Raw genomic sequence first — 57,671 nt, 5'->3', positions numbered from 1 at the left:
ATCATCGGCCTCGGCGAAACCGACGAAGACCGGGTAGCCATGCTGCACACGCTGGCCACCTTGCCCGCCCACCCCGAGTCGGTGCCGGTGAATGCGCTGGTGCCCGTAGCCGGTACGCCCCTCGCCGACCAGCCCCGCGTGAGCGTGTGGGAAATGCTGCGCATGATTGCCACGGCCCGCATTCTGATGCCGCACACCATGGTGCGCCTCTCGGCGGGCCGCCAGGAAATGCCCGTTACCGAGCAAGCTTTATGCTTCCTGGCCGGTGCCAACTCCATCTTCAGCGGCGAAAAGCTCCTCACCACCCCCAACCCCGATTTCGACGCCGACAAGCAGATGTTTGAATTGCTGGGTCTGAAGCCACGCAAGTCGTTTAAAGACGTGCCGGAAGGCGCTATGGTGTTGGGTAAAGAAGTTTCGGTAGAGGCGTAGCTTTAAAGCTATTACTATACAACTCCCCTCCTTATTTCAAGGAGGGGTGGCCGCAGGCCGGGGTGGTTAACTAGAGCTAGAAAGCTAGAACTAGTTTTCGTTCAACAATTGAACCACCCCGGCCTACGGCCACCCCTCCTTGAAATAAGGAGGGGAATTAGTTTCTAGCTCTGGCTCTATTTTTCATGCCCGAATTCCCTTTGCACCAACGCCTTGCCCAGCAGCTCGCCCAGCGCGAAACCGCTGGTACGCGCCGCCGCCTCACGCAGCCAGCAGCCGGATTGGTGGATTTCAGCTCCAACGACTACCTCGGACTTAGCCGCCACCCAACAGTACAGGCCGCCGTGCAGCAAGCCACCAGCGAAGCGGCAGGCAGCACCGGCTCCCGGCTGCTTACCGGCAACTCAGCGGCCGCCGAAGCCTTGGAAGTGCATGTAGCGCAGTTTCACCGGGCCGAAGCGGCGCTGCTGTTCAACTCCGGCTACGCGGCCAACCTGGGCTTCTTCTCGGCTGTGCCTCGCCGCGGCGACACCATTCTGTACGACGAAGCCTCCCATGCCTCCGTCAAGGACGGTATCCGCAGCAGCTTTGCCACCGCCTGGAGCTTCCGCCACAACGACCTCGCCGACTTGGAGCGGCGGCTCACCCGCGCCACCGGGGCCGTGTTTGTGGCCGTGGAGTCTTTGTACTCAATGGATGGCGACATGGCGCCGTTGCCGGAACTAGCTGCGTTTTGCCGCGCCAGAGGGTTGTATCTGGTGGTGGATGAGGCGCATAGCAACGGAGTTTATGGGCCGGCCGGTGAAGGCCTGGTAGCAGCCCTGGGGTTGGAATCCGACGTATTCGCCCGCATCCTCACCTTTGGGAAGGCGCTGGGCAGCCAGGGCGCCGCCGTGGTTGGCCCTACCGTATTGCACGACTACCTGCTGAACTTCAGCCGCCCGTTCATCTACACCACGGCCCTGCCACCACTCACCATAGCCAGCCTCACGGCAGCCTACCAAGTGCTGCCAACCCTGGCAGCGGAACGCCAGCAGCTATTCGCTTTTTCCGACTACCTCAAGGCCACGCTTAATACTGTGCCCGGCTTGCACGTACCCCCGGAAAGCCATATCATCCACCCGGTTTTCTTCCCGCAGCAGCCCGGCCCCGAAACGGCCCGCCGCGTAGCCGCCGCCGCCCAGCAAGCCGGCTTCGACGTGCGCCCCATCGTGTCGCCAACGGTGCCGGTGGGTACGGAGCGGCTGCGGCTTATCGTGCATAGCTACAACACCGCGGCGGAAATCAACGGGCTGGCGGCGGTGTTGAGGCAATAGTATTGGCAACTAATCTGTTGTAGCAGATTCATGAACGGTGTAGAGACGCATACTTGCGTCTCCTTGTTGAACAGTAGGTGGCGCGGACGACGAGACGCAAGTATGCGTCTCTACACCGTTTTTGAAATGGCTATAGCTGGAGCTGTAAAACGACATTTGACATTTATGATAATATACTTACAATCAGCATTCATCTTGTTTGTTTCATTCTTTTTAACAGGATGCAAACAAGAATGTCGAGTCGTTAAATCGACTTATGCGAATGGAAGTAACGAAGTTGTTTTCCTATACCCAGATTGCAACGACAAAAGTTATTATAAGCGACAAGGTTTTTACAGTAACGGACAAATAGAATACGAAGGATTTTGCAAAAACGGCCAAAAGACAGGACATTTTAAAAGCTGGTCAGAAACTGGACACCAGACAGCAGACTGGACAATAGTAAACGGCAAAGAGCATGGCTATATCAAATGTTGGTACGATGATGGCACTAAAAAACGAGAATCTATTCTAAACCAAGGGATTACGGATGGATTTACAAAAGAATGGTATGAAAGCGGAGAGCCTGCAAGCGCAGGAAATTATACAAACGGCAAGAAGACAGGAAAATGGAAAACGTGGGAAGAGAACGGAGCTTGGAAAACATTAGAATATAGAAATGGGGTTCTTTGGGGTGAAACAACTGAGCACTTAATTGATTCGACAGAAACAATCTTAGTTGCCGGACAATATGAAGCAGGAAAAGAATCTGGTGTCTGGAAATGGTTTGATAGAGACAGTATTTTATACGAAACATGCACGTATCAGAAAGGCAAACTAAAGGGAGAAACTATTGAATATCACAGAAACGGCAAGATAAAATCTAAGGGATATTTGATAGATGGCAAATACAATGACACCGTATATTATTTCAACCACATTGGAACATTAACTAAGAAACAATTCTATAAAAATGGCAAATTGATTATATCAAATTAAGTTGCATACATTCTTTACAAAGCCGCACTATTTACCCTATTCTCTCTTTGGAAAAGCTCTTCATCACCGGCATCGGCACGGACGTTGGTAAAACGCTGGTTTCGGCCATCCTCACCGAAGCCTTGCAGGCCGACTACTGGAAGCCGGTGCAGGCGGGCCTGGAGCCTACCACCGATGCGGCCACGGTGCGCAGCCTCGTGCAGAACCAAGTGAGCCGCTTTTGGCCCGAGCGACACCGGCTGCAACTGCCGGCTTCGCCCCACGCTGCTGCTGCCGCAGAAGGCATCACCCTGCATCCCGCCGATTTTCAGTTGCCGGAAACCACCAACCACCTGCTGGTAGAAGGCGCGGGCGGGCTGCTGGTGCCATTGGCGCCCGGTTTCCTGATAGCCGACTTAGCCCAGCAATTTGCGCTTAATGTGGTAGTGGTATCGCGCAACTACCTGGGCAGTATCAACCACACGCTGCTTACGCTGGAGGCCTTACAGGCCCGCGGCTTACGGGTGCGCGGACTGGTTTTCAATGGGGAGCCCACTCCTGCCACCGAGGACTTTATCAGTGAGCATACCGGCGTGCCCCTAATGCCGCGGCTGCTACCCGAACCAGCCGTTTCGGTGGAAGTGGTGAGCCGCTACGCCGCAGAGTTTCGGCAGTGGTTTAACCGTTGAAATAGTACGGCTTCAAAACCAACTCACATTGTCTTTTTTTGCACTTAATCTATTTGCACTTTCAATTAAGGCACCACCCTTATTAATGCCATGTATTCAAAGTAGAAAATTCATATTTATCAGCAATATATTTAACTAGAAACTTCAAATAAGCTAATAAAATTGCGTTAATAATCCGAATTGAATTCAGCTTCAATTCAAGCTATTAGCAGCATTTTTATCGGCACTCTGTTTGAAGAAATTTTACACTATCCTGTGTCTGCTCTTATCCTTACAAGCTGTAGCGCAGCAAGGCATTCCGGTCCCCGAATTCACTGCCTTTGAGGCGACCATGCAGCGCTTTATGCAGCGCTGGAACATTTTGGGGGCATCCGTGGCGTTCGGGACGCAGGGTCGGCTGGTGTACGCCCGCGCCTTCGGCTACGCCGATGTGGCCCGTACTGTGCCGCTACAGCCCTACCATTTGCTACGGGTAGCCAGCCTCTCGAAGCCCATTACGGCGCTGGCGGTGCTGAAGCTGGCGGAGCAGGGCCGTATTGATCTGGCGGGTAAAGCTTTCGGGCCGACGGGCTACTTGCGCAGCCCGTATTACGCCGGCGCCATCACCGACAAGCGCATCTACAACGTCACGGTGCAGCAACTGCTGGAGCACACCGCGGGCTGGGACCGGGAAATTGGCTGTGACGGCTACGCTGGCTGCGACCCAGTGAGCTTTCCGGTGCACGCGGCCCAAACCCAGGGAGCCCCTACCCCCGTGGCCGACTCAACGCTGGTGCGTTTTCTGCTCGCCAAAGGGTTGAACTACGCTCCCGGCACGCGCTTCGCGTACTCCAACATGGGCTACTTGGCCTTAGGAAAGATTGTAGAAAAAGTGACGGGGCAGCGCTACGAGGCGTGGGTCCGCACCAATCTGCTGGTGCCGGCCGGTGCTCTCGAAGCACATTTAGGCCACAACCTGCCCGCTGGCCGCTTGGAGCGGGAAGTGGAATACCAGAGCCGCTACCAGATGCCGGCCTGCAATGGGTCGGGGCAGCAGGTACCGGCGGCGTACGGCGGCTTCCAGGTGGAGGCCATGAGCGCCCACGGCGGCTGGGTGTGCTCGGCCCGTGACCTGGTGCGGCTGCAACTCGCGGCGGAAGGCAACACCACCCGCCCCGGCCTGCTGGCCCCGGCCACGCTGGCTACTATGGTAGCGCCCTCAAGAGTTGCCCCCGGATACGCCAAAGGCTGGCAGATAAACCAGGCTGGCAACCGCTGGCACAGTGGCTCGCTGGATGGTACGGCCACTTACCTGGTGCGTACGGCGGGTACCCACACCTGGGTGATCCTGCTCAACAGCTGCCCCGGTGCCGAGGGGTTTTGGCAGGAGCTGGACCAGTTGGGTTGGCGCGCCGTATCCAGCGCAGCGGCCTGGCCGACGCACAATCTGCTGGCCCCCGCCGAAAACGCCACGGCCCTCACTGCCACCGAAGACTCCCTGAGTGTGGTGCTACGCTGGACCCGCGGCACCGGTACCCGCCGCCTGGTGCTCATGCAAGCCGACGCCCCCGTGGATGCTTTTCCCATCGACAACACGCACTACCCTGCTGCCACTTTCGGCCGGGGAACGGTGCTGGGCCGGGGCACCTACGTAATAGCCAACGACGCCGACGATTCAATACGAATTGCCAAGCCGGCGCCGGGCCACGACTACCACATTCGGGTGGTGGAATACGCTGATAACGAGGCCACCGGCTACCGCCCCCTATACACCCTCGATGGCAACCCGACGCTGGTGCTGCGCAGCGCCACCGAACTGGCGTTGCAGCTCTACCCCAACCCCGCACGCGGGCAATTAACCGTGACGGGCGCGGTGCAGCCATTGCCGTATGAGGTGCTGGACAGCAAAGGACTACTGCTGCACAATGGCGTGCTGGCAACCAACCAACCGATTCCGGTTGCCGAGCTACTGCCCGGCACTTATTTCATTCGTTTTCAGGGGCCAGAAGGCTTGATTTCGCGGCGGTTTATAAAGGAGTAGCAGCGCCGGGCGGCTGTACGCAACCTGGTTTTGGGGCACCGCCACAGGCCTCGACCAACTTTCCGGCGGTGGCCTTGTTGCATCCTGGTTTAGCTTTGCAGCCGCCGCAGGGGCGTATTGCCCTTCTTCCTCCTTGCCGAAATCAGTGAAATCAACCCCGCTCGCCCCACCTACCAACTCCCTGGCCCAGCGCGACCACGCCGTGCTGTGGCACCCCTACACCCAGATGCAAACCGCGCCGCTGCCCATCCCCATTGTGCGCGGGGAAGGCAGCTGGCTGATTGCCGAAGATGGCACCCGTTACCTCGACGGTATTGCGTCGTGGTGGGTGAATCTGCACGGGCACGCTCACCCGCACATTGCGGCCCGCGTGAGCGAGCAGCTGCACACGCTGGAACACGTCATTTTCGCGGGCTTCACGCACCCTACGGCCGTGGAACTGGCCGAGCAGCTGCTGGAAATTTTGCCCCACAACCAAGCCCGCGTGTTCTACTCCGACAACGGCTCGACGGCCGTGGAAGTGGCCCTGAAGATGGTGATGCAGTATTTCCACAACCAGGGCCAGCCAGCGCGCCGCACCTTCCTCTGCTTCCGCGACTCCTACCACGGTGATACGTTCGGGGCCATGTCGGTGAGCGGGCGCGGGGCGTTTACGGCGCCATTCGGGCCGTATTTGTTTGACGTGGAGTTCATCGACGTGCCAGTGCCGGGCCGGGAGGCGGAGGTATTGGCGCAACTTGATGCCGTAGTGGCCCGCCCCGATGTGGCCGGTTTCATCTTCGAGCCGCTGCTGCTGGGCACGGCGGGCATGGTGACGTACTCGCCGGAAGTGCTGAGTGAGCTGATGCGCCGCTGCCACCGCCACGGCGTGCTGTGCATTGCCGATGAGGTGATGACTGGTTTCGGGCGTACCGGGCCGCTGTTTGCCAGTGAGCAACTCACCGAACAGCCCGACATAATGTGCTTCTCCAAGGGCCTGACCGGCGGCACGATGGCCATGGGCCTAACCACTTGCACCGCCGCCATCTACGAGGCGTTTCTGAGCGAAGACCGGCTGAAAACCCTGTTCCACGGCCATTCCTATACCGCCAACCCAATTGCCTGCGCCGCCGCTCTGGCTAGTATGGCGCTAACGCGAAGCACGGAATGCACCGAACAACGCGCCCGAATTACAGCTGCTCACGCCGCCTTCCGGCAGGAAATAGAAAACCAGCCGGGCATCCGGCAGGTGCGGCACCTGGGCACCATGCTGGCCGTGGAATACGACCCCGGCGAAAACACCAGCTACTTCAGCAACCTCCGCGACGCGCTGTACCAGCTGGCCCTCGACAACCGCGTAGTGCTCCGTCCGCTCGGCAACGTGGTGTACCTGCTGCCGCCCTATTGCACCACCAACGCAGAGCTAGCTTTGCTCTACAGCGTGCTGCGCCAGATGCGTGAGTTGGTGCTTTCCCTCACCGCTACGCCCTCCCATGTCTGATTTGCCTGACCTGATTGTAATTCGGGGCAGAGGCCGGGTGAGTGCCTTGGGTACCGATGCAGCGGCGTATGCCACCGTCAGCTCCGCGCCGTTTCAAACCCAGGCAGACGGCTCGCATAGCCTCCCGGTGGCCCGGTTGCCCGCTACTGCCGAAACCGCCGTAGCAACCCTGCAACGCAGCCACCCGGCCTACCGCCAGCTCGACCGCACGGTGTTGCTGGCGCTGCTGGCGGCCCGGCAGGCCACCGCCGACGCCGGCTGGAACCCGGAGGCTACTCCATCAACCAACCAGCACCCAATAACCACCAACCACCAACCAGCCCTAACCGTCAGCATAGGTTCTAGCCGTGGAGCGACGGGCCGACTGGAGCAGTTTCACGCCGATTTTCTAGCTGATGGCGCGGTAGCCGCCGCCGCTTCGCCCCTCACGACATTAGGTAACGTGGCTAGCTGGGTGGCGTTTGATGCGGGCAGCCACGGGGGCGCGGCGCTCAGCCATTCCAGCACGTGCAGCAGCGCTTTTCAGGCGCTCGGCAATGCGGTGGCGTGGCTCCGGGCCGGTATGGCCACCCGCTTTCTGGCTGGCGGCACCGAGGCCCCGCTCACCGATTTCACCCTGGCGCAGATGCACGCGCTGGGCATTTATTCCACTTTCCCCGCGGCCGACTGGCCTTGCCGACCCGGTGCCGGCCGCCCTTCTACGTTTGTGCTCGGCGAAGGCGCGGCGGTATTTGCGTTGGAGAAAGCTACGGCGGCTTCCCTGGCAAGTGAGCGGCACACAAACGAGCCCATATTCGTGCTGGAAGGTGTGGGGTTCGGCTTCGAAGCCATTGCCAGCAAAACCGGCCTCTCATCCGACGGGCAGCATTTTCAACAAGCTATCCGCCAGGCACTGCACCAAGCCAACCGTCGGCCCGCCGATGTTGATGCGGTGGTGCTGCACAGCCCCGGCACACCCGCCGGCGACGCCTCGGAGCGGGTGGCACTGCGGGCAGTTTTCGGGGACGAGCTGCCGCCGTTGCTGTCCAACAAGTGGCTGTTGGGCCACACGTTGGGCGCTTCGGCGGCGTTGAGTTTGGATTTTGCCCTGCACGTACTGGCCACGAAGCAATGGCCAACTGCACCATTTGCCACTGATCTGGCTCAGGCTGCCCCCCGTCCCATTCGGCGCATCCTGATAAATGCGGCCGGGTTTGGCGGCAACGCAGCCAGCGTGCTCGTAACGCAACTGTAGAGACGCGACCCGTCACGTCTGGGCGTTGAACGACTGATGTCTGCCCGCCAAGCGTCAGCGCAACACGAGCCGTTCAACACCGAGACGCGACGGGTCGCGTCTCTACGGTTGTTCTGGATGCAGCACCATTGAAATTATGGCAAAAACAGGGGAAACACTTTATTAAAAGTGCTAGAAATTCTCATTGGCTTTACATTGCAGTGCAGCCGCAACGTTTGCTTGCCTTCATGAGTCTCTGCCCTTAGCTTCTCTTAATTCATTCGCTGAATGCTCCGTTCTACTCTGTTCTTGCTGGCCCTGGGTTTCGCCGGCTCCTCTTTTGCCCAAACCAAACCGACTACCACCCCCGACCCCAGCATCACGAAGATGGTGGAAGAACTATCGGAGAAAAACCTGCGCGACGACGTAGACAAGCTCGTGAGCTTCGGCACGCGCCATACCCTATCGGATACCAAGAGCAAGAAGCGCGGTATTGGGGCGTCCCGCAACTGGGTGGAAGACGAATTCCGCAAATACAGCAAAGCCAGCGGCGGGCGGCTGAAAGTGGAGCAGGACACCTTTACCATCAAGCCCGACGGCCGCCGCATCAACCGGCCGGTGCTCATGGCCAACGTCATGGCCACCCTGCCCGGCACCGACCCCACCGACAAGCGCATCTTCCTCGTGAGCGGGCACATCGACTCGCGGGTGTCGGATGTGATGAACGCCACCGCCGACGCGCCGGGCGCCAACGACGACGGCTCGGGCACGGTAGCGGTGATGGAGCTGGCGCGGGTGATGAGCAAGCAGCAGTTTCCGGCTACCATCATTTTCGTGGCGGTGCAGGGCGAAGAGCAGGGCCTCTACGGCTCGACGCACCTCGCCAAGCGGGCCAAGGCCGAGAACTGGAATCTGGTGGCCATGCTCAACAACGACATCATGGGCAACTCCACCGGCCACGACCCGGAAATCAAGAATACCACCCAGCTGCGCGTGTTCAGTGAGGGCGTGCCCGCCACCGAAACGCCCGAGGAAGCCCGGGTACGCCGCACCCTGAGCAGTGAAAACGACTCGCCGAGCCGGCAGCTGGCCCGCTACGCCCGCATGGTAACCAAAAACCACGTAGCCGGCCACGAGGTAGTGCTGGAGTACCGCCCCGACCGGTTCCTGCGCGGCGGCGACCATACGCCGTTCAACCAGCAGGGGTTTGCGGCGGTGCGCTTCTCGGAGATGAACGAGGATTTCCGCCACCAGCACCAGGATTTGCGCACCGAAAACGGCGAGGAATACGGCGACTACGCCAAGTTCATGGACTTCGCCTACCTGCGCAAAAACACCGGTGTGAACCTGGCCACGCTGGCCAACCTGGCCCTGGCCCCCGCCGCCCCCGAAAACGTGGGCGTGCTCACCGCCAAGCTCACCAACCGCACTGAGCTACAATGGGAAGCCCCCAAAGCCGGCAAAAAACCAGCCGGCTACTACGTGCTGATGCGCGAAACCAGCGCCCCGGAGTGGCAGCAGAAGTTCTTCGTAACCGACACCAAAGCCGACCTACCGCACAGCAAAGACAACTTCATTTTCGGAGTAGTTTCGGTGGATGCCGAGGGCCACGAGAGTTTGCCCGCACTGCCCAAACCGGTGCGGTAGTGCTTAAAAGTCAGCCATACATCTGCTAACAATTTCAGCTTATGAGCGACTATAGCATTTCTCTTGTACCTCGTCAATCAACTTATCTCAACCCTGAGGCTAAGACGACAGAGATTTTGAAGTGGTTAGTTGCAATAGATGTAGTCAAGCCCACGATTTCGGATTGTATTCTTGGTTCGGAGGGTGGATACGCGGTTTCAGAAGGCGCTAAGTTGATAGTTGCAAACCCAACCCGTTTGCCTTTCAACTTAAGAAACAACGGCTTAGAGATATCTACTAATCGTAGTGTTTTTGATGCTAGAGGTAATGGATTGGATGAGCTTATATGCCCTCTGTGCGTCAAGGATATTAGTGGTTTTGCTTATGAATTTCTCGCACCATGGGCTACGGGCAAAACTGATAGCATCACTTGTCCACAATGTGGAATAGGAAGTGACATTCATTCGTTTGAATTCATACCTACTTGGGGCTTTAGCAATTTAGGATTCACCTTCTGGAGCTGGCCGCAATTCACAGACGCATTCCTAACTGACTTTGAATACCGATTAGGTTGTCAAGTAGACGTTGTTTGTCAGCATTTATAGATCTGAAGTGCAACTCCAGTTGTCCCGTACCCAAACCGTGGACCTGCGCGTCGAAGACCTGTTAGGCCGTCCGGTACACTACAGTACAGTTACCCTTTCAGCTGGCTCGCACTCCGTTCCATTACCCGTTTCGGAGGTAGCGGCGGGTACCTACCCTGTCCGAGCCACGGTGGATGGCCAACGGCTGCTTAGCCGCTGGGTGAGGCCTTAGCCAGCAGGCAGCAGTTGATGAAAAAGTTGCTCGTTGGCCGCAGAAAGCAGCTTTTTTTCATTTACAGGAACATTAGCCCTGCAAACTAAGAGACATTGCTGGGCCTTGCGAAGCTCGTCAGTTATTGGGTATACGAGTTTTCAGACCACCATCGAAAACCTTTGCGTGCAGGAGAGTGCGGGATGGGGAAAGATGATTTTGCTGAAATCTTTCAGCAGAATTCCACTAAATCCCACAATTCTATGCGGAAAATTTATCATTTGTCCCGGCATCTGCCGGCTGCGGCGCTGCTGTTGGTAGCCCCGGCTGCGGTGGGTCAGGTCATAACCGGCAAAATCACTGCCGATGATTCGAAAGCGCCTCTGCCTGGTGTAACTATAGTACTCAAAGGCAGCACCACGGGCACTGCATCCGGCCCCGACGGCAGCTACTCCATCAATGTTCCGAACCGCCAGGGCACACTGATTTTCTCGTTTATCGGGTACGCCACTCAAGAGGTACCTATTGATGGCCGGTCGGAACTGTCCATCGTGCTGGGCCAAGACACCAAAGCCCTGGGCGAAGTAGTGGTAGTGGGCTACGGCTCCCAGAAAAAGAGCGACGTAACCGGCGCCTTATCGTCGGTATCGGAAGAGCAGATCCAGCAGGTAACCACCCAAAACCTCACGCAGGCCCTGCAAGGCCGGGCGGCGGGTGTAGACGTGGCCGGCGGCAACTTCCGCCCCGGCGAAACGCCTGCTATCCGCATCCGGGGCAACCGCTCCATTCGGGCGTCCAACGAACCGCTGTACGTGGTAGACGGCATTCCGCTGGCGCAGGGCACCGGCCTCAACGACTTCAACCCCCAGGATATTCAGTCGGTGGAAGTGCTGAAGGATGCCTCGGCTACTGCAATTTACGGCTCACGCGGGGCCAACGGCGTGGTAATTGTGACCACCAAGCGCGGGCAGGAAGGCAAATTCTCGCTCAACTACAACAACTACTTCAGCATTGACAAAGCCTCGCGCACGCTAGACCTGTTCAACGGCGGCGAGTTCCTGGAGTTGCAGCGCGAAGCCAACCGCAACACCAACGCCTACCCCACCCTCTACGCCGATCCGGCGCGGGACTTCACCTTGTTTGGCGCGGCGGACCTCAACGCCTGGGAAGGCATTGCCGACGGCTACGAGTGGATTGACCGCGCCAACCGCGTAGTAGCCACCCGCCCCACCACCGAAGAGGAACGGGCCCGCTACGGCGCCAACGTCACGCAGATTCCGATTTACGACCCCAGCAAGGTGCGCACCACCGACTGGCAGAAGCTGGCGTTGCGCACGGCCCTCACCCAAAACCACCAAATCAGCGCCAGCGGCGGCACCGACAAGCTGCGGGCTTCGATGTCGGTGGGCTACCTCAACCAGGAAGGCATCCAGCCCGGCCAGGATTTCACGCGCTACAACGCCCGCGTGACCCTCGACTACAAAGTCAACAACATTGTCACGCTGGGGGCTTCCACCAACGCCAGCTTAGCCATTCAGAACTATGGCCCCGATGTGTACGGCCGCGCCATCGGGCAGATTCCGTACGCCACGCCCTACGCGCCCGACGGCTCGTTTATCGTGAGTCCGGCCTTCATATCAACGATTTACAACCCACTGCGCGAAGTCGACAACGCCTTCAACGAGCGGCGCGTCACCCGCTTCTTCGGTAGCTTCTACGGCGAGGTGAAGCTGCCTATTGAGGGGCTGCGCTACCGCCTCAACGTGGGGCCCGACTTCCGCAACAACCGGACGGGTATCTTCCAGTCGGCGCGGGCTATTGCGCGGGATGCCGGCGGGCCGAACTCCACCTCGTTTGCCTCCTACGACCAGGGCCAGAACTTCACCTACGTAGTGGAAAACCTGCTGTTCTACGACAAGCAAATCACCGAAAAGCACAGCCTGGGCATTACGGCCCTGCAAAGCGTGCAGGCCGACCGTAGTGAAAGCTCTTTTGTGAGTGCCGTGAACCTGCCCTACGACAGCCAGAAGTGGTACAACATCAGCTCCACGTATCAGGCGGCTGCCAACGGCTTCAGCTCCGGCTTCTCGAAGCGCACGTTGCAGTCGTGGATGGGCCGCATCAACTACAGCTTCATGGACCGCTACGTACTGACGGCCACCGGCCGCGCCGACGGTGCTTCCGTGCTGGCCCCGGGCAACAAGTGGAGCTTCTTTCCCTCGGTAGCCGTGGCCTGGAAAATCCAGCAGGAAAACTTCCTACAGAACATAACGGCCATCAACGAGCTGAAACTGCGTGGCGGCTACGGCACGGTGGGCCAGGCGTCGGTGGACCCCTACACTACGGGCGGTACCCTGCAACGCTCTTCTTATGCCTTCAATGAGGTGCCGGCCTACGGCTACTCGCCCACGCCGGGTACGCTGCCCAATACGCTCGGCGGTATTCCAAACCCCGACTTGCAGTGGGAGAAAACCTCAACCATCAACCTGGGGCTGGATTTCGGCTTGTTTAAGAATCGGGTGAGTGGTTCGGTGGAAGTGTACCGCGCCAATACCTCGGACCTGCTGCTGCCGCGCGGCTTGCCCACGGTAGGTGGGGTGGTGAGCATTCTGCAAAACATTGGTGCAACCCGCAACAGCGGCGTGGAAACCAGCCTGACCACGGTGAACGTGGAGTCGGCGGGCGGCTTCCGCTGGAGCACCGATTTCGTGTACACCCGCAACAAAGAAGAGTTTGTGAAGCTGGCTTCCGGCGCGCAGGACGACATCGGCAACCGCTGGTTTATCGGGCAGCCGCTGGGCGTGTACTACAGCTACCAGCGAGCCGGCATCTGGCAGTTGGGCGAGGAAGACGCGGCCCGCGTGTACGGCCGGGTGCCCGGCGACATCAAGATAGTGGACCAGAACGGCGACAACGTTATCAATGCCAACGACTTCGTGGTGCTGGGCTCCAACCGGCCAAAATGGACGGGTAGTGTGAACAACACCTTCAACTACAAAGGCTTCGAGCTGAGCTTCTTGGTGTATGCCCGCGTCGGGCAGAAGGTGGCTACCGGCTACACCACCAGCTTGGGCGGGGTATTCCAGAGCCAGAAAGGCAGCTACTGGACCCCCACTAACCCCACCAACGACTTCCCACGGCCCATTTATCGGAATGAAACCCCGGTTGGCAATGAGAGCTATGCGTTTGTGAACGGTAGTTTTGCCCGGGTGCGCAATATCTCGCTCACGTACACCGTGCCGCAGGCCATTAGCTCGAAGGTGAAGATGAGCAACCTGAGCGTGTATGCCAACGCCGTGAATCCCTTCCTGTTCACCAACTACAAAGGCCTCGACCCCGAAGCTACCGACGTGGGCACCAACTCCGCCGAGCGGGCTCAGGCCCGCAACCTGGGCACCAAAAGCCTGGTGTTTGGCTTGCGCGTTGGATTCTGATTCAGGACTATTTCTACTTGCTTAACGACATGAAAATCACCCGTACTATACGCCTTGCCTCCCTTACCGTCCTGCTGGGCCTGGGGTTGGGCTCCTGCAAAGACTTCCTGGAAGAAGAACTGGTTTCTACGCTCACCAACGACTATTTCAGCACCGAGCAGGGCCTCGAAGATTTGGTGAAAGCCAGCTACGAGCAAACCCGCTACAAATTCGCCAACGAGCATTCCTACGCCATGTTCAACTTCGGCGTGGATGAGATGACCAGCGCCGACCAAATCAACAGTGAGTGGTGGAACCGCTACGACAACCGCCTCAACTCCTCGGATTTGTTTGTGGGTGAAGTCTGGACCGCCAACTACGACGGCATCAACCGCTGCAACATCGGTATTGCCCGCATTCCCGGCATTCAGGGCACCACCACGCTGCGCACCGACGCCCAGAAAACCCAGCGCCTGGCCGAGCTGCGCTTCCTGCGCGCCTATTACTACTTCCAGCTGGTGCAGCAGTACGGCGCTATTCCGCTGTTGCTGCAACCCACCGAGGGCGTGCAGCTGGAGTTCACCCGCGAATCAGTACCGAACGTGTACAGTGCCATCATCAAGGACCTGCGGTTTGCCTCCGACAACCTGGCTCCTACCAACACGGATTTCGGCCGGGCCACCAAGAACGCGGCCATGCACTACCTGGCTAAAGTGTACCTGACCCGCGGCAGCGCCGTAACCGACGTGCGCGGCCAGAAGCCGACCGACATGGACAGCGCAGCCTATTACGCCGACCAGGTGATTACCTCGGGCCGCAACCCGCTGGCGACCAACTACTCGGACTTGTTCGACATTGCCAACTCGCCCACTACGCCGTTTTCCTCTACCTTCCTGCCAACCTACGCCAGCAGCGTAGCGGCGCAAACCAACCGTGAAATCCTGTTTTCGTCGCAATTCGTGAACGTGCCGGCGCTGTCGGGTCGCTTCGGCAACCGGGTGCACTCGTACTTCACGCTGCAATACGACAACGAGCCGGGCATGATTCGGGACCTGCTCAACGACCGGCCTTTCCGCCGGGTGATGCCCACCAACTATGCCATGGACATCTTCGACCGGCGCAACGATTCGCGCTTCTATAAGATGATGAAAACGGCCTGGATTGCCAATAACACCAGCGCCGCCGGCTACCCCCGCTGGACGGCCGCCGATGCCCCCACTCCGGCGCAGGTGGGCCAGCCGAAGTTCGCCCTCGGCGACACGGCATTCTACGTTATTGTGAACACGCGCAACAACCCGATTCCGCAAGCTCAGATTGACCGTTCGCGCTACAAGATTTTTGCCCGCTTCGTGCGCAACGCGGCCGGCAACGTGGTAGCCGGCGCCTACGACCCATCGGGCACGCTGACGTTGCGCAACAAGTTTCCGCAGCTTATCAAGTACACCGACCCGTACCGCCCCAGTGCCGCCGACGAAGCCGGCACCAAGGATGGTATTCTGGCCCGCTCCGCTGAAACGTATCTGATTGGGGCCGAAGCCTACGGCCGCAAAGGCAACTACACCAAGGCCCTGGAATACATCAATGCCCTACGGCAGCGCGCAGCTTACAAAGCCGGTGAAGTGAAGCCCTCGGTGAACTGGCGCATTGAAGGCGGCACCCGCGGCGACGTCACCAGCACCTACCCCGCCCTGATGGCTACGCTGACCAACTTCACCACCAACGACGCGCGGGAACTGTACCCCGCCGCCGTTACCACTACGGAGCAGCGCTTCATTCACTTCATCCTGAATGAGCGCACCCGCGAGCTGCTGGGCGAGCTGCACCGTTGGGAAGACCTGACGCGCACCGAAACCCTGTTGCTGCGTGCTCCCTTGTTCAACGCCGATGCCGCCCCAATAGCCAACGCCCCCAAGTTCAAGCTGCGCCCGATTCCGCAAAGCCACCTGGAGCGTATCTTCCGCAACGGCCGCCCGCTCACCAACGAGGAGCGCATTGCCGAGCAGAACCCTGGCTACTAAACCAGATTCAGAAGCAGAAATCAGCCCCAGCTAAAAGCAAAAGGGAGCAGGCCAGAGCGGCTTGCTCCCTTTTCTGTTTTTCGTAGTGTTATAACCGCTGTAGAGACGCCACACTTGGCGTCTCGGCATCCGCGCCATTTGAGCGACACCAGATAAACAACATCAGCAGCGCCGAGATGCCAAGTGTGGCGTCTCTACAGCGTGTTGCCGGGTGCCCTACCCTACCAAAACGGTAGGCTACCCTAGCCGAAATGGCAGGGCAACAACGGACGCCATATAGCTTCGCCGGGAATGTTTATGCTTTAATCACTCCCATAAAGCCACTTTCAAGAGTTGTAAGCGGGTTTTAGCGTAGTGGGGGCGGTTGGCCGGTAAAGCTCAACCTGGGCCGGCATCGGGTTTGTGGCAGAGGACACCAGAGCCGGTTCATTGACGCTGGCTTTTCACCCTCATTCACTTACTGCCATGTCATTCCTCACTATTGTTCTGCTAGTCGTTGTTTTTCTGCTGCTTGGGCTGCGCATTGCGCAGGAGTACGAGCGGGCCATTGTGTTTCGGCTGGGCCGGTTTACGGGCACCCGCGGGCCGGGGCTGTACTGGATTATCCCCTTCATTGAGCGGCGCGTCACGATTGATATGCGCACCAAAACCGTGGACCTGGAGCAGCAGGAAACCATTACCAAGGACAGCGTAACCATCAAAGTAAACGCCGTACTATGGTTCCGGGTACTCGACCCGGCCGCTGCTATTATCAAAGTGGCCAACTACAACCAAGCCGTGTACCAACTGGCCGTAACGGCGCTGCGCAACATCATCGGGCAGCACCAGCTGGATGAGGTGCTGCGGGGCCGTCAGCAAATCAACGCGTCGTTGCTGCAACTCGTGGATGCCGCCACCGAACCCTGGGGCGTGAAGATTGAGCTGGTAGAAATCAAGGACGTGGAAATTCCCGAGTCGATGCAGCGGGCCATGGCGCGCGAAGCCGAAGCGGTGCGCGAAAAACGAGCCCGCATCATCAAAGCCGAAGCCGAGCTGGAAGCCAGCATCAAGCTCACGCAGGGTGCCCAGCAGATGGAAAACAGCCCCATGGCACTGGAGCTGCGCCGGATGCAGATGATTTCGGAAATCGGCATCGACAACAGCACCACCACCGTCGTCCTGATTCCGTCGGAGTTCAGCCACGCCGCCAAGGGCCTGGCTACCATGGCTGGTGCTATGCCATCGGGGGCCGGTGCAGTAAGTAATACCCCTCATCAATAAGCCAGCTGGCAGAGCGCTGCTACCCTTTAGGGGGATTGAAGATTTTCGGGAAGGATGCAGGCGAAACGAGAATTATGTTTTTACTTGCAGCCGCAGAGCTACCTATGCGTGGCTTGCTCCTTGTCTGATGCTCTTCACTTCACCTGTTTTCAATGCGCAACTGCTGCCAGCTTCTGGCAAGGCCAGCGCGTGCGTGATGGGGAAGAAATGCAAGAAACGGATTCCGGCCTGACCGTCGTAGCTGTTCTCTGCACCTTTGTTTGCTGAACTCTCCGCGCCGGTCCGAATAGGGCCGGCGCTTTTTTTTGTTTCTCTGATTGGTTTTTACCGGTATGAAAGTTCTGAAGTTTGGCGGCACGTCCGTCGGGTCGGCGCAGCGGATGCGCGAGGTGGCCGAATTGATTCACGCGCCGGAGCAGCGGCAGCTCGTGGTGCTGTCGGCTATGAGCGGCACCACCAATACGCTGGTGGCCATTGCGCAATTGCTCTACAGCGGCGACCTGGCCGCCGCCACTGCGCGCATTGAAATCATGCGCCAGGATTACCACATGGTAGCCCGCGAGCTGCTGCCCGATGAGGCCGTGGCCGCCGCTGCCCTCAAGCACCTGGACACTATTTTCCGGGCTCTGTTCGACCTCACCCGCCAGCCCCTGTCGGCTGCCGGCGAGCGGGTGATTCTGGCCCAGGGTGAGCTGCTGAGCACCTACCTGTTTCATCAGTATGTAACCGGCATTCTGGGCCGCGAAGCGGTGCTGCTGCCCGCCCTGGACTTCATGCGCCTCGACCAAGACGACGAGCCCGACGCCGCTTACATTCAGGAGCACTTAGTGGCTACGCTGGCACTGCACACCCACCAGCAGCTGTTCGTTACGCAGGGCTACATCTGCCGCAACACGCAGGGCCACATCGACAACCTCAAGCGCGGCGGCTCCGACTACTCAGCCTCGTTGATTGGCGCGGCCGTTAGGGCCGAGGAAATCCAGATTTGGACCGACATTGATGGGCTGCACAACAACGACCCGCGCATTGTGTCCAACACGTATCCGCTGCGCGAACTGTCGTTTGACGAGGCGGCCGAGCTGGCCTATTTCGGGGCGAAAATTCTGCACCCCAGCTCGGTGCTGCCGGCCCGGCTGCACGGCATTCCGGTGCGGCTGCTTAATACCATGCAGCCCGAGGCACCCGGCACTCTCATTTCCAGCAAAACCGGTGAGGAGGCTATTAAGGCCGTAGCTGCCAAGGACGGCATTACGGCCATCAACGTGAAGTCGAGCCGGATGCTGCTGGCGCACGGTTTTTTGCGCAGCCTGTTCGAGATATTCGAGCGGTACCGCACCTCCATCGACATGATTACCACCTCGGAAGTGGCCGTGTCGCTTACCATCGACGACGCCACCCGCCTACCCCAGATTCTGGAGGAGCTGCGTCGCTTTGGCAGCGTGGAAGTGGATACCCAGCAAACCATCATTTGCCTGGTAGGCAACTTAGGGCAAGTGAACCACGGCGCGGCGCACCGGGCCTTCGAGGCACTTCAGAACATTCCGTTGCGCATGATTTCCTACGGCGGCTCCCCCAACAACATCAGCATTCTGGTGAATTCCGCCGATAAAGTGCAAGCTTTGCAGGCGCTGAATGCGGGGCTGTTTCACCGGCCAAACTCAGTTCCTAACTCCCTCGCGAAAAAAGAGGGCGAACTAGCCTTCTAGCTTTCCGGCGCGTATTTTCTGTTGTACTCCTGACCGAACCAGCCACTAGCTTGCTCTTTTGCATCGCGCAGTACGCGCCTGACAAAGACCAGAAAGTGAGGTTCTTCGCATACCATGCCTTTTCAGCTTTCCTCCGCGCTGCACACGCAGCCGACCCCCTTTTACCACTACGACCTCGCCCTGCTCGACCGCACGCTTACGGCGTTGCAGCAGGCCGCCAAGCCCCGCAATTTTCAGGTGCACTACGCCTTGAAAGCCAACGTCAACCTGCCCATTCTGGAACGCATCAAAAACCAGGGCCTGGGGGCCGACTGCGTGAGCGGCGGCGAAGTGCAGCGCGCCCTGGAAGCCGGTTTTGCGCCGGGCCACATTGTATTTGCGGGCGTGGGCAAGTCGGATGCGGAAATCAACCTGGCGCTGGCGGCCGACATCTGGTGCTTCAACGCCGAATCGACGGCGGAACTGGCGGTGCTGGATGCCCTGGCCGGGGCGCAGGGCCGCACGGCACGGGTGGCCTTGCGCGTGAACCCCAACGTGGATGCCTACACGCACCCGCACATCACCACGGGGCTGGCGGCCAACAAGTTCGGCATCAGCCTCACCGATTTACCAGCCGTGGTGGCCTACCTCGGCTCCCTCCCGAACCTGGAGCTGGTGGGCTTGCACGCGCACATCGGTTCCCAGATTACCAACCTGTCGGTGTTTGCCAAGCTCAGTGAGCGGCTCAACGAGCTGCAAACCGCCCTCACCGACCAGGGCCACCACCTCCCCCACCTCAACGTGGGCGGTGGCCTGGGTGTCAGCTACGAGCACCCCGACGAGCAGGCTATTCCGGATTTTGAGGGCTATTTCTCGATGTTTGAGAAGCATTTGGTGCGGCGGCCGGGCCAGCAGGTACACGTAGAGCTGGGCCGCGCCATAGTGGCCCAGGCCGGCACGCTCATCAGCCGGGTGCTCTACGTCAAGCAAAGCCAGCAAACCCAGTTCGCTATTCTTGATGCGGGCATGACCGAGCTGATGCGCCCGGCCCTCTACGGCAGCTACCACCACATCCAGAACCTAACCAGCACCGGCCCCGAGCAGCTCTACGACGTGGTAGGCCCCATCTGCGAATCGTCGGACACGTTCCGCAAAGGCGTGCAGCTCCCCCAAACCCAGCGCGGCGACCTGGTGGCCATTCGCTCGGTGGGTGCGTATGGCGAGGTGATGTCGTCGGGGTACAACCTGCGCGAGAAGGCCGCGGCAGTATACGTCGGCCAGTAAGCGCCTGACTGCTGGCTTTAGTTGTGCTGCCTTGCCCTATAAGCTGTTGCAGTTGCCTCACCTGTATTTCCGGACGACGTGAGGACGTAGAGCAAAGGGCCTTCACCATCTATATCAACATAAAGCCGCTGGCTGAAACACTCCGTTTCGACCAGCGGCTTTTTGGTATTTGTTTGCTTCCTTACTCATTACTGTCAAAACCGCCCTACAACTTAGGCGGCAGCCTCCTTGTGGGCCAACGCATGAAGCAGTGCAAAAACTTCTGTTTTCCAATGAGTTACCGGTTTTCACCCGAGCTACTGTTTCATTCTTACCACATGAATATGTGATAGATATAAAAAATCATATATTTAAGTTTGCTTCACCATAAGACCTTGCACTTACACAGCAAATTCTATTGATTTTCCGGGTTGACACGAATTCATTAACAGCATATCGGGAAGCCGAAAACGGTGAACAGAGTAGGCGCTATCAGTAAACCTTGGTGACATGCTACCCCCCAATCCGGCCATCGGCCAGTTGCAACTCGCGGAACTCACCCGCAAAATGACGGAGCTGAATATCAGCCCCACGGTGGAGCTGCGAGAACTGGCTGAATCCATTGCCAAAATCAATCCGGCCGCTTTGATACCGTTGGCCAGGCTGCCTATTGATGTGCGGGAAGGCCTGCGCAAGGTCACTCCCGAAGTGAAACGGTTTCATGGGGCAAAGCTGAATCTGAACTGGTTTCCTGGCCAGCTACGGCTTTCACCCTGCGCCGACAAATTCGGCTATCTTACCCCGGCGGCCGTCCGCACGGCCAGCAAGCTCGATTTCAACGCGGCCAACCAAACGCTGCTCAACAAGCTGGGCGACCTGATGGGCGACCCTGGCCGCGACATCGGGGCGGACTCGGTGCTGCCGGCCGGCTTCACGTATTTCGGGCAGTTCGTGGATCATGACATTACCCTCGATGTCTCGTCCACGATTGAGGCCGCTACCGAGGCCACTACCATTCATAACATGCGCAGCCCGGCGCTGGAGCTTGATAACCTGTACGGCCAAGGCCCGGCGCTGGCGCCGTTTATGTACGTATTTCCGACGGTGGGGCCACTCACCGCCATTAAGTTCAAGCTGGGGACCAACAACACCACTGCGGGTGTTAGCAAAGGTGGCCCCGCCTTGGCGCTGAATGGTTCCGACATGAAAATTCAGTCCACTTTCGATGTACCACGCGTGGCGGGCACCAACACGGCTATCATCGGCGACCCGCGCAACGATGAAAACCTGATTGTGGCGCAGTTTCATATGGCCATGCTTAAGTTTCATAATGCCGTAGTGGACACACTGGTAGCCGCGGGCTTCTCCGGCGACATTTTCGCGGAAGCCAAGCGCATGGTAACGCACCACTACCAGTGGGCCGTGGTGAATGACTACCTGAAACGGATTTGCGGAGCGGCGGCTGTTACCACTGCCTTGGCAGCGGTGGTGGCCCCTGTTGGCAGCGCGTTTAGCATGCCCGTGGAGTTTTCGGTGGCGGCGTACCGGTTTGGGCACAGCATAATTCGCAACAACTACTGGGTGAACCATGTCTTTATTGGAGCGTCGCTGGCCCAGGTATTCCAGTTTATCCGGCCCCCGCAGCTACCGGTACAGCCCAGTTGGGTGGTGAATTTCAACGCTTTCTTTGAAACCGGGATTCCGGTGCCCGTCTTCAACAAGGCCCGCAAAATCGACAGTGTACTGTCGAGCGGGCTGGAAAGCATCCCCGGCGGCAGCGGTATTGCAGCCCGGCTGGCAACCATGAACCTGCGCCGGGGCCTGGCTTTTGGTTTGCCGAGCGGACAGGCCACGGCCACGGCGCTGGGAGTAGCGCCCCTCACCAGCGCCCAGCTCACCAGCGGCCTGCCCGCCAACGAAGTCAGTGTGCTCAATGAAAGCGGCGGCCTGCTGCTCAACAAAACCCCGCTCTGGTACTATGTGCTGCGGGAAGCGGCGGTGCTGGGCGGCGGCAACGCGCTAGGGCCGTTGGGGGCTAAGATTGTGGCCGAAACGTTTGTACGGATGCTGAAACGCGACGCCAACTCCTACCTCAACAAAGCGGGTGGCTTCACGCCCGTACTTCCGGCCAAGGTAGCAGGTACCTTTACCGTTGCCGATCTGGTGGTATTTGCTGGCGTAACCAAACCGTAAGCACGTTCAGCCGCTTCCTTGCTCCTACCTGTGCATTTGCGGCAAGCTGGAAGAGCCTCCTTTCGGATGATAGTGGCAGGGTGCCGGCCAAGCAGGCATTTTAGTGGATTACCAGCCGTTTACGCAACTCAATGGCGGCGCGGCGGTTAAAGAGAATCCACCTCTTACCTGTCCGCTATGAAAATCCTGCTCACTGGTGCTAATGGGTATATCGGCCAGCGCCTGCTGCCACTGCTGGTAGAAGCCGGCCACGAAGTTGTGTGCCTGGTGCGCGACCCGCGCCGCTTCGAGTTGCCGGAGCGCCTGCGCAGCCGCGTAACCATAGCCGAGGGCGACCTGCTGAAGCCCGATTCCCTGCGCGAGTTGCCTACCGACATCGAAGCCGCCTATTACCTGGTGCACTCCATGAGCGGCAGCAACAAGAACTTCTACCACTCCGAGCAGCAGTCGGCGCGGCATTTTGCGCATTACCTCGATACCACCACAGCCCGGCAGGTCATCTACCTGTCGGGCATTGCCAACGACCACGACCTGAGCACGCACTTACGCTCCCGGCTGGGCGTAGAGCAGGAGCTAAGCAAGTGCAAAGCGGCTTTCACGGTGCTGCGGGCCAGCATTATCATTGGCTCGGGGTCGGCGTCGTTCGAGATTATCCGGGACCTGGTGGAAAAGCTGCCGGTGATGGTAACGCCGCGCTGGCTGAACTCGCGCTGCCAGCCCATCGGCATCCGCGACGTCATGCACTACCTAACGAACGTGCTGGGCAACGAGGCCTGTTTCAATAAGTCGTTCGACATTGGCGGGCCCGACGTGCTGACGTACCGCGAGATGCTGCTGGGGCTGGCCGAAGTGCGCGGGCTGCGGCGCTACATTATCACGGTGCCGGTGCTTACGCCGCGGCTGTCGTCGTGGTGGCTGTTTCTGGTTACGCGCACCACGTTTTCACTGGCCCAAAGCCTGGTGGAAAGCTTGCGCAACGACACCGTGGCAACACCGGAGCGCAGCATTGCGCCGGTAGTGCCGCACACGTGCATGAGCTACCGCGCCGCCGTAGAGCTGGCGTTTCAGCGCATCGAGCAGAACGAGGTGGTGAGCAGCTGGAGCGACGCGCTCAGCAGCGGCGTGATGCCCCGCAACTACATGGACCACATTCAGATACCGCAGCACGGCCTGCTCACCGACCGCCAGACCCTGCGCTTTACCCGCCCCCCGCAGGAGGTATTGCAAAACGTATGGAGCATTGGCGGCGAGCGGGGCTGGTACAAAGTGGATTGGCTGTGGCGCGTGCGCGGCCTGCTCGATAAAGTGGTGGGCGGCGTGGGCTTGCGCCGGGGCCGCCGTTCCCCCACCAGCCTGCGCGCCGGCGACCCGCTCGACTTCTGGCGCGTGCTGGTCGCCGACCGTAAAAGCGGCCGCCTGCTGCTCTACGCCGAAATGAAGCTACCCGGCGAAGCCTGGCTGCAATTCCGCATTCTGCCCAACGACGACGGCTCGCATACCTTGGAACAGTTGGCGGCTTTCCGTCCGCGCGGCCTGGCGGGCCGGCTGTATTGGTACTCGCTGGTGCCGTTTCACTTCGTTATCTTCAAGGGCATGATTGAAAATATTGTGCAGTACGGCGAAGCGGTACCGGTAACCCAGCCGCTGGCAGTGCCGGCAAGCTAAAGCCTTTCAAGCCCAAGACCACCTCGTTCGTTACCACTGGCTTCACTGAGTGGTAGAATGTAGCTGTGGCATCGAATGATAGTTTTTCTTGTCTAAAGAATAAAAAAACACAGTTATTCAGTGGATTCAAAAGTCCTTATATACAATACTTATCTTGTTGTTAATCTGAATTTTACAAGGATACACGATTCTGATTTGATGTCCGAATAGTAAGGATTCTCGCCTCGTTTGCAGAATCGAATTGCGTTAGTTCAACTCACAATCCAGTGCAGCAGCATTCTCGGCAGTGCCAACCGCTACATTGGGGCTTTTGCCCGTGTTGAACTAGTTTATTCTCATATCCACCCAACAGCTATTCAATTACTTCTACACTACTATTATGGTGTTTCCTTATTCGGCCGCCTTTCGAAATCTACACTTCGGAAGGCGGCCTTTTAGCTTTTGCTGCTCCTAGCTTCTTCCCCCGCTTTGCGGTTCTCTCCCATTCTGTTGCCTACTGCTATGCCCCTATTTGCTACCCTGCTATTGCCTTCTCCCGAAGGGCATCACTACTATACTACTTGCTACGTGGCAGCTTTTGCCGTGCAGCTGGCACTGTTGCTATGGGCAGGTTATAGGCGCGGCTATCCGCTCCAGACGTGGCTGGTACTGATAGCTGCCAGCACCTTGGCTTTTATTGTAGGCACCAAGCTGCTGGCCCTGCCTGCCAACGCCTGGCCGGCCTTGCTGCAACACGGCACCTGGCCTGATACTACGGCCCGCTCAGTGCTGGGAGGCGGCCTGGGGTTTGGCGTGGTAGTGCTGCTGTTGCGCCGGTGGCTGGGCTTCGGCTGGCACGTGGCCGATGCCTTTGCCATGCCATTCTGCGCCGGCCTGGTGGTGCAATGCGTGGGCTGCCTACTAACGGGGTGCTGCTTCGGGGAAGTTACCGATAGCGCCTGGGGAATCACCTACGCAGCGGGGTCTATTCCTTACATTTTTCAGCAGCAACAAGGGTTGCTGGAAATGGGAGCAACTCACTCCCTGGCTCTGCACCCCACTCAGCTTTACACGCTAGTGCTGTGCGCCGGCACTGGTTTGGTGCTGTGGCTGACGCGCCACCGCCGCTGGCCGGCGGGCAGCTGGGCTTTGCTGCAAGCTGGTTTGCTGGTGCTCGGGCGGCTGGTTATCGAGTTCTGGCGCGAGCCGGCTGGTGAGCCGGTTGGCGCAACGTTTATTACGCTGGGTGGCATCCGGATGATGCAGCTGCAATGGCTGTTGTTGCCATACACCATCTTTCTGCTGGGCGTATGGGGCCTGTTTGTGTATCACGCGCGTACCGTAAATTCTACCCCGGAGGTGCCCCCCCGCAACCAGCCGGTGCGCAACCTATTAGTTGTGGTAGTGCTGCTGGTTGGTACGCTGCTGCTGCCCGCGGGGGCACTCACGCAGCCGGAGCTTGTGGTAGTGAAGGTGGTATTATTGGTGGTGGTGCTTTTGGCTACCACCACGGTGCTACAAGGGGCTATGGCCACACGCCGGGCAGGCCTGCCGCTGGCCGCCGCGGCGGTAGTGCTGCTGTTCACCAATCAAGTACCCGCCGATTCCACTCGAGCTTATTTTTCCTTCACTCCTGGGTTCATAAGCGGCGCTTACGACCAAGATATCAATGGGGGTGGTGGCGGGGGCAGTTGCTCCAGCCCGGCCTACCGGGTGGGTTATTACCATAAGTATCAAGCAGTCGGCGGCGACTTTGCATACACGCGCCCTAGTGTGCGCACCACTGGCCGCGTTAGTTATGGGGTAGGCCTCTGGGGCGGCAACGAGTACATAAGCGCGCAACCCTTGACTCCGGGCGGCCCTTTTCTTACGGCCAACCCCAAAGATGGCCGGCGCTTCTCGTTGCTGGATATTAACCCCTACATTCAGCGAGACAGAATCCGAGCTAGCGGATTTGGCTACGGTATTCGACTAGGCGTGCATATTGGCACATTAGCTCACCTCGGCGACCCTGACGCAAGCGGCAGCGACGGATTGCAAACGCTAGCCGCAGTACCTGAAGCCACTATTTGGTTGGGTGTACGTCGTACTCTGTTCGTGCAGGGCGATTATGCGGTTGGGCCACTTGGGGTGGGCAATCCTACTGGCCGCATAGCTCTTGGCTCCGGTTTGGGCTCTACATGGAGCCGCCAATTATTAGCCGGCGTAGCATTAGCCGAGCATGATCCTACTAAGGGAATGGCCTTTCTGAGTGCCAGCGTACCATTGGGCAACACAGGCTTGTGGGCAGAGCCATATGGCGCTACTAACTTTGGGCGTCACCATCAAGTAGCAATGCGCCTGCAATACCGGTTGAGCAAGAAACACTAGGCACTTAATTCAGCCGCCGCCACAGCCACAACAACCCGCTCAGCAACAAACTCACGAGTAGCATCTAGACGATGGGCGCGTAGAGCCGGAAGCCGGGACGCTCGATGCGGATGTCGCCGGGCAAGCGGCCGAGCCAGCCGAGCCAGGAACCACCGCCAAGCCAGACGAACGCGCCGAAAACCGCTACAGCAAGGCCTATCAGAACAAGTAATTTACCGAGCTGGGGCGGCATAGCTACGAGAATTACGCCTCTACTACTTCACTACCAGCAGCGCACCGATGACCACCACTACCGAGAAGACGCCAAGGGCCAGCCATTCTTCACGCTTGCTGAAATCCTGTGGGTAAGAACGGCGGATGCGGGCCTGCCCGCCAATGGCAACAAAAAGCCCTACCACGAAAAGCGGAAACATCACCTGCATGGATACATGCCCCCGCGTAAACAAATACAGGACGAATAACACAGGCAAACCCATGCAATAGGCAGCAAGGCGCGGCAGGAAGGTGGATTGGTTCATACGTCAGTATACTTCGCAGGCAATCTAAGGCTTAACTGGTTGCCACGATTGGCTTTTACGCAACTGCCCTAATAAAGCATATAACCTCATCAACCCGAAGGTGCCCATCTCGCCTTTATCGTATAGGTCGATCTTCCTACCGTTGCGGAAGGATATTTTCAGAGAAGCATATGGGACGTGGTTGAAGTCAGTCTGATATGTAGGTTGTAGCTGTTCAATATTGAGGTAGCTTATCAGCTCACTTATTTCCCTGAGCGTTCGGAAATCAAGCACTGTTTTCAACGATTCACAAGTCTTCTTACTCTCATCCAGCACCGGCCATTTGCACGAGTAATAGGTGGCATTTCCTAGTGCGTCTACTGTTTGCTTTGAGGTGATAACATCGTGATAAGCAAAGTCAGATTCATATACGATACTATCAAATGCGCCTTCTTTAGCGGGCTGCTTGTTATACTCGATAAAGCCCCTAAATCTATATACTAATAAGAATGCCTTTTTATCCTGAAGACTGTCAACCACTAGAAATGGGTTGTCGAAATCCGTATAACTGATAAGTGGCTGTGGTCCATCATAGACAATTTTAGCAACCGGACAGAAACGGTAAAACTGTCGGTCGAAAGGCTCCAACAATAGCTTACCATTTCCCATATCTAGCAGGCATACAACCTTGCTATCTTCGTCGTGGTGCGTTCCTGTGATAAGTAAATCAGTGTAGCCATTGCCATCAATATCTGCTTTCTCCCACGCTTTTATTTTCGCTTGCCGATATTGTTTTTCAACTCGTTTATCAGCAAACCGCAGCCTCGAACTGACTTCAAAGGTTTTGTAGTCCTCGTCCGTAGCTCTTACAAGTTGTTGGACTTCCTTATCTGACCTTATTGCATCAATCGGTTGTTGTGGCTTCTGGCCAAAGGCAGGAAGCCACATTCCCAGAAGAACCGTTTGGAAAGCAAGCCTGCATAATTGATATAGCACTTGAATTAGGAATTATAAGTTTTGTAAATCCTTAAATACTACCCTTGCCCGAACACCGGCTCGATGCGGCCTTCCGGGTTGATTTGCAGCACTGCTTCGTAATGCTTGCCGGTTTTAACCGACATAAACCCGCGAATGACGCCGGTTTTGCCTTTGCGCAGCAGCTGGTTCATCTGGGTATCGCTCAGCGTTTTGCCGCCCCATTCGAACGGCACCCGAAACTGGCAGTCTTCGCGAAAGCGGGAGCAGCCGTAGGCGGCTTTGCCCTTGAGCATGGTACCCAGCCGGCACACCGGGCACGGTATCAGACCGGGGTCGGTGGGCGTGGTAGGTTTGCTCTCGGCGGCGCGTACTAGTTCCAGGGTGCGTTGCGGGGTCAGACGGATGGCGGCGTCGAACTTCTGGCCGGCATCATCTACGAAGCCTTTGATAACCGGCGTGCGGCCTTTGCCAAGCAATGGCGCCAGCTGCTTGTCAGTGAGTTTCTTGCCTTCAAACTCAGTGGGCAGCCGGAACTGGCAGCCTTCGCGCCAGCGGGAGCAGCCAAACGCCGTTTTGCCGCGCAACACGTGGCCGCTGCCGCAAGCCGGACAGGCCCCGAGTGCGCCGGGCACGGCCGGCGTAGGCGCGGCTTTAGGCGGATTAGCTTTAGTGGCCGCGGCTTTCTTCTGGCCGGTAAGGTCGGCTAGCTCGGTTTTGCTGACGGTGATGCCGCGGCCCGAGCCATCCTGCTTCACCTCCTGCACCATTTCGCGCACCAGCTGCTTTAGCTCGTCCAGGAACAAGCCCGCATCCAGGTTACCGGACTCAATCTGGCGCAGCTTCCGCTCCCACTGCCCCGTCAGCTCCGCCGATTTCAGCGTGGGGTTGCGGATCAGGCCAATCAGCTCAACACCGGTGGCGGTGGGCAGAATCTTCTTTTTTTCGCGGATGATGTAGCCGCGCTTGAACAGTGTTTCGATGATGGCGGCGCGGGTACTGGGCCGCCCGATGCCGTTTTCCTTCATGGCCAGCCGCAGCTCGTCGTCGTCTACGTTGCGGCCGGCGGTTTCCATGCCGCGCAGCAGCATGGCCTCTGAGTATTCGCGCGGGGGCTGCGTTACTTTCTGGTCGAGGCGGGGCTTGTGGGGTCCGGTTTCGTCCTTCACAAAGTTGGGCAGCACGGTGCTTACCACGTCGTCTTCGCCTTCGCCGGCCGCTTTCGGGGCCGAGGGGGCCTGCTGTTTTTCTGGGTCGCCGTACACTACGCGCCAGCCGGGGTTGAGTATCTGCCGGCCCCGCACCCGGAACGGATAGCCACCTGCTTCGGCCGTAACAGTGGTGTTCGATACTTCGCAATCAGGGTAGAAAGCGGCCAGGAAGCGGCGCACGATGATGTCGTACACGCTTTGGTCGTGGCCGCTGAGGCTGCTGGCGCTGGCCCCGGTCGGGATGATGGCGTGGTGGTCGGTTACTTTGTTGTTGTTGAAAACCTTAGTGCTCTTGCGGATTTTGGTTGCCAGCAACGGTGCCGTGAGGCCCGCATAGCCACTCAAGCCACGCAAAATGTCCGGAATTTTGGGGTATTGGTCGTCGGGCAGGAAGGTGGTATCTACCCGCGGATAACTCACCACTTTCTTCTCGTAGAGGCCCTGCACAATCTTGAGCGTATCCTCGGCCGACAGCCCCAGCTGGTTGTTGCACTGCACCTGCAACGAGGTCAGGTCGAACAATGACGGGGGCGTTTCGTAGCCTTTCTTGATTTCAACGCCAGTGACAGTCAAGGGCACGTCTTTCACGGCGGCCATGGCGGCATCGGCTTCTTCCTGGCTCACGAAGTAGCCGCGGGCTTTCAGGCGGGCTTTTTCGTCGGGCTCATCGTCGTCGGCTTTGCCTTTCTTGGGCGGGGCCACGTGGCTGAACATCGTGCCGCGGTACTCGGTGCGTAACACCCAGTACGGCTCCGGCTTGAAGTTCTGGATTTCGTGGTACCTGTCCACTAGCAAGGCCAGCGTGGGCGTCTGTACCCGGCCGAGGCTCAGCACTTGGCGCTGCCCGGCAGCGTATTTGAGCGTGAACAGCCGGGTGGCGTTCAGCCCCAGCAGCCAGTCACCCACGGCGCGGCTCTTGCCGGCCTGGTAAAGCTTGTCGAACTCGGCCCCGTCGCGCAGGTTGGCAAAGCCCTGGCGGATGGCTTCTTCGGTGAGCGACGAAATCCAGAGGCGCTTGAAGGGCTTGCGGTACTTGGCTTCCATCAGCACCCAGCGCTGAATCACCTCCCCCTCCTGCCCGGCGTCGCCGCAGTTTATCACCTCCTCGGCGCTGGCCAGCAGGTTCTTGATGACGTTGAACTGCCGCACCACGCCATCGTCGCGGCGCATGAGCTTGATGCCGAAGGTTTCGGGCAGCATGGGCAGGTCGTGGATGCTCCAGCGCTTCCACTCGGGGCGGTAGTCCTCGGGCTCCCGGAGCTGGCAGAAGTGCCCGAACGTCCAGGTGACCTGGTAGCCGTTGCCTTCGTAGTAGCCGTCCATACGCCGGTTGGCGCCTAATACAGTGGCAATTTCGCGGGCGACGCTGGGCTTTTCGGCAATGCAGACTTTCAAATCGGTGGTTCTCGCTGAAGTGGTAGGGGTGCTGAAGTGGTCAGCAGGGAATCAACAAAGATAACAGGAGAAAAAGTCGGTAGCGGTGTGCGGAAATTAGACTGCTTTGCTGAAATAGAAAGCCTTTATAATTCCGAGAAAGTCCTTGTACTATCTTCTCTATATAGCTCCAGTCAATTGTACGGCTTGGTTGTTGCTTGGCATATTCTCTGGATTTGGAGTTGTACAACTAGCTGGTGCAACCCTTTTGCTCTCTAATCGGTCATGCGAACATCGGCAATCGAACGGAATGCCAAGCAGCCTGAAGCAATAGATTCTATTCACTCTTTCACTCCTATGTCTTATGCGCAAGATTTTCCTCCCTATCGTAGTTCTTCTTGGCACCGTTCCGGCACTGGCCCAATGGCAACCCGTCAGCAACCCTGTACCTCTGCCATCCCGCTTGTCTGGCGCTCAGCTTGACCCAATAGACGCGCAGACAGCTTGGTTCAGTAATACCACTTATATCCTCACGCCATCCAATATTCGAATTGCTCGCACTGTTGATGGTGGTCAAACTTGGCAAAACGTTGGACCGGCCGCGCCAGTGAATGAGTATTATGGACACGGGAACTTAGAAGCTATTGATGCGCAACATGCGTGGGTACTATTACAGCGCACTGATGCAACAGGCGCTACAATTTCCGGCGTTGACCTTCATTACACCGCCAACGGTGGCACCACCTGGACCCTGCGGCCCTTACCCGTCCCAACAACTCAGCTAGAGCTACTACGTTTTTTTAGTTTGACGGAGGGCATCTTAATCAACCCAGCAACTGGCATGTTGCACCGCACCGCCGACGGCGGGCTCACTTGGCAACTGCAAAACTCAATGCCGCTCCTTCCAACCGGACAGAAGCTAGGGCCACTGCGCGAAATAAGCGGGCTGATTTGGACCACCGTTTATGATGCATCTAACAGACCCACCGGTTTTTGGGCTAGCACCGACCGTGGCCTTACCTGGCGTACGCAGACTTTGCCAACAATTTCCGGCTATTCTGAAGTAGTATTCCGAGACACGCAACATGCATTATTGCCCGCTCCTGGTTTGGTAAATGCAATGCTTAGTAGTGCTGATGGTGGCTTGACTTGGCAGAATACTACACCACCGCCTTTTCCAGCGTCCCGAATTGCAACACTAACAGCTATTCCCGGCACTCGCACATACATAGCAGGCGTTAGATATTATGGACCACAATCAGCAAGCATTAGTGGATCCGCGGTGACATATGACGATGGTCAGACCTGGGTAAGTTTAAACAACAACAACTACAGCTTTCTAACTATTGAATTCACTGCGCCTGACGCCGGGTGGTATGTGCGCGCCTATATAGAACCCGCTGTTGAGGATATCTGGTATGACGGTACCGGCCGCTACACAGGCAGCCCGCTGGCGGCCCGCGTGGTAAGCACACCGATTATTGCTGCCGACGTATTCCCCAACCCCAGCCCCTCCGGCACTTTCACCGTGCAACTTCCTGCTACGGCTGGCCCCGTTAGCAACGTGCGTGTGCTCGATGCACTGGGTCGAGGCGTTTATCAAGCGGCGGCATTGCCCGCTGATAAACGCCTCGACCTGAGCCAGCAACCCAAAGGCGTTTACTCACTCGAAGTGCAGACTAGCGCTGGCGTGGTGCGCCGCAAGCTGCTGGTGGAGTAAAGCGTAGCAGCGCAGCAGCATCAAGCTGTAGAGGTAGCTCTGGCATACTTCTACAGCTTGATGCTTACTTTGCCTTCGGCAATGCGGACCAGGTCGGCAATGGTGAAGTGCTTGCCGGTGCGGTAGGGCTCCCAGCAGTCCAGGCAGGGCTTCCAGAACGGATTTTGGGTCAGAAAGGAACTGTTGTCGCCTTCCAGCAGCCCCACGAATACTTCCGTGATGATGCGGGCCCCCACGTCGCCCAGGCGGATGCCCATGTGCTGCACTTCGGCCTCCTTGAGGATGTAGAACCAGAGCGGCGTGCTTTTCTCGAAGTTCACTTTGTAGCCTTTCAAGTCCTCGAACACGTCATCTTCCAGCGGCTTCATGCGCATGGCGTGGGCCACCCGCTGGCCCGATGGAAGGCTGAAGGTAAGCTGCCGCAGCAGGTTGCGCGAAGCCAGCGAAATAACGTCGCCGCCGGCAAAACCCAGCAGCTGGAACAGCGGCGACGACAGCTTGGTGTCGATGAGCTTGTTGGGGCGGGTACTACCGTCGCCGAGGTTGAAGAACGTGTGCCAGTCGATGAAGCGGCGGGGGGCCCGCTTGCCGCCGCGCAGGTCGTTGGGGTCGGGGCTGTGGTGGTCGGCGTTGAAGTCGAAGATGGTGGCGAAAAACGGGGCCGGATTGGGGGCGCTGGTAATACCGAAATTGGCGCGGTAAGAAGGCCGCACCTGGCTGTGCCCGAACCGGTACGCCGCCACCGAAAACTCCACCGGAATGTAGGGCGCGTTGTGCCAGCTGTAGAACTTGCGGCCGTTGTTCAGCACGTCATTTACTACCTGCTCGCCGCAGAGCTGGGGCAGAAACTCGTGCAGCAGCAGCCACTGGTAGTGCCAGCGCACCAGCTCCTGCGCTTCCCGGAATACTTCGCCGGGGTTCTTGCTTGGGTACTTCACTCGCACGGCGTCTACCAGTACGTTGTGGAAGCGGAGAAACAATAGGTGCAGCTGCGACACAATCAGGTTTTCGTCGTTGCGCGGGTCGCCAATGAGGGCCGTGTTTTGGGTGTTGCGCGGCAGGTCGAACTTCTCGATGTTTTCTTTGCCTTTCAAGCCCAGCGGCTCGATTAGGAACTTGATACCCTGCCCATCGGAAGCGTCGTAGAGGTGGGGCGAGGCGCCGGGGCCGCTGCCGTACACGTTGTCGAGGGCCAGGGTGGGCGTCCGGAAGTTCTCCACAAATTCGGGGTCAATCTGGCGCTCCAGGCTGGATGTCGGATCGAACGTGACGTCGTGGTCGATGAACTGGCCAAGGAAAGTCATGCCGGCCGTCATAACGGGCGCGTTGGGGTTGTTGACTTGCAGGTCGGCGTTGGTGATAAGCTCGGCCGGCGGTTTGGCCAAGTCGTCCTTGGCATCCATGATACCGCCCTTCTTGCCGATGTCTTTGAGGGCCTCACGCACCTTGGGGCTATCCTGCGCGAAGGCTGGCAGGTTGGCAAACATCCGCCCGAACTTCCCTTTGTCGTAATAGCGGGAAGTGTACGGTACAATATCCTGGTAGAGGGCCCCGTGTCGTGTCATAACCTAATGATGTAGAGTGGTTATCAAATATTGAAAACGTCTAATAAATAACCTATTTAGTCACATCTATATGTGATGCGCAGCTGGGCCACGGCGCGCAGTTCTGCTGCCATTTACCGTGTCGCGCCCCGCCGCCACTTCGCCGGCTGCCGTCGGGGCACCGGCCGTTGGCAGCCCGGTCAGGTATGTACCTACAACATTCTGCCATTCCGCTGTATCCTATCAACTTACAGCCGAAGGCAGTCGTACCTCCCCAATGCCCCGGCAGCACGAGCCAGCCAGTGCACCACGCCCCTTTTCCGCATCCAAAACCAGCCCGATTTACCAGCTATGTCAACCAGCACCAAAGAACCAAGCCGCACCGAAACCATCAAGACCAAAGCCTACGGCGCTACCAACTCGATTTTCAACGGCCTCAAGCGCATGGAAATCGAGCGGCACCGGCCCCAGGCCGACGAAGTGCACATCGAAATCCTCTACACCGGCGTGTGCCATTCGGACCTGCACCAGGTGAAGAACGACTGGAAAAACACGGTGTATCCCTGCGTGCCCGGCCACGAAATTGTGGGGCGGATAATTGAGGTTGGCAGCACCGTGCGCAAGTTCAAAGTGGGCGACACGGTGGGCGTAGGCTGCATGATTGACTCCTGCGGCCAGTGCAGGCCCTGCCAGCACGGCGAGGAAAACTACTGCCAGGGCCCGGTCAGCTGGACCGCCACCTATAACGGCCCCATGAAGCCCGACGGCAGCGGCGCCAACACGTTCGGGGGCTACTCCACCAACATCACCGTAAAGGAGTCGTTTGTACTGCGCATTCCGGACGGCCTCGATATCAAAGCCGCCGCCCCGATTCTGTGCGCGGGCATCACCACGTATTCGTCGCTCAAGCACTGGAACGTGAAGGAAGGTGACCGGGTGGGCATTGTGGGCTTGGGCGGGCTGGGCCACATGGGCGTGAAGCTGGCCAAAGCCCTGGGCGCCACCGTCACGGTTATTACCACCTCCAAGGAGAAGCGGGCTGATGCCGAGGCCATGGGCGCCCACGAGGTGCTGATTTCCACCGACTCGGCCGCCATGAAGCAGCACGAAGCCTCGTTCGACTTCATCCTCAACACCATCCCCGATGCCTACGACATCACCGACTATGTAAGCCTGCTCGACCTCGACGGCACCATTGTGGCGGTAGGTTTGCTGGGCGAATACAAAAAGCCGCTCAACAACATGGAAATGGCCACCTACCGCCGCACCGTGGCCGGCTCGGTAATCGGGGGCATTGCCGAAACCCAGGAAGTACTGGACTTCTGCGCCCAGCACAACATCCTGCCCGACGTGCAAATGATTAAGATGCAGGACATCAACAAGGCCTTCGATGACCTCCTGGACAAGGAAGTGCGCTACCGCCACGTCATTGATATGCAGTCGTTGAAAGACGAGGCGTAAGCAGATAAGCAGCGGCAAACGAAAGCAGCCGAGCGAGTTAGCAACCTATGGTCGTGTAGGTTAGCAGCTCGCTCGGCTGCTTTCGTTTGGAATATAGCGTTTGAATTGTTTGCAAAGCCCGGCAACTTCAAGCCAAACTCCACATCTTTAGGCCCTCAATCCTCTTCCTCACACTTTTCTGTATGAAGCATCTTTTTGCGCTGGGCTTGCTGATAGTGGCGGCCAGTGCTGTTCAGGGCCAGGGCCAAACCCCTGCCCCACCTACCGAGCCAGTTGGGCCGTATCGGGCGTCGGCCACCAAAGTCAACGACTTGGTGCACACCAAGTTGGACGTGCGCTTCGATTACGCCAAGCGCTACCTCTACGGCAAAGAGTGGGTAACGCTCAAGCCCCACGGCTACGCCACCGACTCCTTGCGGCTCGATGCTAAGGGCATGGATATCAAGAGCGTGGCGCTGATGAATGGCGAGCAGCAAGTACCGCTCAAGTACACCTACTCCGACCAGAATAACCTGCGCATCAACCTCGGCAAAAGCATGGCGCCGGGCACGGCCTACATCATCTACATCGAGTACACGGCCAAGCCCGACGAGCTGAAAGTGCAGGGCAGCGCGGCCATTTCCGATGCCAAAGGCCTGTATTTCATCAACCCCGACAGCTCCGTGGCCGGCAAGCCGGTGCAAATCTGGACCCAGGGCGAGACGGAAGCCTCCTCAGCCTGGTTCCCGACCATCGACCGGCCCAACCAGAAAACCACTTCGGAAATCAGCATGACGGTGCCCAGCAAGTACGTCACGCTTAGCAACGGCGCTTTGGTGAGCCAGAAACCCGCCGGCGCGGGGCTACGCACCGACACCTGGAAGATGGAGTTGCCACACGCGCCGTATCTGTTTATGATGGCCGTTGGCGACTTCAAAATCCACAAGGAAACCTGGCGCGGCAAGGAAGTGAGCTACTACCTGGAGCCCAAGTATGCACCCTACGCCAAGCAGATTTTCGGCAATACGCCCGACATGCTGGAGTTCTTCTCGACGCGGCTGGGCGTGGAGTTTCCGTGGAACAAGTACGCCCAGATTGTGGTGCGCGACTACGTGAGCGGGGCCATGGAAAACACCTCGGCCACGCTGCACGGCGACTTTGTGCAGATGACCGACCGGGAACTGCTTGACCGGCAATACAGCAACGAATCGGTTATTGCGCACGAGCTGTTCCACCAGTGGTTTGGCGACTACGTGACGGCCGAAAGCTGGAGCAACCTGACCGTGAACGAGAGTATGGCCGACTTCTCGGAAGGCCTTTATGCCGAGCATAAGTACGGCGCCGACGAGGCCGACGCGCACAACTACCGCAACCTCAACAACTACCTCCGCAGTGGCCGCAGCGCCTCCAAAGACCTGGTGCGCTTCCACTACGCCGACAAGGAGGACATGTTTGACCTGGTAAGCTACCAGAAAGGCGGCGCCATCGTGGACATGCTCCGCACCTACCTCGGCGACGACGTATTCTTTGCCGGCTTGCAGAAGTACCTCAAAGACAACGCCCTCGGCAATGGCGAGGCGCACCAGATGCGCCTGGCTATGGAGGCCGTATCGGGCCAAGATTTGAACTGGTTCTACAACCAGTGGTATTTCAGCTCGGGGCACCCGCTGGTTACCATTGAGTACAACTGGGACGCCGCCAATAAAACGCAGGCCGTTACGGTGAAGCAGACCCAGCCCGGCAGAGTGTTCCAGCTGCCGTTTGCCATTGATTATTACGTGAACGGCAAGCCCCAGCGCCAGCGCGTGATGATGACCGAGGCCACCCAAACCTTCACGATGCCGCTGGCCAGCAAGCCCGACCTGGTGAACGTGGACGCCGAAAAAACCCTGGTGTGGATGCCAACCGACAAGAAGTCGATAACCGAGTATGCCTACCAATACGCCCACGCCCCGCTCTACCTGGACCGCCGCGAAGCACTGCTGGCCGCGGTTAGCGAGCAGAAAAGCAATGCCGCCGCTCGGAAGTTGCTGCTCAGCGGCCTCAACGACAAGTTTTATCTGCTGCGCATGGTGGCGCTGGAACGCCTCGACCTTGAAGACAAAACCGTAGCCAAAGCTACCGCGCCCGCCATCCGCAAGCTGATCAGCAACGAGAAAAACTCGGCGGTATTGGCTAGCGCGCTGCTCACGCTGAGCAAGCTCAAGGACAAAAGCGACGCCAAACTATTTGCCAAGCAATTCGCTGACAGTAAGTCGTATGCGGTGCAAAGTGCGGCGCTGAGCGCCCTGGCTACTGCTAATCCGAAGCAGGCGCTGGCACTGGCCAAACCACTGGAAAGCAGTGAGCAAGCCAGCCTGAAGCAAGCCGTGACGGAAGTATATGGCAAAGCCGGTGGCCCCGCCGAGTGGACCTACATCCTAACCAAGTACGATGCTGCCGACCCGCAAGCCAAGTTTGGGATGCTGGAAGGCATAGTGGCCATGATGCCCCGCCTCCAGGACCCCGCGGCCTTCACTGCCGGCGTCGACCGGATCAAGGATATTGCCATTAAGTACAAAGCGCAAGGTGCTGCCGAACCCATGATTGGCATCTTGAAAGATGTGACCAAAGGCAAAACCGGCCCCAACGTCAGCATGCAGCAGCCCATCATCGACAAGGCCATTGCTGAGATTCAACAGGCCAAGTAGCCCACCTGTCATTCCGAGCAAAGCGAGGAATCTGGGTATAGTAAGTAGCTTATTTCCCTCGCTCTGCTCGGAAAAACAACTCATAGAAAAGCCCCTTCCGCACTAAGCGGAAGGGGCTTTTCGCTTCTATGCTACCGTGGAATCTACTCCACTGTCAGCACGATTTTTCCGGCGGCGTGGCCTTGTTCGTTGTAGCGGTGCGCTTCGGCAATTTCCTGGAGCGGAAAGGTTCGGTCGATGATGGGGCGCAGGGTGCCAGCTTGCAGCCAGGCCGAAATCAAGGCCAAATCGGAGCCGCTTTCCTTGGCCATAAAGGCGTGCAGAGTTTTGGTGCTGAACGCAGCGGCCACTTTGCCAGCCACCACGGCAGCCGGATCGGGCGTGGTGGTTACGTAGCGGCCGTTGCGGCGCAGGGCTTCTTTGCTGGCCACAAACGAGCTTTTGCCGGCCGCATCAAACACAATGTCGTAGTGGCTGAGGTCTTTGGTGAAGTCGTGCTCTTGGTGGTTGAGCACCCGGTCGGCGCCGAGGCTGCGCACCAGGTCCTGGTTGTCGGGCCCGCACACGCCGGTTACTTCGCCGCCACCGAGGGCCTTGGCAATCTGCACGGCCATTGACCCCACCCCGCCGGACGCGCCATTCACCAGCACCCGGTCACCAGACAGCAGCTGGGCATGGTCGCGCAGGGCTTGCAGGGCGGTAAGGGCGGCCAACGGAATGGCGCCAGCTTCCTCGAAGCTTAGCTGCTCGGGAATGAAAGCAGCCACCGAATCCGCCAGCAGCGCATACTGCGCATTGGCACCGCCCACGCCATCGTTGGGCATGCCGTACACCCGGTCGCCGGGCGAAAAGCGCGTGACGTTGGCACCCACGGCGGCTACCTCACCGGCCACGTCGCGGCCCGGAATTTTAGGAAACGAGAAGCCAGTAATAAGTTTCAGGTCGCCATTGCGGACTTTCCAGTCCACGGGGTTGACGCTGCTGGCCCGCACCCGTACCAGAATCTGGTTGGCTTTGGGTGTTGGTGTGGGTAATTCGCCGTAGCGTAGTACGTCGGCGGGGCCGTATTGCTCGAAATAAGCTGCTTGCATAGTTAAGTGAGTTGGTTTCTTGCAAAAGCATACGCAGCTCAACGGCACTTAGTGACTCAAATCTTCAAGTAACAGCCTTGCTATAAAGCAAAACCGCCGCAGCCAGAAGCCGCGGCGGTTTTAACCACACTTAACTAATTAACTTGCCCGAGGGCAAGACCAGTGAGCCTCGCTGACTTTGCAGCTGGTGGCTAATTATGTCAACCTGCCTGGCGCCGCGCAACTCCGGCCTGCTACCACGGGTTTCCGTAATCTGCCGAAAGTTGCACTGGTTTCTGACACGTTATATTCTATCATTTTACTTTACTCCGGTTAAAGCCGCCGCAGAGATGAAGCGAAAAACGCTCCGGCCTCTCTGCCACCGCTACGGCGTAAACAGCCGAGAATAACCTACTTAATGCCTGTAATGGTAGTCTACAGATGCAGATTCGCTACAAGTCTATGGCTCAGCAATTAAGACCTAGTTAAAAGCACATTAAAAGCGAATTAATTATTAAATAATTATCCGCCTACGTGCCTTTACTACTTGGCACTTACCCCAATGCAGGCCACTCCAGCAGCACCTGCGTACCCTCCCCTAATTGGCTTTCCACGCGCACTGTTCCGCCGTGCAACGACATGATTTTGGCCGTAAGTGGCAACCCAATGCCGTGGCCTGGCACTGTCCGGATGGCCTCGGCGCGAAAAAATGGCACGAATACTTGTTGGCGGTCCGCCTCGCTCATCCCTACACCATAGTCGCGCACATCCAGCACCACATGCTGGGTGGTAGTGGTGAGGCTGGCTAGCACCGGCATGTTGGCCCCCGTTGAGAACTTACAGGCGTTTTCCATCACATTCAGAAACGCCGACAGCAACAAGGCTTCGTTGCCACGCACTGCAAACGGCTGCTGTACCTGCGCGGGCACGTCGCCAAACTCTAAATCGACGCGGTGCGTAGGGTGGCGGCGCTGCACTTCTTCGTGGGCTTGCAGCAGCATCTCATCGAGGCGAACTATGGTGAGCGGCACCTGGGAAGGGTCGTCGGAGGCGCGGGCAATCTGGAGCAGGCCGTTGGTGAGGTCTTTGAGCAGCCGGGCCGCATCGAGGGTACTTTGCAGCACCCGGCGGTATTCCTGGGGGCTGCGCTCCTGCTGAAGCAACGCCACTTCCAGCTCACCAATCAGCACCGTGAGGGGCGTTCGGAGCTCGTGCGAAGCATCCCGAACGAAGGTGCGCTGTCCGGCAAACGCTATTTCCAGGCGGTCGAGCAACTGGTTGAAGCGTTGCGCCAGCAGGGCTATTTCATCGTAGCCATCGGCTTGCGAAAGACGGCGGTGCAGGTCGGAGGCCGTGATACTATCCACCTCCCGTACCACTTTCTGCATGGGTTGCAGCGCCTGACCCGCAAAAAACCACCCCCCAATGCTCACAATAATCAACGATACCAACAGGCCACTAATCAGGATATTGCGCAGGCCTAATTGCTTGTCGCGCGTGTCGGTATCCACCGAGGAAGCCACCACCACAAAGTTGCCCTGCCGCGCATCGTGGTACAATAACCCCACGGTTTGGTGGAAGTTGGAGCGCGTCTGCACCTGCCGGCCGGTTTGGCGCACGGCGGTCAGCAAGCTAATTGGCACGGGTACATCGGTCAGCTGACCTTCCCGGAATACCACTTTGTTGTTGGCGTTGTAGACGCGCACTTCCTCTTCGGGCAGCGTGCGGTAAAACTGCCGCAAATACCGCCGGTAGGAAACCCGGCTGGCTTCATCGGCACGGTTGGTACCGTCGAGGTACACGTGGGCCACGATGCGGGCCCGCGCAAACAAACTCCCCGTAAATGACTCCTGGCGGGCCTGAAAGGTGAAATAGTAAATTACCACCGAAAATAGCAGCAGCGTAACAGCCAGAATAGCGGCAAACTGCAAAGCCAGACGCAGGCGAATAGACATAGCTGGTTGATGTGCTGATTACGGATGGGGTGATTATTGATTGTTAATTGGTGAGGCGGTACTGGTTGACTTCTGTAAATTGACAATTCCTGTATCATCAAGTAACAATCCCCCATTAACTCATCATCAATCAGCCTATCAACCTACTCTTCCTTCATCACATAGCCCATGCCTACCAGCGTATGAATCAGCTTGGGGTTGAAGTCTTTATCAATTTTTTTGCGCAGGAAGTTGATATATACGTCGATGACATTGGAGCCCGTGTCGAAGCTGGTTTCCCAGACGTGCTCCAGAATATCCACCCGGGAAATAACGCGGCCTTTGTGGCGCAATAGGTATTCCAGCAAAGAAAACTCGCGGGCAGTCAGCTGGATTGGCTGGCCGGCCCGTTGCACCCGCTTGCTACCAGGGTCGAGGGTAAGGTCGGCCAGAAATAGCACGGCGGCATTGCCGCTGGCTTCGGGCCGCCGGCGCACCAAGGCCCGTAGCCGCGCCAGCAGTTCCTGAAACGCAAACGGCTTCACCAAGTAATCGTCGGCACCGGCATCCAGGCCCCGAATTTTGTCGTCGGTTTCGCCCAGGGCCGTCAGCATCAGAATTGGAACGGCTGAGTTTTGGGCGCGCACCTGCCGGCACACATCGAGGCCGCTTAGGCCAGGCAGCAGATTATCGAGAATAATCAGGTCGTAGGTGCCCGCCAGCGCCATCCGTAAGCCAATGGGCCCATCAGTGGCCACATCCACGGCGTGCTGTTGTTCGGTGAGGCCTTTTTGCAGAAACGCCGCCACTTTGGGCTCATCTTCCACTAGCAGAATTTTCATGGGTCGGGTTCGTGGTGCAGAACAGAATCGAAGCGGCAAGATACTGGGAATCTGCGGCCGAGTTGCCAGCTAGCCGTTTCGATGGCGGCCAGTTAGCAAGTGGAGCAGTTTGCAGGCTACCAGGGGCCAAGCCTCCGCCGTACGGCTTATACTGTTCAATAGCACCACGAGTGCCAACCTGCTAGCAAGCAACAAAAAACCCTGTTTGCGCGAGTGGCAAACAGGGTTGTTCGTGGGCCCAACTGGAATCGAACCAGTGACCTGCTGATTATGAGTCAGCTGCTCTAACCGATTGAGCTATAGGCCCGATGCGAAGACTGCCTAATGACAGTTGGTTTCGGCTGCGCAAACTTCGACTTTTACAGGCAATTTTGCAACGACACCGGCAAGATTTGCCGGAATGAGCCTGCCCGCTTACGTGCGTGGCTACTTGCCGTTTCTTACTGACTACTTAACTCATGTCGCACAAACTGCCTAATCTCCTCTTCGATTTTGGGGGAGTTATTCTCAATATCGAATTCCGGCGCACTCTGGAAGCTATGCGCCTTTTGAATGTGCAGGGGGAAACCATTCCTTTTACACAGGCAGCACAAAGCGAATTGTTCGACCTGATGGAAACCGGCCGCCTCACGCCGCACGAGTTCCGAGCGGGGCTACGCACGCACTACAACCTGACGGCCACTGACGCTGAACTAGACGCGGCTTGGAACGCCATGCTGCTGGATGTACCGGCGGACCGGCTGGCTTTCATTGCCGAGTTGCGCGCCCAGGGCCACCAAACGGCGCTGCTTTCCAACACCAACCAAATTCATATTGAAGCTGTCAATCTGGTGCTGAAAACGCAGTACGGCTTCGAGCACGGCATTGCCGATGTGCTGGACCGGGTGTTTTACTCGCAGGAAGTGGGCTTGCGCAAGCCGGGCGAGGAAGTTTTTCAGCATGCGCTGCGCGAGATGAACTGGAAGGCCGAGGAAACTCTTTTCATTGAAGACAGTTTTCAACATATCGAAACGGCCCGCCGCCTGGGGTTGCGCACGTTGTTTCTGCCCCCGCCTCATACCATCCTCGACGCTCTCCCTGTTGCCATCCGTGCCTTTCCCCGAGAATACGACCCCGCCGCTACCCTTTCCTCCTGACGCTCCGGCCCCGGCTTTCGCCAACGAAACCCAACCGGCCTTTGTGCGCTACGAGAAACCAACCCCTCCGTGGCGTACCGCAGCGTTGCACATAGGCTTGTTTCTGCTGACGCTGCTCACGACCACGCTGGCCGGTGCCGAGTGGATGACGGGCAAACTCACCTTCGGTTCGACGCCCTTGACAGCTGCGGAAATGCAGCGCGGACTCTGGTTTTCGCTGCCGTTTTTGGGGGTGCTTACCGTGCATGAGTTCGGGCACTACTTCACGGCACGGCGCAACGGTATCCGGGCCACGCTGCCTTTTTACATTCCGTTTTTCACGGGGGTTTTCAATACCATTGGCACGTTTGGGGCGGTTATCCGAATTAAGGAGCGGATTTTTTCGCGCCGGGAGTTTTTTGACGTGGGACTAGCCGGGCCGTTGGCGGGCTTTCTGGTGGCGGTGCCGGTGCTCATCTACGGCTTCACCCACCTGCCACCTGCCGACTACGTATTTCAGGTGCACCCCGAATACCGAGCATACGGCCTGGATTATGCCCGCTACGTGTATCGGCCCGATGAAAGCATAGCCCTGGCCCGGCCGCTGCTGTATCAGGCGCTCGAATATTGGTTTGCCGACCCGGCGCGGTTGCCTCATCCGTATGAGCTAATGCACTACCCGGTGCTCATGGCTGGGGTGCTGTCGTTGTTTTTCACGGCGCTGAATCTGTTGCCCATTGGGCAGCTCGACGGCGGGCATATCCTGTACGGCCTGCTGGGGTTCAAGCGGTTCAACCGGCTGTCGGTGGTGCTGTTTGTTGGGTTTATCTTTTACGCTGGCTTAGGGCTATTCTCCTTGCAAACCAGCGCCGAAACCTGGCTGTACTGGGGCCTGCCCTATTTTGCCTATCTGTTTTTGGTGTTCCGGAAGGCACTGCCTACGCCGCGCCGGGCGCTGCTGCTGAGTTTGAGCGTGTGGGCGGCGCAACTTGCCGTTACGGTGGCGGTGCCTGGCATTATGGGCAGTCCGGGCTGGCTGGTGTTCGGGCTGATGCTGGGCCGGGTTACGGGTATCTATCACCCACCCGCCCCCGACGAGTCGGCCCTCAGCCCTGGCCGCAAGGTGCTGGGCTGGCTGATGCTGGTTATTTTTGTACTGTGCTTCACCCCAAGTCCGTTTCATTAGTGCTTCGTGCTTGGTGCATAGTGCTTAGGTCGTTCTACTGTTATTTGCAACAGGATACACTACCAACTTATGCACCAAGCACTATGCACTAATAACTAAGTACTTATTTCTAGAGAATGATAATTGAACAACGTCGGCTGTTGGCCGGCACTACGCAGCTCGCCTTACGCCCCAACGGATTATATATCTGCCAACGCAACAGCCACGGCCGCGCTACGCTGGAATTTGAAATGCCGTACGAGGAAGTGCTACCCGTGCGTGTCATGCGCTTTCGTACTACGCCACAGCTCACCTGGCGGCCCTTGGTGGGCTTGTGGTTTGCAATCAGCTTGCTGCAACGCCTGCTCCCCACCAACAGCAACGGCCAACTGTCCGATGCTGCGTGGCTGGGTGTGTTTGGGTTTGGGGGCTTACTGATTGCTCTGTACCTCTACGGGCAGCGCAACTGGTGGCAGCACGTTACGCTGGGCACATCCCGCACCAACATCACCCTCGCCGACCGTTCCGCAGAACGTGCTTCCGTTGATAAGTTTGCCCGGGCCCTGGAGGCCCGCACCAAAGCCTACCTGCGTGAAGAATACGCCAACATCAACCCCTTGGGCCTCATCGACACTCAGCTGCACCGCCTGCGCTGGCTACGCAAGCTCGACGTGCTAACCGAGCGGGAGGCCCGTGTCCTCGCCACCCGCCTCACCGGCCGCCTCGACTCCCTGCCGCTACACAGCATGGGCCAAGTGCTGGAGTCGCCGTACGTGAACTAAGTGGTGAGATGGTGAGATGGTGAGGTGGTGAGTTTGACGTTCCTCCGGCGCTATTTGCGCAAGTCGAACGTCAAACTCACCACCTCACCATTTCACCATCTCACCACTTAGTTCAACGCGGCTACGCCGGGCAGTTCTTTGCCTTCCATGTATTCGAGGAGGGCGCCGCCGCCGGTGCTGATGTAGGATACTTTCTCGGCAAAACCGAGCTGGTTGACGGCCGCCGCGGAGTCTCCGCCGCCGATGAGGCTGAACGCCCCGGCTTCGGTGGCTTCGGCAATGGCTTCGGCTACTTTGGTGGTGCCGGCCGCGAAGTTGCTCATCTCAAACACGCCCATCGGGCCGTTCCAGAGCACGGTTTTCGACTGGCGCACGATGTCGGCAAACGCCTTCTGCGACTCGGGGCCGAGGTCGAGGCCCAGCCAGCCGTCGGGGATGCTGTCGTTGCTGGCGGTTTTGGTGTTGGCGTCGTTGGCAAACTTGTCGGCAATGACACTGTCGGTGGGCAGCACCAGGTTTACGCCTTTGTCTTTGGCTTGCTGAATGAGGCGCAAAGCCAAATCCATCTTGTCGGCTTCCAGCAACGAGCTGCCGATGCTGCCGCCCTGGGCCTTGGCAAACGTGTAGGCCATACCGCCGCCGATGAGCAGGTTGTCCACTTTATCAAGCAGCTTCTCAATCAGCTGAATCTTGTCGGAAATTTTGGCGCCGCCCATGATGGCCGTGAAAGGCCGCTCGGCGTGCTCCAGCACCTTCTGCGCGTTGTCCAGCTCCGACTGCAACAGGTAGCCGGCCACCCGGTCTTCGGGCGCGAACTGCGCGGCTATTACAGACGTAGAGGCGTGTTTGCGGTGCGCGGCACCGAAGGCATCATTCACGTACACCTCGCCTAGCTTGGCTAGTTTGGTAGCAAAGGCTTCGTCGCCTTTTTCTTCTTCGGGGTAGAAGCGCACGTTTTCCACCAGCAGAATCTGGCCGGGTTGTAAGGCCTTGGCTTGCTCTTCGGCTTTCAGCGCGTCGTCGGCGAACTGTACGTCGGTGCCGTACTCTTCGCCCAGGCGGGCTACAATGTGCTTCAGCGAGTACTTGTTTTCGGGGCCGCCTTTGGGCCGGCCCAGGTGCGAGAGTAGCACTACCGAGCCACCATCGGCCAGAATCTTCTTGATGGTGGGCGTAGCTGCCCGGATGCGGGTGTCGTCGGTGATGGTGAAATCCTTGTCCAGAGGCACGTTGAAATCTACGCGCACCACGGCGCGCTTACCGCTGAAGTTGTACTGATCGAGCGTTTTCATGAAGAATGAAGAGATGGGGAAAGTGGTAGGTAACTGCGCGAATGTAGCATAAGCTTTAGCTTGTGCCGAATATGGCGAGTTAGTGAGTTGGTGAAACAGTACGTTTCCCGTTCAATCTGCACAAGTAGCGCCACGTAAAACACCACATTCATTGCATTCGGCATAAGCGCCGAAGCCACTACACCTTACGTTTCATCCCCGTACCTTTGCGGTAACTATGAAAATTGGCATCTTCTTCGGCGGCCCATCGCGCGAGCGGGAAATTTCCTTCGCGGGCGGCCGCACCGTATATGATAACCTCGATAAATCCTTGTTCGAGGCCGTTCCCGTGTTCGTTGACAGCAAAGGCAACTTCATTCTGCTCGACTGGCACTACATCTACAAAGGCACCATCCGCGACTTTTACCCGCCGGTTTCGGCCCTGCCGCCGTCCCAGCTGCCCGTGCAAGTGTACCTGGAAAGCCTGGGTGACCTAACGCAGGCCGAGCAGGACAGCATCATTGCCGAAGTGGGCCGGCGCGTGCAGCCCCACGAGCTGCGCGAGCTGATGGACTTTGCCTTCCTGGCTTTGCACGGACCGGGCGGCGAAGACGGCGCTATTCAGGGCCTGCTGGAGTGGTATGGTATTCCGTATTCCGGCTCCGGCATTCTGCCTTCGGCGTTTGGCATCAATAAGGTGGCGCAAAAGAAGCTCCTTAAAGCGCTGGACCGGCCTACCCCTGATTTCCGCGTAATTTCAACCGAGGACTGGGACGCCGCCGACCCGGCCGCTACGCTTGATTATCTGGTGCGCGAGTTAGGCTTGCCGTTGGTGTTCAAAGCGCCGCGCCAGGGTTCCAGCATCGGTATCAGCATCCTGCGCGAGGCCGATGTGGCCAAGTTTGCCGCGGCCATGGAGCGCAGCTTGTTCCGCAAAACGGTGACACAACAGGAGTGGAGAGCTTTATCATACCAGGAGCAAATTGTTTGGGTACAGCAACTGATAGATATTCGGGAAGGCATTGGCCTACCGGTAGTAATGGAATTAAGAGATGCCAATCTAAAGAGGAAGGGTGACTACAATTCCAATACACAGAAAGTAATATACCGCCCAGAAGAATTACTGGAATTACTTGACCGTTGGCTCCAATATGCTGGTTCGGCGCAGCTAACTAGCACGGATGGCGAAGCGCAGGTGCTGGTGGAAAGCTTCGTGCAAGGCCGCGAGTTTTCGTGCATTGTAGTGGAAGACGGAACCGGCAAGCCGCTGGCCTTGCCGCCCACGGAGATTGTGAAGGGCGAGGAAATGTTCGATTACCGCTCGAAATATCTGCCTGGCCTGGCCCGCAAGGTCACCCCTATCGACCTGCCCGAAGCGGATATTCAGCGCATCCGGGAGTCGTGCGAGGAAATGTTCGACACGTTTGGTTTCCAGGTGTACGCGCGTTTGGATGGCTTTATTCAGGCCGACGGCACACTGTTCCTGAACGACCCGAACACCACCTCGGGTATGTTGCCGGCGTCCTTCTTCTTCCACCAGGCTGCCGAAATCGGCCTGAATCCTTCCCAGTTCCTGACGTTCCTGATTCGGACGTCGTTGGCGGCACGGCGGCGCGGTGGCATGCAGCCGGTACGGCTGGCCGGCTTGCTTGGCCAGCTGGATGCGGCCGTAGCCTCGCGGCAGCAGCAGGAACGCAGCCGCATCAAGGTGGCCGTGATTATGGGTGGGTACTCGTCGGAGCGGCACATTTCGGTGGAGAGCGGGCGCAACATCTACGAGAAGCTCAGCTCCTCGGTGAAGTACGAGCCGGTGCCCGTGTTCCTGACCGGCAACAGCCAGGAATTCCGCCTGTACGTGCTGCCCATCAACGTGATGCTCAAAGACAACGCCGATGATATTCGGGAGAAGATTGAGCTAGCCGAAGCCGGCCACGCCACGCACCCCATCCTGGCGCGCATTCGGCAGGAGGCGCAGGCCATTACCAGCACCTACGCCGGCCAGGCCGTAGAACAGCCGCGCCGCATTACGTTCCCGGAGCTGGCCGAAGAGGTAAGTGAGGTATTTATTGCCCTGCACGGCCGGCCCGGCGAAGACGGAGCGTTGCAGCGCGAGTTGGAGCAGTACGGCTTACCCTACAACGGTTCGGGCGTAGCCAGCAGCAGCATCACCATCAACAAGTTCGAAACGAACCGTAAGCTGCGCGAGGCCGGCTTGCGCGTGGCTGAACACCGCATGGCCAGCCGCCTGGAGTGGACCGCCGACCCGGAAGGATTCTACCAGAGCCTGGAAACGCAGTTCCCCTACCCCTTCATTGCCAAGCCCGCCGACGACGGCTGCTCTTCGGCCGTGAAGAAAATCAAGAACCGGGCGGAGCTGACGGCCTTCACTCGCCTCATCTTCCGCGACCAGGAAGACTTGATGGCCGCCGATGCTACCGTGCTGCACCTGGGCTTCAAGGAAGAGTTTCCGCAGAAGGAAGCCTTCCTGGTGGAAACCCTGATTGAGCGCGACGGCGCGGCCCACTTCCTGGAAGTAACCGGCGGCCTGCTCACGCACTGGGGCGAAAATGGCGAGCTGCAAGTGGAAGTGTTTGAGGCCTCCGAAGCCCTGGCAACCGGTGAAGTGCTGAGTTTGGAAGAGAAATTCCTGGCTGGCGAAGGCCAGAATATCACCCCGGCCCGCTACGCCCCCGACCCCGTGGAGCGCCAGCGCATATCCGAGGAAGTGAAGGCCGAACTACGCCGCGTAGCCGAGGTGCTCGACATCCAGGGGTACGCCCGCATCGACGCGTTTGTGCGGGTGCGGCAAAACAGCGCCGTGGAAGTACTGATTATCGAGGTGAATTCGTTGCCGGGTATGACGCCCGCCACCTGCATCTTCCACCAAACCGCGCTGGCCGGCTACACGCCCTACCAGTTCATCGACCAGATTCTGGAATTTGGGAAGAAGAGAGCTGAGAACTTAGAACTCAAAGCTTAGAATTCCTTTTCATTCTTTTGAACTCGTTTACCTTTTGTCTCAGAACTTTCTGAGTTCTCAGCTCTCATATCTCAGTTCTAAACCGAATGTCCTTCCTTAAATCTGATACGCCAATTGACCTGGTAAAGCACTTGGTGGTAATGGCCGTGGCCACGGCGGCGCTGGTGTTTGGCTTTTTCTTCGTGTATCTGCCGCTCACCACCAACCATGGCGAAACCATTGTAGTGCCCAAAATCACGGGCATGAACCAGGCCGACCTCGAAGATTACCTCGATGAGCGGAACCTGCGCTACTTCGTGGATGATTCCAGCTACAACCCCGGCACACGGCCCTTTACAGTACTCAACCAAGACCCCGCGCCCGGCGAGAAGGTGAAGGAAGACCGTAAAATCTACATTACGGTGGCTATGCGCAACCCGCCGGTTATCAAGATGCCGAAGCTCACCGATGGGTCGGAGAAGAACGCGCAGATGATTATTTCCAGCTACGGCCTCACAGTGGGCAAGCTCATCAAGGTGCCCGACGTGCGCCAAAACCAGGTGCTCCGGCAGTTAGTTGACGGCAAAGAAATAGCGCCCGGCTCGCCCATTGCCAAAGGTACCCGCGTGGATTTGGAAGTGGGGGACGGCCTCGGCAACCAGGAATTTGCGGTGCCCAACCTCATCAACATGCCCGCCGATGAGGCCATGACCCTACTTGTAGGGCAAGGTCTGCAACTTGGCGAGACTTTCTACCAGGAGCCCCAGGACGGCGAAACCGAAGGCACGGTGGTGAAGCAACGCCCCGTAGCTACACCCGGCGCCACCATCCGGATGGGTCAGTTGGTTGATATTTGGGTAGCCGGCAAAGCGCCACTCTCCGAGGTGAAAGACTAGCGGATTCTTACGGATTACAAGCCCTGCGCCCCGGCAAAGCTATTTTGCCGGGGCGCAGGGCTTGCAGGGTATAGCTGGCGCTCATGCGGCGCGAACGGGTGGCCTCACCCCCAGCCCCTCGCCCGCGGAGAGGGGTGCGTTCAACGATGCCTATTTTATAAGTCGTCAGGCACCCCCTCTCCTTTTTATGTCGCGCATCAAGCGAGTGTAGGGGGCCGGGGGGGTGAGGCCCCGCCCGCACTTAACTACAGCGTCTTGGTAAAAGCAACCTTAATGCGGAGCTGGAAGTCGGCTATGACTTTGAAAATTTCTTTCAGCGTCACTTGCTCTACCTGCGTGAGCACCTTGGGGTCGAGGTAGTTGGTGGGGGGCACCCGGTCGTTGATGAGCTGGCGGGCCTGCTTTTTCAGGCGCATGCCCATCAGGTAGTAGTAGGCCTGAAACAGCTCCTCGTATTCCTTTTCGGTGAATACGCCTTTTGTACGCAGTTCCTGAAGCCGCTCACCGGTGTTGGTCTTAAAAATCTGGTGTTTGAGGGCGTACACCCGCACCAAATCCACGATGGGCGTCATGGTTTTTTTCAGGTCGAATACCTGCTGGGTGCCTTGCGTGAACGTGCGGAAGTTGCGGAAAAACGTGAGGGGCGGCTCGTACTGAAGGGCGTTGTTGGCCATGTAGTAGAAAAACCGGTCTACGGGGCCGCGCAGCTCCTCGCCCATGAACGCCTGTAGCTCGTTCATGATGGCCTCTTCGCCATACAGGAAACGACAGTCGAAAAACGTGGAGAACTTCATTACCGTTTCGGCGTTGGAGTCGCTCATCCAGCTGTGGTAGTTGCGCTTCCAGTGCGACAAGGAGTGCGTCCACTTGTGGTTTTTGGCCATGAAGCCGCCCGTGCAGAAGCTCAGCCCGATGTGGTTGAGCTGGTCGGAAACGGCTTCGGCAAAGCGCAGGAAATACGCCCGCACCAGCTCCCGCTGCTCGTTGGCTTTGTCTTCGTAAATAATGGCGTTGTCCTGGTCGGTGAGCAGGGTTTGCTCTTTGCGGCCTTCGCTGCCCAGCACCATAAACACGAACTTGGCCGGCGCGGGGCCGTGCTCGGCCAGCACGCTTTCAATCACCTTCAGGGCAATGGTATCGGCCACGGTGGTAATCACCTGGTTCACGATTTCGGCCTTTACGCCGCGGGTAAGCAGCTGGTTGACCATGTCGGGCACCATCTCCCAGCGCCGTTTCAACTCCCGCGCACTTTGCGCCGATTTCACTGCCTGAATGAACATGAACGGCGACTGCGCCAGGTCGCTGAGCAGCTTGTTGCGGCTTAGAAAGCCGATGTGCTGCCCGCCTTTTTCCACCAGCAGGTAGCGGGTTTTGGTTTGGAACATCAGCAGGATGGCCTCATACACGTACGCCTCGCTGCTGATGCTCACAATGGGCGTATCCAGCACGTCGGCTACGGGGCGGGTCACGTTCAATTGCTGAGCTATTACGTTGTCGCGCAGCGTAATATCGGTTAGGTAGCCGATGATTTCGCCGGTATCGGCGGTTACGAACGAGCAGCTCACCTTGGCCTCGGCCATTAGCTGGGCGGCCCGAAAAATAGGCGTATCGAAGGGCACCGCCAGGATGGAGCGCACTTCCAGCGTCTCGATGCGGCGCGAGTACATCTGGTCGGCGGCAATATAGTTTTCCTCGGGCGCTGATATGGGCTTCACGAAGTGCGCGTATTCCTCGTTGAGCATCCGCTCGCCGTAGCGCGCCGTGAAGTAGTGAAAGAAGTTTTCGTAGGCCAGGCAGAGCGCCCGAAAGTCGCGGCGGGGCAGGGCGTACACCACCGTGTTTTTGCGGGCTATAACCGTGCGAATCGAGCGTTTTTTGTTGAGCAGAATCGACATACCGCCGTAGCAGGCCCCTACCCCGTAGGTTTCGGGCAGGCGCTTGTTTTGCTCGCTGTCGTAGAAAAACGTTTCGTAGGCACCTTGCACCACAATATCGAGCCCCCGGAGCTTGGAGGTATCCTGCTGATAGATGAGGGTTTCCTTGGTATAGCGCACCTCCTGCAGCAAGCTTTCCACGCCCAGCAGTACGTCGTCGGGCAGCAGGTTGAAGGGGCTGACGGTTTTTAGAAAAGCAAAGCGGTTATCCATAGAGCCAAAATAATAGCAGTAAAAGCACTCCGGCCACAATCAGCCCGCCCGGCCCCAGCCACCGGTACCGCTGAAAGATACCGGGTTCGGCGGTTGGTACCAGCAGCGGCGGCTGGTCGGCAATAATGGCGTCATTTAAGTCGCCGAGGCGGCGCAGCTCGAAGAAGCACTGGGCAGTGGCCTGGGCATCGGCCTGGGCATCGTGCTGGCGCGGCATCGGCTCCTGAAACAGGTGCTCGTGCAGCTCACCGAGGCGCAGAAAATTGCGCTGCACGGCCTGCGCGTGCCGCTGGCTGGTTTGCATGGTGCATACGGTGGGTAGCTCGGCCAGCAAGTTGGGCAGGCCTGTTCGGTAAAACTCTGCCCCTATCATATGGAAATCGAGCCGCATATAATGGCCTACTACCAGCGGCTGATACACCCGCAAATCGTCGTGAAAGCGCTGCATTACGGTGGTGCGGTCTTCGCCTTGCTGCGCCAGAAACGTTGGTGTCAGGCCGTGGATGGCCTGAGCTCTGGGGCGCATCTGGCCGGCCGGTACCCGCAGAAAATGGTTTTCTTCTTTTACCAGCTCGCCCTCCTTGGTATATACCAGCCAGGCAAGCTGGGCCACGTAAGGCCAGTTGCGCTCGGCCGCGTACGTCGTGTTCCAGTTGACGGGCAGCCCGGTAGTTTCAGTATCGACAAACAGTAAAAATTGCTGCACTCGGCTCTCCTTCTTAATAGACGTTTGTCTGTTCCACTAGGTGATAAGTAGTAAGTAGTGGGTAGTAGGTAGTAAGACATCCTCTTGTAGTAAGTGGTAAGACATCTTATTCTTACTACCTATTACCCACTACCTATTACCCAATACCTACTACTTATTCTGATGCAATGACGAATCCCGCACGAACAATTGCGGCTGCAACACCACCTGCCGATGCGAGAAATTGGTGCCTTTGGCTTCCACCAGCTCCAGAAACAGCCGCACGGCGGCCTGGCCCATTTCCTCGCAGCGCTGATCCACGGAAGTGAGCATGGGCTCGGTAATGGCCGTGAAACCTTCGTTGCTGAAGCCAGCCAGCGCCACGTCCTGCGGTACCCGAACTCCCCGCTGCTTGAGCAGTTGCAACGCCCCCAGCAACGCCGAGTCGCCGGCCGCAAATACGCCGTCGGGCGGGTTGGGCAGCTCCAGTAGGCGGCGCATGGCTTTCATGCCTTCCTCCAGGTTCATGTCGCAATACACAATCAGGTCCTCGTCGTGCGGAATGCCGTACTCACTTAGCGCGTCGAGGTAGCCCTGGCGGCGGTTTTTGTAGATGTTGAGGTGCTGCAAACCCGCGAAGTGCGCCACCCGCCGGCAGCCCTGCTCCAGCAGGTGCTTGGTGGACTGGTAGCCCCCGTCCCGGTCGTTGAGCACTACGGCATTCACGTTTTCGCCCTCTATCGTGCGGTCGAAAAACACCAGCGGAATCCCGCGCTTGCGCACCTTATCAAAGTGCTTGAAATCGAGCGTCGTGCGCGACAATGACACCATAATGCCGGCCACCTGCGCGCTAATGAGCGTTTCGATGTTCTTGCGCTCATGCGCTACGTCCTCATTCGACTGGCAGATGATAACGCTGTAGCCCGCTTTGCTAGCCGCCGTTTCAATACCGTGCACCACCGACGGAAAGAAGCGCCCTTCAATGTACGGCACTATCACGCCGAGCAGCTTGCTTTTGCCTTTGCGCAGTGCCGCCGCCAGGTGGTTGGGCTGGTAATTGAGCTTTTTAGCCAGCTTCAGTACTTTCTGCTTGGTGGCAGGCCCGATGCTGTGATGGTCGCTCAGCGCCCGCGAAATAGTGGTCATTGAAACGCCCAATTCCCGAGCCAGGTCGGCCATGGATACCGGACTGTTGGGTTCGTGAGAGGTGTCGGGCGCCTTTTTACCGCGTGGGGGCATAAGTATGGTAGCGTAATGCTGCTTGGATGATTTGCGTAAAGCTACAGCAGTTTTATAGACTGCCTACACCTTGGAAAAGGCACCTGTTACCAACGGCACCTGCTTCCGGTGCTTGCAACGCTATGGATGCCTGGGAGCAGCAAAGGTTGCGGCAACCAGCATCTACTGTAAGGCACCAAGACGGTGATAAACTTGAGCAGGGTAGAAACTGGTACCGCGCCCTATAGTTTTATAACAGCCTCGCGTTCTGAATATCATAATTTCACTTAACTATGCAAAAGTTACACAATCGTTAATCTAAAATTCCTACCCGATGAGACACCTGCTTACTTTCCTGCTGCTGCTCATCGGTGGGTACGCGGTGGCGCAAGAAACGCCCCTCATACCCGCCCACGACCCGGTTATGATCCGGCAAAACGGTACATACTACATGTTCTGCACTGGCCAGGGCATTGCCACGTGGTCGTCGAAGGATAGGAAGACCTGGAAAAAGGAGCAGCCGGTGTTTGCCGCGCCTCCGGCGTGGGCGGTGAAGGCCATACCGAGTTTCAAGGGCCACATTTGGGCGCCCGATGTTTCCGTGCACAACGGCGTGTACTACCTGTTCTACTCGGTGTCGGCATTCGGCAAAAACACGTCCTGCATCGGGCTGGCCACCAACAAAACCCTGGACCCGGCCTCGCCCGACTATAAGTGGGTGGACAAGGGCAAAGTAATTCAATCGGTGCCGGGGCGCGACATGTGGAACGCCATCGACCCGAACCTGGTACGCGACGAGAAGGATACGCCGTGGCTGGTGTTCGGCTCGTTTTGGAGCGGCATGAAGCTGGTGCAGCTCCGCCCCGACCTCACCGCGCCCGCCCAGCCGGAGCACTGGCGCACCGTGGCCGCCCGCCCCCGCGACCCCAAGCTCACGGACTCCTTGCCCGGCGACGCCGCCATTGAGGCGCCGTTCATCTTCAAGAAAAACGGCTATTACTATTTGTTTACTTCGTTCGACTACTGCTGCCGCGGCCCCCAGAGCACGTATAAGATGATGGTGGGCCGCTCGAAAACCGTAACCGGCCCCTACCTGGACAAAGCCGGCACCGGCCTGGAGCAAGGCGGCGGTACTCTGGTGCTGGAAGGCGACAAAAACTGGTTTGGCGTGGGCCACAACTCGGTGTACACCTTCGACAACGCCGATTATCTGGTTTTTCACGGCTACGATGCCGCCGACCGGGGGCGCTCCAAGCTGCGCATCGAAAAGCTAGGCTGGGATTCAGAAGGCTGGCCCGTAGTAAAGCCCTAAAAAATCAGATTATTTTTCCACTGAATCGTTTCCGGTCGGCTAGATAAATAAGGAAATACTCTTCTTTGCATAACTAAATAGTTAAGGGCCGGAGAAGCGCTTCAGCCCCAACCATTCTGTGGCGTAAGGCAGCTGCTTTGCTGCCTTAGGAGCGCACTAATACCGCTACTTATCGGCGCTAGGCTGCCAGCAAACGTATAAGGCCGCGCGGGCCGAGCCGCCGACCGGCCTATAGTACACGCTGAGCAGGCTACGCGGCCCATACTATCTCACCTAGTTCTCACTCACTCAAGCACAACCACTTCTTTTCATTTTCTTATGACTGAACAAGCAACGTCCATCGAGCAGCAAAGTGTTAACACCATCCGCCTGCTGTCCGTGGACATGGTGCAGGCGGCCAACTCCGGCCACCCCGGCCTGCCACTTGGTGCCGCCCCTATGGCCTACGTCCTGTTCTCGCGCTTTTTGCGCTTCAACCCCCAAGACCCCAAGTGGCCGAACCGGGACCGGTTTGTACTGTCGGCGGGCCACGGCTCGGCCCTGATTTACAGCCTGCTGCACCTGTATGGCTACGATTTGACCATGGACGAGCTGAAGCAGTTCCGGCAGCCCGGCGCCCGCACCCCCGGCCACCCCGAGTCGAACGTGACGCCTGGTATTGAGGTAACCACCGGCCCGCTGGGTCAGGGCTTCGCCAACGGCGTGGGCATGGCCATGGCCGAAGCGCATTTGGCGGCCGTGTACAACAAGCCCGGCCACACCGTGCAGGACCACTACACTTACTCCATCGTGAGTGACGGGGACTTGATGGAAGGTATTGCCTCGGAAGCCGCCTCGCTGGCCGGCCACCTGAAACTGGGCAAGCTCATCTACCTCTACGACGACAACGATATTTCCCTCGACGGCCCGACCAGCCTGGCCTACACCGAAGACGCCATGAAGCGCTTCGAGGCCTACGGCTGGCACACCCAACAGGTGAAGGATGGCAACAACCTCGACGAAATTGAGGCTGCCATCAAAGCTGCCCAGAACGAGAAAGACCGGCCTTCGATTATCTCGATTAAGACCATTATCGGTTTCGGCTCGCCACTGGCGGGCACCAACAAAGCCCACGGCAGCCCCCTCGGCCCCGACAACGTGAAGAAAGCCAAGGAGTTCTTCGGTTGGGACCCGGAAGCCAGCTTCGTAGTGCCCGAGGAGGTGTACGAGCACCTGCGCAAGCCCGGTGAGAAAGGCGCTCAGCTGCAAAAAGAGTGGGACGAGCAGTTCAAGAAATACGAGCAGGAGTTCCAGGCCGAGGCCCAGCAGTTCCACGTTTCCTTCAACGGCGACCTGCCCGAAGGCTGGGACAGCAACCTGCCGGTGTACACCCCGGCCGATGGCGAGTTGGCCACCCGCCAGGCTTCCGGCAAGGCCCTGACGGCCCTCAAGAAATCCGTTCCGTATCTGTTCGGCGGCTCGGCTGACCTGGCTTCGTCCAACGAAATGGACAAGTCGGGGGATGACAGCTTCCAGCCCGGCCACTATGAGCGCACCAACATCTGGTTTGGGGTGCGCGAGCACGCCATGGGCGGCATCATGAATGGCATGTCGCAGCACGCCGGCGTACGCACGTACGGCGGCACCTTCCTTACTTTCTCCGATTACATGCGCGGCGCCATCCGCCTCACGGCCCTGGCCGAGTCGGCCGCTACGTTCGTTTTCACCCACGACAGCATTGGCTTGGGCGAGGACGGCCCCACGCACCAGCCTATCGAGCAAGTAGTATCGTTGCGCACCATCCCGAACATCGTGGTGCTGCGCCCCGGCGACGCCAACGAAACCACCGAAGCGTGGCGCATTGCCATGACCACGCCCAAGTCGCCGGTCTGCCTGATTTTGTCGCGCCAGAAACTGCCGATTTTCGACCAGACCGTGCTGGGTTCGGCCCGCGAGGGGGTGGCTAAGGGTGCCTACATCCTGAGCGAAGCCGACGGTGGCACGCCGCAGCTGATTCTGATTGCTACCGGCTCGGAAGTGAGTTTGGCGCTGGAGTCGCAGAAGGCGCTGCAAGGCGAAGGCGTGGCCACCCGCGTGGTGAGCATGCCGTCGTGGGAGCTGTTCGAGAAGCAGGACAAGGCCTACCGCCAGCAGGTATTGCCGCCATCGGTGCGCAAGCGCGTGACCATTGAAGCAGGTTCGCCCATCGGCTGGGCCAAGTACGCCACCGACGAAGGCAGCAGCATCAGCATGAACCGCTTCGGCGAGTCAGCTCCGGCCGAATACTTGTTCGAGGAATTCGGCTTCACGGTGAAAAACGTGGTGAAAGTTGCCCACTCCGTGCTGAACGGTCAGCCCGAAGAAGAAGACGAAAAGCAAGTGGTTTCGTAAGGAAATTGTAGCGCGGAAATCCGTTCCGCGACGAGCGAAGCGAGTTCCTACGCGTTAGCGCGGAGCCAGATACTTGCTTC

General features: G+C 58.2%; 39 protein-coding genes and 1 tRNA gene (1 of these 40 running past the window's edge). 27 read left to right on the top strand and 13 right to left on the bottom strand.

Going from position 1 to position 57,671, the window contains the following annotated elements; all coding sequences use genetic code 11:
- The 17 genes from bioB to J0X19_RS00120 form a co-directional block, all read left to right on the top strand.
- Positions 1 to 432, top strand: partial view of a biotin synthase BioB gene (gene bioB / locus J0X19_RS00200; protein WP_206979868.1) — the final stretch only. 576 nt of this gene lie to the left of the window's left edge; only the last 432 of its 1,008 coding nucleotides appear in the window; the start codon falls outside the window, past its left edge; it ends in the stop codon at positions 430 to 432.
- A gap of 185 nt (positions 433 to 617) precedes the next feature.
- Complete coding sequence (locus J0X19_RS00195) at positions 618 to 1,748, top strand: aminotransferase class I/II-fold pyridoxal phosphate-dependent enzyme (protein WP_206979867.1); 1,131 nt, start codon at positions 618 to 620, stop codon at positions 1,746 to 1,748.
- Between the two features lie 102 nt (positions 1,749 to 1,850).
- Complete coding sequence (locus J0X19_RS00190; RefSeq protein ID WP_206979866.1) at positions 1,851 to 2,726, top strand: toxin-antitoxin system YwqK family antitoxin; 876 nt, start codon at positions 1,851 to 1,853, stop codon at positions 2,724 to 2,726.
- A 47-nt stretch (positions 2,727 to 2,773) separates the two neighbouring features.
- Positions 2,774 to 3,394, top strand: coding sequence for a dethiobiotin synthase (gene bioD, locus J0X19_RS00185; protein ID WP_206979865.1), 621 nt, complete (start codon positions 2,774 to 2,776; stop codon positions 3,392 to 3,394).
- Between the two features lie 232 nt (positions 3,395 to 3,626).
- Positions 3,627 to 5,414: a serine hydrolase gene (locus J0X19_RS00180; RefSeq protein ID WP_206979864.1), complete on the top strand. Its 1,788-nt coding sequence runs from the start codon at positions 3,627 to 3,629 to the stop codon at positions 5,412 to 5,414.
- A gap of 145 nt (positions 5,415 to 5,559) precedes the next feature.
- Positions 5,560 to 6,894, top strand: coding sequence for an adenosylmethionine--8-amino-7-oxononanoate transaminase (gene bioA, locus J0X19_RS00175; RefSeq protein ID WP_206979863.1), 1,335 nt, complete (start codon positions 5,560 to 5,562; stop codon positions 6,892 to 6,894).
- Positions 6,887 to 8,128, top strand: coding sequence for a beta-ketoacyl synthase N-terminal-like domain-containing protein (locus J0X19_RS00170; protein ID WP_206979862.1), 1,242 nt, complete (start codon positions 6,887 to 6,889; stop codon positions 8,126 to 8,128). Before bioA ends, J0X19_RS00170 begins: the two co-directional genes overlap by 8 nt.
- A 267-nt stretch (positions 8,129 to 8,395) precedes the next feature.
- A complete protein-coding gene (locus J0X19_RS00165) occupies positions 8,396 to 9,754 on the top strand; it encodes a M20/M25/M40 family metallo-hydrolase (RefSeq protein WP_206979861.1) in 1,359 nt (452 codons plus the stop codon).
- A 41-nt stretch (positions 9,755 to 9,795) separates the two neighbouring features.
- Positions 9,796 to 10,338, top strand: coding sequence for a hypothetical protein (locus J0X19_RS00160; protein ID WP_206979860.1), 543 nt, complete (start codon positions 9,796 to 9,798; stop codon positions 10,336 to 10,338).
- Between the two features lie 453 nt (positions 10,339 to 10,791).
- Positions 10,792 to 13,962, top strand: coding sequence for a SusC/RagA family TonB-linked outer membrane protein (locus J0X19_RS00155; protein ID WP_206979859.1), 3,171 nt, complete (start codon positions 10,792 to 10,794; stop codon positions 13,960 to 13,962).
- Positions 13,963 to 13,991: 29 nt separating this feature from the next.
- Positions 13,992 to 15,959, top strand: coding sequence for a RagB/SusD family nutrient uptake outer membrane protein (locus J0X19_RS00150; RefSeq protein ID WP_206979858.1), 1,968 nt, complete (start codon positions 13,992 to 13,994; stop codon positions 15,957 to 15,959).
- Between the two features lie 465 nt (positions 15,960 to 16,424).
- Positions 16,425 to 17,219 carry a slipin family protein gene (locus J0X19_RS00145; RefSeq protein WP_206979857.1) on the top strand — a complete coding sequence of 265 codons (795 nt, stop codon included), beginning with the start codon at positions 16,425 to 16,427 and terminating at the stop codon, positions 17,217 to 17,219.
- A gap of 332 nt (positions 17,220 to 17,551) precedes the next feature.
- Positions 17,552 to 18,925, top strand: a complete 1,374-nt coding sequence (locus J0X19_RS00140) for an aspartate kinase (RefSeq protein WP_206979856.1) — start codon at positions 17,552 to 17,554, stop codon at positions 18,923 to 18,925.
- A 114-nt stretch (positions 18,926 to 19,039) separates the two neighbouring features.
- Entirely contained in the window at positions 19,040 to 20,188 is a 1,149-nt protein-coding gene (gene lysA / locus J0X19_RS00135; RefSeq protein WP_206979855.1) for a diaminopimelate decarboxylase, read from the top strand.
- Positions 20,189 to 20,677: 489 nt separating this feature from the next.
- A complete protein-coding gene (locus tag J0X19_RS00130) occupies positions 20,678 to 22,360 on the top strand; it encodes a peroxidase family protein (protein WP_206979854.1) in 1,683 nt (560 codons plus the stop codon).
- Positions 22,361 to 22,537: 177 nt separating this feature from the next.
- Positions 22,538 to 24,025 carry an SDR family oxidoreductase gene (locus tag J0X19_RS00125; protein WP_206979853.1) on the top strand — a complete coding sequence of 496 codons (1,488 nt, stop codon included), beginning with the start codon at positions 22,538 to 22,540 and terminating at the stop codon, positions 24,023 to 24,025.
- A gap of 501 nt (positions 24,026 to 24,526) precedes the next feature.
- Positions 24,527 to 26,374, top strand: coding sequence for a prolipoprotein diacylglyceryl transferase family protein (locus J0X19_RS00120; protein WP_206979852.1), 1,848 nt, complete (start codon positions 24,527 to 24,529; stop codon positions 26,372 to 26,374).
- 64 nt (positions 26,375 to 26,438) lie between these two features.
- Here the strand turns inward: J0X19_RS00120 and J0X19_RS00115 are convergent, their stop codons facing one another.
- The 4 genes from J0X19_RS00115 to J0X19_RS00100 all read right to left on the bottom strand — a co-directional run bounded on the left by J0X19_RS00115 (position 26,439) and on the right by J0X19_RS00100 (position 30,452).
- The gene (locus J0X19_RS00115; RefSeq protein ID WP_206979851.1) at positions 26,439 to 26,606 is read right to left on the bottom strand and encodes a DUF2905 domain-containing protein; all 168 of its coding nucleotides are present in this window, start codon (positions 26,604 to 26,606) and stop codon (positions 26,439 to 26,441) included.
- A 22-nt stretch (positions 26,607 to 26,628) separates the two neighbouring features.
- Complete coding sequence (locus tag J0X19_RS00110; RefSeq protein ID WP_206979850.1) at positions 26,629 to 26,892, bottom strand: hypothetical protein; 264 nt, start codon at positions 26,890 to 26,892, stop codon at positions 26,629 to 26,631.
- Between the two features lie 24 nt (positions 26,893 to 26,916).
- The gene (locus J0X19_RS00105) at positions 26,917 to 27,819 is read right to left on the bottom strand and encodes a hypothetical protein (protein ID WP_206979849.1); all 903 of its coding nucleotides are present in this window, start codon (positions 27,817 to 27,819) and stop codon (positions 26,917 to 26,919) included.
- An 86-nt stretch (positions 27,820 to 27,905) separates the two neighbouring features.
- On the bottom strand, positions 27,906 to 30,452 hold the full coding sequence (locus J0X19_RS00100) for a type IA DNA topoisomerase (protein ID WP_206979848.1): 2,547 nt from the start codon (positions 30,450 to 30,452) through the stop codon (positions 27,906 to 27,908).
- A 343-nt stretch (positions 30,453 to 30,795) separates the two neighbouring features.
- Here J0X19_RS00100 and J0X19_RS00095 point away from each other — a divergent pair, with 343 nt between their 5' ends.
- A complete protein-coding gene (locus tag J0X19_RS00095) occupies positions 30,796 to 32,151 on the top strand; it encodes a T9SS type A sorting domain-containing protein (protein ID WP_206979847.1) in 1,356 nt (451 codons plus the stop codon).
- Between the two features lie 50 nt (positions 32,152 to 32,201).
- Here J0X19_RS00095 and J0X19_RS00090 read toward each other — a convergent pair whose 3' ends face one another.
- On the bottom strand, positions 32,202 to 33,716 hold the full coding sequence (locus tag J0X19_RS00090) for a peroxidase family protein (protein ID WP_206979846.1): 1,515 nt from the start codon (positions 33,714 to 33,716) through the stop codon (positions 32,202 to 32,204).
- A gap of 75 nt (positions 33,717 to 33,791) precedes the next feature.
- On the opposite strand from J0X19_RS00090, the gene J0X19_RS00085 reads away from it, so the two are divergent.
- Entirely contained in the window at positions 33,792 to 35,156 is a 1,365-nt protein-coding gene (locus J0X19_RS00085; RefSeq protein WP_242581750.1) for an NAD(P)-dependent alcohol dehydrogenase, read from the top strand.
- A 182-nt stretch (positions 35,157 to 35,338) separates the two neighbouring features.
- Positions 35,339 to 37,825: a M1 family metallopeptidase gene (locus tag J0X19_RS00080; RefSeq protein ID WP_206979845.1), complete on the top strand. Its 2,487-nt coding sequence runs from the start codon at positions 35,339 to 35,341 to the stop codon at positions 37,823 to 37,825.
- 143 nt (positions 37,826 to 37,968) lie between these two features.
- On the opposite strand, the gene J0X19_RS00075 is transcribed toward J0X19_RS00080, so the two are convergent.
- From J0X19_RS00075 to J0X19_RS00060, 4 genes are all read right to left on the bottom strand, one after another.
- Positions 37,969 to 38,916 (bottom strand): NAD(P)-dependent alcohol dehydrogenase, encoded by a 948-nt coding sequence (locus J0X19_RS00075; protein ID WP_206979844.1) that lies wholly within the window; start codon positions 38,914 to 38,916, stop codon positions 37,969 to 37,971.
- Between the two features lie 533 nt (positions 38,917 to 39,449).
- Entirely contained in the window at positions 39,450 to 40,850 is a 1,401-nt protein-coding gene (locus J0X19_RS00070; protein ID WP_206979843.1) for a sensor histidine kinase, read from the bottom strand.
- A 143-nt stretch (positions 40,851 to 40,993) separates the two neighbouring features.
- Positions 40,994 to 41,671 (bottom strand): response regulator, encoded by a 678-nt coding sequence (locus tag J0X19_RS00065; protein ID WP_206979842.1) that lies wholly within the window; start codon positions 41,669 to 41,671, stop codon positions 40,994 to 40,996.
- Between the two features lie 233 nt (positions 41,672 to 41,904).
- Positions 41,905 to 41,978, bottom strand: a tRNA-Ile gene (locus J0X19_RS00060).
- A gap of 151 nt (positions 41,979 to 42,129) precedes the next feature.
- Here J0X19_RS00060 and J0X19_RS00055 point away from each other — a divergent pair.
- From J0X19_RS00055 to J0X19_RS00045, 3 genes are all read left to right on the top strand, one after another.
- A complete protein-coding gene (locus J0X19_RS00055) occupies positions 42,130 to 42,807 on the top strand; it encodes an HAD family hydrolase (protein ID WP_206979841.1) in 678 nt (225 codons plus the stop codon).
- Positions 42,761 to 43,972 (top strand): site-2 protease family protein, encoded by a 1,212-nt coding sequence (locus tag J0X19_RS00050; protein WP_317194711.1) that lies wholly within the window; start codon positions 42,761 to 42,763, stop codon positions 43,970 to 43,972. The genes J0X19_RS00055 and J0X19_RS00050 overlap by 47 nt, the downstream gene beginning before the upstream one ends.
- 116 nt (positions 43,973 to 44,088) lie before the next feature.
- Positions 44,089 to 44,733 carry a hypothetical protein gene (locus J0X19_RS00045; RefSeq protein WP_206979840.1) on the top strand — a complete coding sequence of 215 codons (645 nt, stop codon included), beginning with the start codon at positions 44,089 to 44,091 and terminating at the stop codon, positions 44,731 to 44,733.
- 107 nt (positions 44,734 to 44,840) lie between these two features.
- On the opposite strand, the gene J0X19_RS00040 is transcribed toward J0X19_RS00045, so the two are convergent.
- The gene (locus J0X19_RS00040; RefSeq protein WP_206979839.1) at positions 44,841 to 46,025 is read right to left on the bottom strand and encodes a phosphoglycerate kinase; all 1,185 of its coding nucleotides are present in this window, start codon (positions 46,023 to 46,025) and stop codon (positions 44,841 to 44,843) included.
- A gap of 217 nt (positions 46,026 to 46,242) precedes the next feature.
- On the opposite strand from J0X19_RS00040, the gene J0X19_RS00035 reads away from it, so the two are divergent.
- Positions 46,243 to 48,984 (top strand): D-alanine--D-alanine ligase family protein, encoded by a 2,742-nt coding sequence (locus J0X19_RS00035; RefSeq protein ID WP_206979838.1) that lies wholly within the window; start codon positions 46,243 to 46,245, stop codon positions 48,982 to 48,984.
- An 86-nt stretch (positions 48,985 to 49,070) separates the two neighbouring features.
- Positions 49,071 to 49,859, top strand: a complete 789-nt coding sequence (locus J0X19_RS00030) for a PASTA domain-containing protein (RefSeq protein WP_206979837.1) — start codon at positions 49,071 to 49,073, stop codon at positions 49,857 to 49,859.
- Between the two features lie 245 nt (positions 49,860 to 50,104).
- On the opposite strand, the gene J0X19_RS00025 is transcribed toward J0X19_RS00030, so the two are convergent.
- The 3 genes from J0X19_RS00025 to J0X19_RS00015 all read right to left on the bottom strand — a co-directional run bounded on the left by J0X19_RS00025 (position 50,105) and on the right by J0X19_RS00015 (position 53,930).
- Positions 50,105 to 52,006 carry a DUF294 nucleotidyltransferase-like domain-containing protein gene (locus J0X19_RS00025; protein ID WP_206979836.1) on the bottom strand — a complete coding sequence of 634 codons (1,902 nt, stop codon included), beginning with the start codon at positions 52,004 to 52,006 and terminating at the stop codon, positions 50,105 to 50,107.
- The gene (locus J0X19_RS00020; RefSeq protein WP_206979835.1) at positions 51,999 to 52,712 is read right to left on the bottom strand and encodes a 3'-5' exonuclease; all 714 of its coding nucleotides are present in this window, start codon (positions 52,710 to 52,712) and stop codon (positions 51,999 to 52,001) included. Before J0X19_RS00020 ends, J0X19_RS00025 begins: the two co-directional genes overlap by 8 nt.
- 150 nt (positions 52,713 to 52,862) lie before the next feature.
- A complete protein-coding gene (locus J0X19_RS00015; RefSeq protein WP_206979834.1) occupies positions 52,863 to 53,930 on the bottom strand; it encodes a LacI family DNA-binding transcriptional regulator in 1,068 nt (355 codons plus the stop codon).
- A 313-nt stretch (positions 53,931 to 54,243) separates the two neighbouring features.
- Between J0X19_RS00015 and J0X19_RS00010 the strand changes: the two genes are divergently transcribed.
- Together J0X19_RS00010 and tkt are read left to right on the top strand one after the other, a co-directional pair.
- On the top strand, positions 54,244 to 55,221 hold the full coding sequence (locus J0X19_RS00010) for an arabinan endo-1,5-alpha-L-arabinosidase (protein ID WP_206979833.1): 978 nt from the start codon (positions 54,244 to 54,246) through the stop codon (positions 55,219 to 55,221).
- 318 nt (positions 55,222 to 55,539) lie between these two features.
- Positions 55,540 to 57,591 (top strand): transketolase, encoded by a 2,052-nt coding sequence (gene tkt / locus J0X19_RS00005; RefSeq protein ID WP_206979832.1) that lies wholly within the window; start codon positions 55,540 to 55,542, stop codon positions 57,589 to 57,591.
- The last annotated feature ends 80 nt before the right edge of the window (positions 57,592 to 57,671 follow it).

It is taken from the genome of Hymenobacter telluris (assembly GCF_017313265.1).
GTDB lineage: Bacteria > Bacteroidota > Bacteroidia > Cytophagales > Hymenobacteraceae > Hymenobacter > Hymenobacter telluris.
Note: the sequence above shows the minus strand (reverse complement) of the source record. Positions and strands in the feature narration are given on the sequence as shown.

Bases quoted from the DNA above. Each gene is read 5' to 3' on its own strand.
- J0X19_RS00195 (WP_206979867.1), top strand. From the start codon at position 618: ATGCCCGAATTCCCTTTGCACCAACGCCTTGCCCAGCAGCTCGCCCAG.
- J0X19_RS00190 (WP_206979866.1), top strand. From the start codon at position 1,851: ATGCGTCTCTACACCGTTTTTGAAATGGCTATAGCTGGAGCTGTAAAA.
- J0X19_RS00170 (WP_206979862.1), top strand. From the start codon at position 6,887: ATGTCTGATTTGCCTGACCTGATTGTAATTCGGGGCAGAGGCCGGGTG.
- J0X19_RS00165 (WP_206979861.1), top strand. From the start codon at position 8,396: ATGCTCCGTTCTACTCTGTTCTTGCTGGCCCTGGGTTTCGCCGGCTCC.
- J0X19_RS00160 (WP_206979860.1), top strand. From the start codon at position 9,796: ATGAGCGACTATAGCATTTCTCTTGTACCTCGTCAATCAACTTATCTC.
- J0X19_RS00155 (WP_206979859.1), top strand. From the start codon at position 10,792: ATGCGGAAAATTTATCATTTGTCCCGGCATCTGCCGGCTGCGGCGCTG.
- J0X19_RS00150 (WP_206979858.1), top strand. From the start codon at position 13,992: ATGAAAATCACCCGTACTATACGCCTTGCCTCCCTTACCGTCCTGCTG.
- J0X19_RS00145 (WP_206979857.1), top strand. From the start codon at position 16,425: ATGTCATTCCTCACTATTGTTCTGCTAGTCGTTGTTTTTCTGCTGCTT.
- J0X19_RS00140 (WP_206979856.1), top strand. From the start codon at position 17,552: ATGAAAGTTCTGAAGTTTGGCGGCACGTCCGTCGGGTCGGCGCAGCGG.
- lysA (WP_206979855.1), top strand. From the start codon at position 19,040: ATGCCTTTTCAGCTTTCCTCCGCGCTGCACACGCAGCCGACCCCCTTT.
- J0X19_RS00130 (WP_206979854.1), top strand. From the start codon at position 20,678: ATGCTACCCCCCAATCCGGCCATCGGCCAGTTGCAACTCGCGGAACTC.
- J0X19_RS00125 (WP_206979853.1), top strand. From the start codon at position 22,538: ATGAAAATCCTGCTCACTGGTGCTAATGGGTATATCGGCCAGCGCCTG.
- J0X19_RS00120 (WP_206979852.1), top strand. From the start codon at position 24,527: ATGCCCCTATTTGCTACCCTGCTATTGCCTTCTCCCGAAGGGCATCAC.
- J0X19_RS00115 (WP_206979851.1), bottom strand. From the start codon at position 26,606: ATGCCGCCCCAGCTCGGTAAATTACTTGTTCTGATAGGCCTTGCTGTA.
- J0X19_RS00110 (WP_206979850.1), bottom strand. From the start codon at position 26,892: ATGAACCAATCCACCTTCCTGCCGCGCCTTGCTGCCTATTGCATGGGT.
- J0X19_RS00105 (WP_206979849.1), bottom strand. From the start codon at position 27,819: ATGTGGCTTCCTGCCTTTGGCCAGAAGCCACAACAACCGATTGATGCA.
- J0X19_RS00095 (WP_206979847.1), top strand. From the start codon at position 30,796: ATGCGCAAGATTTTCCTCCCTATCGTAGTTCTTCTTGGCACCGTTCCG.
- J0X19_RS00090 (WP_206979846.1), bottom strand. From the start codon at position 33,716: ATGACACGACACGGGGCCCTCTACCAGGATATTGTACCGTACACTTCC.
- J0X19_RS00085 (WP_242581750.1), top strand. From the start codon at position 33,792: ATGCGCAGCTGGGCCACGGCGCGCAGTTCTGCTGCCATTTACCGTGTC.
- J0X19_RS00080 (WP_206979845.1), top strand. From the start codon at position 35,339: ATGAAGCATCTTTTTGCGCTGGGCTTGCTGATAGTGGCGGCCAGTGCT.
- J0X19_RS00075 (WP_206979844.1), bottom strand. From the start codon at position 38,916: ATGCAAGCAGCTTATTTCGAGCAATACGGCCCCGCCGACGTACTACGC.
- J0X19_RS00070 (WP_206979843.1), bottom strand. From the start codon at position 40,850: ATGTCTATTCGCCTGCGTCTGGCTTTGCAGTTTGCCGCTATTCTGGCT.
- J0X19_RS00065 (WP_206979842.1), bottom strand. From the start codon at position 41,671: ATGAAAATTCTGCTAGTGGAAGATGAGCCCAAAGTGGCGGCGTTTCTG.
- J0X19_RS00055 (WP_206979841.1), top strand. From the start codon at position 42,130: ATGTCGCACAAACTGCCTAATCTCCTCTTCGATTTTGGGGGAGTTATT.
- J0X19_RS00045 (WP_206979840.1), top strand. From the start codon at position 44,089: ATGATAATTGAACAACGTCGGCTGTTGGCCGGCACTACGCAGCTCGCC.
- J0X19_RS00040 (WP_206979839.1), bottom strand. From the start codon at position 46,025: ATGAAAACGCTCGATCAGTACAACTTCAGCGGTAAGCGCGCCGTGGTG.
- J0X19_RS00035 (WP_206979838.1), top strand. From the start codon at position 46,243: ATGAAAATTGGCATCTTCTTCGGCGGCCCATCGCGCGAGCGGGAAATT.
- J0X19_RS00030 (WP_206979837.1), top strand. From the start codon at position 49,071: ATGTCCTTCCTTAAATCTGATACGCCAATTGACCTGGTAAAGCACTTG.
- J0X19_RS00025 (WP_206979836.1), bottom strand. From the start codon at position 52,006: ATGGATAACCGCTTTGCTTTTCTAAAAACCGTCAGCCCCTTCAACCTG.
- J0X19_RS00015 (WP_206979834.1), bottom strand. From the start codon at position 53,930: ATGCCCCCACGCGGTAAAAAGGCGCCCGACACCTCTCACGAACCCAAC.
- J0X19_RS00010 (WP_206979833.1), top strand. From the start codon at position 54,244: ATGAGACACCTGCTTACTTTCCTGCTGCTGCTCATCGGTGGGTACGCG.
- tkt (WP_206979832.1), top strand. From the start codon at position 55,540: ATGACTGAACAAGCAACGTCCATCGAGCAGCAAAGTGTTAACACCATC.